Annotated in this window: 48 protein-coding genes, 1 tRNA gene and 1 pseudogene (2 of these 50 cut by a window edge); 31 read left to right on the forward strand and 19 right to left on the reverse strand. The window is 44.4% G+C overall.

Annotated elements, in window-relative coordinates:
- The 5 genes from QUA47_RS00260 to QUA47_RS00280 all read left to right on the forward strand — a co-directional run.
- Nucleotides 1–505, forward strand: the end of a protein-coding gene (locus QUA47_RS00260) for a DUF5331 domain-containing protein (protein WP_333284283.1). Its footprint begins 1,040 nt before the window's first position; 505 of the gene's 1,545 nt are visible here — the last part of the coding sequence; the start codon falls outside the window, past its left edge; the stop codon is at nt 503–505.
- A 475-nt stretch (nt 506–980) separates the two neighbouring features.
- Nucleotides 981–2,390, forward strand: a complete 1,410-nt coding sequence (locus tag QUA47_RS00265) for a ferredoxin:protochlorophyllide reductase (ATP-dependent) subunit N (RefSeq protein ID WP_199297522.1) — start codon at nt 981–983, stop codon at nt 2,388–2,390.
- 111 nt (nt 2,391–2,501) lie between these two features.
- On the forward strand, nt 2,502–3,206 hold the full coding sequence (locus QUA47_RS00270; protein ID WP_333429253.1) for an AbiU2 domain-containing protein: 705 nt from the start codon (nt 2,502–2,504) through the stop codon (nt 3,204–3,206).
- Nucleotides 3,207–3,339: 133 nt separating this feature from the next.
- The gene (locus QUA47_RS00275; RefSeq protein WP_333429254.1) at nt 3,340–3,609 is read left to right on the forward strand and encodes a type II toxin-antitoxin system HicA family toxin; all 270 of its coding nucleotides are present in this window, start codon (nt 3,340–3,342) and stop codon (nt 3,607–3,609) included.
- Nucleotides 3,593–3,946 carry a type II toxin-antitoxin system HicB family antitoxin gene (locus QUA47_RS00280; protein WP_332955242.1) on the forward strand — a complete coding sequence of 118 codons (354 nt, stop codon included), beginning with the start codon at nt 3,593–3,595 and terminating at the stop codon, nt 3,944–3,946. The genes QUA47_RS00275 and QUA47_RS00280 overlap by 17 nt, the downstream gene beginning before the upstream one ends.
- A 134-nt stretch (nt 3,947–4,080) precedes the next feature.
- Here the strand turns inward: QUA47_RS00280 and QUA47_RS00285 are convergent, their stop codons facing one another.
- Nucleotides 4,081–4,929 carry a hypothetical protein gene (locus QUA47_RS00285; RefSeq protein ID WP_333429255.1) on the reverse strand — a complete coding sequence of 283 codons (849 nt, stop codon included), beginning with the start codon at nt 4,927–4,929 and terminating at the stop codon, nt 4,081–4,083.
- A gap of 207 nt (nt 4,930–5,136) precedes the next feature.
- Between QUA47_RS00285 and QUA47_RS00290 the strand changes: the two genes are divergently transcribed.
- The 12 genes from QUA47_RS00290 to QUA47_RS00345 all read left to right on the forward strand — a co-directional run bounded on the left by QUA47_RS00290 (nt 5,137) and on the right by QUA47_RS00345 (nt 15,617).
- Nucleotides 5,137–6,192 (forward strand): hypothetical protein, encoded by a 1,056-nt coding sequence (locus QUA47_RS00290; protein ID WP_333405467.1) that lies wholly within the window; start codon nt 5,137–5,139, stop codon nt 6,190–6,192.
- 873 nt (nt 6,193–7,065) lie between these two features.
- Nucleotides 7,066–7,221 carry a hypothetical protein gene (locus QUA47_RS00295; protein WP_333429256.1) on the forward strand — a complete coding sequence of 52 codons (156 nt, stop codon included), beginning with the start codon at nt 7,066–7,068 and terminating at the stop codon, nt 7,219–7,221.
- Nucleotides 7,222–7,511: 290 nt separating this feature from the next.
- A complete protein-coding gene (locus QUA47_RS00300; protein WP_006634716.1) occupies nt 7,512–8,180 on the forward strand; it encodes a DUF3318 domain-containing protein in 669 nt (222 codons plus the stop codon).
- A 396-nt stretch (nt 8,181–8,576) separates the two neighbouring features.
- Nucleotides 8,577–9,575 carry a sugar transferase gene (locus tag QUA47_RS00305; protein ID WP_190663208.1) on the forward strand — a complete coding sequence of 333 codons (999 nt, stop codon included), beginning with the start codon at nt 8,577–8,579 and terminating at the stop codon, nt 9,573–9,575.
- Between the two features lie 547 nt (nt 9,576–10,122).
- On the forward strand, nt 10,123–10,560 hold the full coding sequence (locus QUA47_RS00310; protein ID WP_190663207.1) for an ATP-binding protein: 438 nt from the start codon (nt 10,123–10,125) through the stop codon (nt 10,558–10,560).
- 161 nt (nt 10,561–10,721) lie between these two features.
- Entirely contained in the window at nt 10,722–11,990 is a 1,269-nt protein-coding gene (locus tag QUA47_RS00315; RefSeq protein WP_333429257.1) for a WcaI family glycosyltransferase, read from the forward strand.
- A gap of 422 nt (nt 11,991–12,412) precedes the next feature.
- The gene (locus QUA47_RS00320; protein ID WP_333429258.1) at nt 12,413–12,556 is read left to right on the forward strand and encodes a hypothetical protein; all 144 of its coding nucleotides are present in this window, start codon (nt 12,413–12,415) and stop codon (nt 12,554–12,556) included.
- A 26-nt stretch (nt 12,557–12,582) separates the two neighbouring features.
- Nucleotides 12,583–13,218, forward strand: coding sequence for a bis(5'-nucleosyl)-tetraphosphatase (symmetrical) YqeK (yqeK, locus tag QUA47_RS00325; protein ID WP_333429259.1), 636 nt, complete (start codon nt 12,583–12,585; stop codon nt 13,216–13,218).
- 138 nt (nt 13,219–13,356) lie between these two features.
- Nucleotides 13,357–13,776: a ribosome silencing factor gene (rsfS, locus tag QUA47_RS00330; protein WP_190663203.1), complete on the forward strand. Its 420-nt coding sequence runs from the start codon at nt 13,357–13,359 to the stop codon at nt 13,774–13,776.
- A 2-nt stretch (nt 13,777–13,778) separates the two neighbouring features.
- The gene (locus tag QUA47_RS00335; protein WP_006634726.1) at nt 13,779–14,288 is read left to right on the forward strand and encodes a CGLD27 family protein; all 510 of its coding nucleotides are present in this window, start codon (nt 13,779–13,781) and stop codon (nt 14,286–14,288) included.
- Between the two features lie 180 nt (nt 14,289–14,468).
- Complete coding sequence (locus tag QUA47_RS00340) at nt 14,469–15,422, forward strand: asparaginase (RefSeq protein ID WP_006634727.1); 954 nt, start codon at nt 14,469–14,471, stop codon at nt 15,420–15,422.
- Nucleotides 15,423–15,540: 118 nt separating this feature from the next.
- A tRNA-Met gene (locus tag QUA47_RS00345) sits at nt 15,541–15,617 on the forward strand.
- 48 nt (nt 15,618–15,665) lie between these two features.
- Here QUA47_RS00345 and QUA47_RS00350 read toward each other — a convergent pair.
- The 5 genes from QUA47_RS00350 to QUA47_RS00370 form a co-directional block, all read right to left on the reverse strand.
- Nucleotides 15,666–15,854: a hypothetical protein gene (locus QUA47_RS00350; protein WP_333429260.1), complete on the reverse strand. Its 189-nt coding sequence runs from the start codon at nt 15,852–15,854 to the stop codon at nt 15,666–15,668.
- Nucleotides 15,855–16,026: 172 nt separating this feature from the next.
- On the reverse strand, nt 16,027–16,215 hold the full coding sequence (locus QUA47_RS00355) for a DUF2949 domain-containing protein (RefSeq protein ID WP_190663201.1): 189 nt from the start codon (nt 16,213–16,215) through the stop codon (nt 16,027–16,029).
- A gap of 86 nt (nt 16,216–16,301) precedes the next feature.
- Nucleotides 16,302–16,436, reverse strand: coding sequence for a hypothetical protein (locus QUA47_RS00360; protein ID WP_333429261.1), 135 nt, complete (start codon nt 16,434–16,436; stop codon nt 16,302–16,304).
- Between the two features lie 9 nt (nt 16,437–16,445).
- Nucleotides 16,446–16,829 carry a hypothetical protein gene (locus QUA47_RS00365; RefSeq protein ID WP_333429262.1) on the reverse strand — a complete coding sequence of 128 codons (384 nt, stop codon included), beginning with the start codon at nt 16,827–16,829 and terminating at the stop codon, nt 16,446–16,448.
- 443 nt (nt 16,830–17,272) lie between these two features.
- Entirely contained in the window at nt 17,273–17,467 is a 195-nt protein-coding gene (locus QUA47_RS00370) for a hypothetical protein (protein WP_333218769.1), read from the reverse strand.
- A 51-nt stretch (nt 17,468–17,518) separates the two neighbouring features.
- Here QUA47_RS00370 and QUA47_RS00375 point away from each other — a divergent pair, with 51 nt between their 5' ends.
- A complete protein-coding gene (locus tag QUA47_RS00375) occupies nt 17,519–20,407 on the forward strand; it encodes a PAS domain S-box protein (protein WP_333429263.1) in 2,889 nt (962 codons plus the stop codon).
- Nucleotides 20,408–20,530: 123 nt separating this feature from the next.
- Here QUA47_RS00375 and QUA47_RS00380 read toward each other — a convergent pair whose 3' ends face one another.
- Nucleotides 20,531–21,121, reverse strand: coding sequence for a rhomboid family intramembrane serine protease (locus tag QUA47_RS00380; RefSeq protein WP_333429264.1), 591 nt, complete (start codon nt 21,119–21,121; stop codon nt 20,531–20,533).
- Nucleotides 21,122–21,591: 470 nt separating this feature from the next.
- On the opposite strand from QUA47_RS00380, the gene QUA47_RS00385 reads away from it, so the two are divergent.
- From QUA47_RS00385 to QUA47_RS00395, 3 genes are all read left to right on the forward strand, one after another.
- Nucleotides 21,592–21,969, forward strand: a complete 378-nt coding sequence (locus tag QUA47_RS00385; protein WP_333048531.1) for a Mo-dependent nitrogenase C-terminal domain-containing protein — start codon at nt 21,592–21,594, stop codon at nt 21,967–21,969.
- 718 nt (nt 21,970–22,687) lie between these two features.
- Nucleotides 22,688–23,524, forward strand: a complete 837-nt coding sequence (locus tag QUA47_RS00390; RefSeq protein WP_333429265.1) for an SGNH/GDSL hydrolase family protein — start codon at nt 22,688–22,690, stop codon at nt 23,522–23,524.
- A gap of 243 nt (nt 23,525–23,767) precedes the next feature.
- A complete protein-coding gene (locus QUA47_RS00395; protein ID WP_333429266.1) occupies nt 23,768–24,886 on the forward strand; it encodes an endonuclease NucS domain-containing protein in 1,119 nt (372 codons plus the stop codon).
- Nucleotides 24,887–24,949: 63 nt separating this feature from the next.
- On the opposite strand, the gene bchB is transcribed toward QUA47_RS00395, so the two are convergent.
- Nucleotides 24,950–26,476, reverse strand: a complete 1,527-nt coding sequence (gene bchB, locus QUA47_RS00400; protein ID WP_242723164.1) for a ferredoxin:protochlorophyllide reductase (ATP-dependent) subunit B — start codon at nt 26,474–26,476, stop codon at nt 24,950–24,952.
- A 915-nt stretch (nt 26,477–27,391) separates the two neighbouring features.
- Between bchB and QUA47_RS00405 the strand changes: the two genes are divergently transcribed.
- Nucleotides 27,392–32,905 carry an AAA family ATPase gene (locus tag QUA47_RS00405; RefSeq protein ID WP_333429267.1) on the forward strand — a complete coding sequence of 1,838 codons (5,514 nt, stop codon included), beginning with the start codon at nt 27,392–27,394 and terminating at the stop codon, nt 32,903–32,905.
- A 453-nt stretch (nt 32,906–33,358) separates the two neighbouring features.
- Nucleotides 33,359–35,545: an ATP-binding protein gene (locus tag QUA47_RS00410; protein ID WP_333429268.1), complete on the forward strand. Its 2,187-nt coding sequence runs from the start codon at nt 33,359–33,361 to the stop codon at nt 35,543–35,545.
- Between the two features lie 404 nt (nt 35,546–35,949).
- Here QUA47_RS00410 and QUA47_RS00415 read toward each other — a convergent pair whose 3' ends face one another.
- The gene (locus QUA47_RS00415) at nt 35,950–37,161 is read right to left on the reverse strand and encodes an acetate kinase (protein ID WP_333429269.1); all 1,212 of its coding nucleotides are present in this window, start codon (nt 37,159–37,161) and stop codon (nt 35,950–35,952) included.
- 263 nt (nt 37,162–37,424) lie between these two features.
- Here QUA47_RS00415 and psaK point away from each other — a divergent pair, with 263 nt between their 5' ends.
- Nucleotides 37,425–37,685, forward strand: coding sequence for a photosystem I reaction center subunit PsaK (psaK, locus tag QUA47_RS00420; RefSeq protein ID WP_333407587.1), 261 nt, complete (start codon nt 37,425–37,427; stop codon nt 37,683–37,685).
- Nucleotides 37,686–37,725: 40 nt separating this feature from the next.
- Here the strand turns inward: psaK and QUA47_RS00425 are convergent, their stop codons facing one another.
- From QUA47_RS00425 to QUA47_RS00435, 3 genes are read right to left on the reverse strand one after another with little or no spacing between them, the layout of a single operon-like run.
- Complete coding sequence (locus tag QUA47_RS00425; RefSeq protein ID WP_333429270.1) at nt 37,726–38,367, reverse strand: histidine phosphatase family protein; 642 nt, start codon at nt 38,365–38,367, stop codon at nt 37,726–37,728.
- A gap of 32 nt (nt 38,368–38,399) precedes the next feature.
- A complete protein-coding gene (locus QUA47_RS00430) occupies nt 38,400–39,086 on the reverse strand; it encodes a DUF3226 domain-containing protein (RefSeq protein ID WP_333429271.1) in 687 nt (228 codons plus the stop codon).
- Complete coding sequence (locus QUA47_RS00435) at nt 39,079–40,083, reverse strand: AAA family ATPase (protein WP_333429272.1); 1,005 nt, start codon at nt 40,081–40,083, stop codon at nt 39,079–39,081. Before QUA47_RS00435 ends, QUA47_RS00430 begins: the two co-directional genes overlap by 8 nt.
- Here QUA47_RS00435 and QUA47_RS00440 point away from each other — a divergent pair.
- Together QUA47_RS00440 and QUA47_RS00445 are read left to right on the forward strand one after the other, a co-directional pair.
- On the forward strand, nt 40,082–40,399 hold the full coding sequence (locus QUA47_RS00440) for a DUF433 domain-containing protein (protein WP_333429273.1): 318 nt from the start codon (nt 40,082–40,084) through the stop codon (nt 40,397–40,399). The two genes, QUA47_RS00435 and QUA47_RS00440, sit on opposite strands and share 2 nt — an antisense overlap.
- A gap of 16 nt (nt 40,400–40,415) precedes the next feature.
- Nucleotides 40,416–40,739 (forward strand): hypothetical protein, encoded by a 324-nt coding sequence (locus tag QUA47_RS00445; protein ID WP_333429274.1) that lies wholly within the window; start codon nt 40,416–40,418, stop codon nt 40,737–40,739.
- A gap of 149 nt (nt 40,740–40,888) precedes the next feature.
- Here the strand turns inward: QUA47_RS00445 and QUA47_RS00450 are convergent, their stop codons facing one another.
- The 4 genes from QUA47_RS00450 to QUA47_RS00465 form a co-directional block, all read right to left on the reverse strand.
- Nucleotides 40,889–43,363: a phosphoketolase family protein gene (locus tag QUA47_RS00450; protein ID WP_333429275.1), complete on the reverse strand. Its 2,475-nt coding sequence runs from the start codon at nt 43,361–43,363 to the stop codon at nt 40,889–40,891.
- A gap of 473 nt (nt 43,364–43,836) precedes the next feature.
- A complete protein-coding gene (locus QUA47_RS00455; RefSeq protein ID WP_333429276.1) occupies nt 43,837–44,271 on the reverse strand; it encodes a hypothetical protein in 435 nt (144 codons plus the stop codon).
- 7 nt (nt 44,272–44,278) lie between these two features.
- The gene (locus tag QUA47_RS00460; RefSeq protein WP_333429277.1) at nt 44,279–45,568 is read right to left on the reverse strand and encodes an ATP-binding protein; all 1,290 of its coding nucleotides are present in this window, start codon (nt 45,566–45,568) and stop codon (nt 44,279–44,281) included.
- Nucleotides 45,569–46,104: 536 nt separating this feature from the next.
- Complete coding sequence (locus QUA47_RS00465; RefSeq protein ID WP_190659166.1) at nt 46,105–46,353, reverse strand: hypothetical protein; 249 nt, start codon at nt 46,351–46,353, stop codon at nt 46,105–46,107.
- A 541-nt stretch (nt 46,354–46,894) separates the two neighbouring features.
- On the opposite strand from QUA47_RS00465, the gene QUA47_RS00470 reads away from it, so the two are divergent.
- Genes QUA47_RS00470 through QUA47_RS00480 form a run of 3 tightly spaced genes read left to right on the forward strand, consistent with a single transcriptional unit; the run spans nt 46,895 to nt 47,885 of the window.
- Nucleotides 46,895–47,266, forward strand: coding sequence for a hypothetical protein (locus QUA47_RS00470; RefSeq protein WP_006634749.1), 372 nt, complete (start codon nt 46,895–46,897; stop codon nt 47,264–47,266).
- Nucleotides 47,267–47,271: 5 nt separating this feature from the next.
- Nucleotides 47,272–47,664: an HNH endonuclease signature motif containing protein gene (locus QUA47_RS00475; RefSeq protein ID WP_333429278.1), complete on the forward strand. Its 393-nt coding sequence runs from the start codon at nt 47,272–47,274 to the stop codon at nt 47,662–47,664.
- Nucleotides 47,634–47,885, forward strand: coding sequence for a hypothetical protein (locus QUA47_RS00480; RefSeq protein ID WP_333429279.1), 252 nt, complete (start codon nt 47,634–47,636; stop codon nt 47,883–47,885). Before QUA47_RS00475 ends, QUA47_RS00480 begins: the two co-directional genes overlap by 31 nt.
- Nucleotides 47,886–47,905: 20 nt before the next feature.
- Here QUA47_RS00480 and QUA47_RS00485 read toward each other — a convergent pair.
- The 3 genes and pseudogenes from QUA47_RS00485 to topA all read right to left on the reverse strand — a co-directional run.
- Nucleotides 47,906–48,118 (reverse strand): annotated as a pseudogene (locus QUA47_RS00485) (DUF4926 domain-containing protein); the annotation flags it as partial.
- 163 nt (nt 48,119–48,281) lie between these two features.
- Entirely contained in the window at nt 48,282–50,252 is a 1,971-nt protein-coding gene (locus tag QUA47_RS00490; RefSeq protein WP_333429280.1) for an AAA family ATPase, read from the reverse strand.
- A 397-nt stretch (nt 50,253–50,649) separates the two neighbouring features.
- Entirely contained in the window at nt 50,650–53,376 is a 2,727-nt protein-coding gene (gene topA, locus QUA47_RS00495; RefSeq protein ID WP_333429281.1) for a type I DNA topoisomerase, read from the reverse strand.
- A gap of 398 nt (nt 53,377–53,774) precedes the next feature.
- On the opposite strand from topA, the gene QUA47_RS00500 reads away from it, so the two are divergent.
- A complete protein-coding gene (locus QUA47_RS00500) occupies nt 53,775–54,548 on the forward strand; it encodes a VOC family protein (protein ID WP_333429282.1) in 774 nt (257 codons plus the stop codon).
- A 1,064-nt stretch (nt 54,549–55,612) separates the two neighbouring features.
- On the forward strand, nt 55,613–57,671 hold the 5' portion of the coding sequence (locus tag QUA47_RS00505; protein WP_333429283.1) for an AAA family ATPase. Its footprint extends 4,751 nt past the window's final position; 2,059 of the gene's 6,810 nt are visible here — the first part of the coding sequence; its start codon is at nt 55,613–55,615; its stop codon lies off the right edge, out of view.

The raw sequence follows: 57,671 nt of genomic DNA on the forward strand, positions 1-57,671 counted from the left end.
CGATGACGAGGAAGAAGATGCCTCGGGTTTGGGCGGTCTCGACCTCGGCGATGACGAGGAAGAAGAAGCCTCGGCTTTGGACGGTTTCGACCTCGGCGATGACGAAGAAGAAGAAGCCTCGGGTTTGGGCGGTCTCGACCTCGGCGATGACGAGGAAGAAGAAGCCTCACAATTTGGGAGTTTGACCTCTGGAGATCTCGAAGCGGGGATTTCCGATCCGTTTGGGGAAGAAGATGCAGAGTTTGTGGCCGAAGAAATACCCGATCCTTTTGGGACAGCGACCTCAGATGACCTAGACATGGATCTGGGCGACTTGGACGATGACGGTATTGACGATTTCTCTGTATCTGATGACGATGACCTCGACGATCTCGGACTCGACGATCTGGGGGAAGCAACTACCGGAGATCCCGATGAAGATGATTTAGATGCTCTAGGTCTCGGTGATTTGGATTCCGACGATGAGGATGAAGAAATTTCTGGCTTTTTGTCGGATTTTAAGTGAGGTTGTTGCGATCGCCCGCATCTGTTCTAGTCTTGAAGTTTCCCGCTCTATTTGTGAGTTGTGAGTTGCGAGTTGTTAATTTTTAATTAGCTCCAACTCACAACTGCCAAAAGGATTTTTGCCTTAGCGAGTTGAAGAAAACTAAATCCCTGCTGTGAGGGATTATAAGCCCTCGCGCAGAATTTTTTAGCTCAAATTTTGGATGCTGCGGCTGGGGAAATATTGAGTTGGCTGCATCTATTTTTCAGAGGAATTAGCCCAAAAATAGGTATTTCTATTTATTGTTGACTGTGCGTCGCGATCCGGCAAAACAGGTGTTTTCTCGCCACTGCGCCTGTTCGCGATCGAGAGGAAAAACAACCTATTCCTCTCCTGGGCGAGATCGCCGAGACGATCGCAAAATCCAGGTGTTTCCTCGCTCCGCCGCAAGTCCTGTTCGAGACGAAAAACAATTTAAACGGAGAAGATTTGAGATATGACTGCTATTACTACTAATGAACCGGAAGCTTTAAACTTTGAATGCGAAACAGGCAATTATCACACATTTTGTCCGATTAGCTGCGTAGCTTGGCTTTATCAAAAAATTGAAGATAGCTTTTTCTTGGTCATAGGTACCAAGACTTGCGGCTATTTCTTGCAAAACGCAATGGGCGTGATGATTTTTGCTGAGCCTCGCTATGCGATGGCTGAGTTGGAAGAAGGGGATATTTCCGCTCAGTTAAACGACTATGATGAGTTGAAGCGGCTGTGCTTGCAAATTAAGCGCGATCGTAACCCGAGTGTAATTGTTTGGATCGGCACTTGCACCACCGAAATCATCAAAATGGATTTGGAAGGGTTAGCGCCGAAACTCGAAGCAGAAATTGGCATTCCCATCGTCACGGCTCGCGCTAACGGTTTGGATTACGCTTTTACTCAAGGGGAAGATACAGTTTTAGCAGCGATGGCTGCTAAATGTCCTGAGAAAGCGCCCGTGATGGAATCTCAGAAACAAGAACGCAATGCTATCTCTCAACTGCTGAATTTCGGTAAGAAAAAAGAGGAAGTTGCAGCAGATGAATCGGAATATGTCAAGCACACGCCGCTGGTACTTTTTGGTTCTTTGCCCGACCCGGTTGTTACTCAGCTAACTCTAGAATTGAAGAAGCAAGGAATCAAAGTTTCCGGTTGGCTTCCTTCCAAGCGCTACACTGAATTGCCAGTCTTGGAAGAAGGTTATTATGTATCGGGTATGAATCCGTTCTTGTCGCGTACTGCTTCTACGTTGATGCGCCGCCGCAAGTGTAAGCTAATTGGTGCGCCATTCCCCATCGGCCCTGACGGAACTCGCGCTTGGATTGAAAAAATTTGCTCAGTGTTGGGAATTGAACCAAAAGGTTTGGACGAAAGAGAAGCGCAAATTTGGGCTGGTTTGGAAGATTACCTGCAAATAATTCGCGGCAAATCTGTCTTCTTTATGGGCGACAATTTGCTAGAGATTTCTTTAGCACGTTTCTTGATTCGCTGCGGCATGACTTGCCCGGAAATCGGCATTCCTTACATGGACAAGCGCTATCAGGCGGCCGAGTTGGCGTTGTTAGAAAAAACTTGTCACGAGATGGGAGTTCCTACTCCTCGGATTGTGGAGAAACCAGACAATTACAATCAGCTTCAGCGGATTTACGAGCAGAATATTGACTTGGTGATTACTGGTATGGCTCACGCTAATCCTTTGGAAGCGCGAGGGATTAATACTAAGTGGTCTGTTGAGTTTACTTTTGCTCAGATTCACGGCTTTGGTAATGCGCGGGATATTTTGGAGTTGGTGACTCGTCCGTTGCGCCGGAATAATTCGCTGAAGGATTTGGGTTGGGGTAATTTGGTGAAGAATGAGGCTCAGGTTTAATCTCTAGCTCATCTACTTCCGGTTTTCACTGTTGTAAAAAGCGCTAATTATATAAGTGGGGTAGGTAATGCCTACCCTACTTTATAACTTAATCAATAAAAGGCTATCAAAATGACAGTTGAAAAAGAAAAATTTGGTGATATGGTTCGCTCTATTGATGATAGGCTATCGAAGGCTCAATACTATTTGTCGGTAGCTTATGATTTATTTTATGGTTTGGATAGTACGCCAGAAAAATACGCTAAAGCACGTCATTTCTGGACGATGACTAGCTTGGGATTTCGCCACCTGTTTGTATTATATTTGTGTCAAGTATATGACTCACATAACGATGCTGTAAGCGTTCCCAAACTTTTAAACATTGTTGAGAGTAATTATAACTCATGGAAAAAGACATCCCAGGAAATAGGTGAGTTAGACAGAAAACAATTAAAGAAAGACAAAATTAAATTCACAGATAAAAAAGCGGAGGACAAAGATTACGATCCGAATCTAGATGGATTCAAAAAAATACTTTTTAATCAGAGAGACAAAGCAATAGCTCACTATGACAAGGCAGAACTTGTTAAATATAAAAAAGCTTTAGATGTTAGGCAAAAAAACAGGAATATATTAAAAAATGAGGAAGATGAAAACTTGCCCTTATTGCCAATGCCTGAAGAGATGACTAGGCTTGAAAAAGATGGGTTGCAAAAACTGATCGATGAGGCGAGAGAAATATGTCATCGTTATATGTCTCTTTTAAATATTGAAATTCCTTCCCTAGAGATCCAAGAGGATTACAATAACTTATTAGATATAAGTACAACCCCCTAATGAAACAGGACTTACGCATTGTAACGGTAGTATCAGACCTTGAGATTCTTCGCTATCGCTCTGAATGACAAAAATCGTTATCACTCCGTAAATCATGGAAAGCTGTGATAGATAGTCGGAAAATTTGGTTAAGATGAGTAAGTTAGGAAAACTGATCGAACAATTTTTATCAAACCCGTCTGAAGTGCGGTTTGAGGATGTGTGCTATATACTAACTGCTTTTGGGTTTGAAGAAAAGCGATCGAAAGGAAGTCACCATTCTTTCCGAAATGCCGATGGATTAAAGATTACAGTCCCTAAAAAGGGCGGTCAGAAGGTAAAAGGAGTCTACGTCAGGCAAATTGTGGCATTATTGAAGTTAGAGGAATGGAGCGATGAATCAGAAGATGAAAGTCAAGCTTAAATCCCTAGATTATTACTTGAGCCTGAAATATCCTATCAATTTTTATCCCGAACCTGAAGGTTATACAGCTATAATAAAAGACCTTCCTGGCTGTATGTCTCAGGGTGAAACTTTGTCCGAAGCGATGGAGAATATTCAGGAAGCTAGGGAATTGTGGATAGAGACTGCTTATGAGTGCGGCGATGAGATTCCTTTACCTGCAACGGAAGTTGAGTATAGTGGAAGTCTATCTTTACAGATTCCTAAATCTCTACATTTGAGTTTAGCAGAAAAAGCGGAAAGGGAAGGAGTTAGTCTTGACCAGTACATTCTGCTTGTGTTAAGTAAAGCAGGCTAAAAGATAATCAAATAAGGATTATCAAGTTTGAGGCACGCTTCAAGGGCGATCGCTCTTTTATTTTTTTATGAACCGCTGATGCAGGCATATTAACGCAGATTAACGCGGATGAAGAGTGCGATCGTACTTTTCAATCAATTTACAATTACGCCAAATTTTAATAACATTCTAGGCAAATAATCATCCAAATTCTTGATGTGTTCATCTGTTAACTCAATCAGGTTGAGTTCGTACTTCTGATATAGCTCTTGCTTCACTTTCTTACGCGCCACATACTCGGGGTTGTTCTCATATCCCCAGTATTCAATATACACTTTCCCCCCAGGAATATAAAAGTCACAGTAAGCTTCTTCCTCTATGGGTAGTCGGCGTTCATAGGCGTGAACTAGCTCCGCCATATAGAGCCAATTATCAATCAAAACTTCAGCTTTAGACCGCACAAAATGACCGTCGGTTGTTCGATGCTGTGCACTTTCCCGAAACTTCTCGCGGAACCCTTGCTTTGTGTTTACTTCTGTTTTGCTTTGTTCTGAGTTGTCACCTTTAAGACTCTCAATAGTCCCTAGAAAAACTTGATTTGTCAGTATAGATTCTGGCCAAAGCACATAAGGAGTGTTGTCTTGAGGATAGGTTTTTTGCACCGCCCCAAAACCGATTCCCCGCTTAGTGGCTACCCAGCCGTTGCGCTCTTTGTTTACCAATCCTAACTCTGCTAAAATCGGATTGACTTTGTGCTTTGATATTTGTAGTTTCTCGCTGATGCTGGTAGCGGACAGAAGTGAGGGGGAAGAGGATTGTTGGGGTTTAGGTTTGGGCGCTGACACGGGTTGAGCGTTGTTAGCTTTCCAATGTTCGTAGCATAATTTGTGACCGGGTTGGGAAACTGCTTGATTGCATCCGGCCGCGGTGCAGGTTTCTGCTGAAATGGCAGATAAAGCTTGATTTATGGCTGCTAGCTTGCGAAGCAAAGGATCTAAGGTCATATTAACAGCTTGAGATATATTCAAAAATAGTACCACTTTAATTTCTATGCAGTCAAGAATTAAAAACTGGCGATTCCCTTTGGGGTAGCTTCGCGCGGACTTTTCCTCAACCTTTCCAGAATCCCATGCCACACGCCCGTAACACGATCGCAGGTACGATCGCCTATAATCGAAACTAGCCCAACTCTCATCAGTTGAGAAACCGCCATGAGTCAAGACAAGGAAGAAATTAGCTATTCAGAGAAAACAGAACGCCTCAGAGTTATCGGTCAGTTTATCAAAACTGTGACACCGATGATTTGGACGATCGTAATTTTAGTAGTCATCATTCCCCTATTAGGTAACTTTCTAATTTCCCAGTCACTAACAAATACAGGAACCACAGCAGTTGTAGTATCGCCGCCACACGATTTTAGCAAAGTCAACCAAGACGTTAAAAACGCCATCCAACAATCCCATATAACTGCCGAAACTTTCGCATCTAAAGAGTTGGACAAATGGGAAACAGAAGTAATCGCGCGGGTTGACAACAGTTTCCTCGATTGGTATTTCGATTACTTCAACCAAAAAAAGATGGAGTTTACCGTACCTTTTAATTTTGTGAAATCTGCCGTACTGAACAGATTTGATATGACAGCAGCATCTCGTGCTGTTTCCGAAAAATTAACCGAAGACTTTCAAAGAGAATTTGCTAACCGCGTGCTGGTGCCAAAAAACGCTCAACTGCGCTTTCAATTAATCACTCAAGATACTGCTAATTTATACATATCAGAAGTTAGCAAAAATGTGAAAGTAGTTCAAAACAATTATAGCATACCGCAGGTACAGTGGGACAAATATCTGAACGATATTGCTACCACAATTAGCGACAAAGGAAACGTCTCAAATTTATCATTAAAAGTATTAGTTGGCGGTAGCGGTTATTTGGTTGCTAAACCCTTAATTTTGGGAGTCGCAGCTAAAGTTGGTAGTAAAGTTACCGCAAAAGTTGCAAGCAAAGCCGCCGCCAAGGTAGCCACAAAAACAGGCGGTACAGTGGCTAGTCAGTTGGGAGTAAGTTTAATCGACCCGATTGTCGGCATCGGAATTATCATTTGGGATTTGTGGGATTATAATCACACAGTCACAGTAGAAAGACCAATTTTGCGGGAACACATTGTAGAATACTTGAAAGATGTCAAAAAGTCGCTGCTCACAAATCCTGAAAGCGGAATCATGGCAGCAATTTATCAGTTAGAAAGCGGTCTTCTCAAGTCACTTTAATCATTTAAATCGCGTCTGACGGATGTGTGTAAATCCCCGAAAAGTGGTAATATCCACTGCAATAAGAAAAGGGGTAGATCAGTAGTTAGTGCTACTGTGCGCGCTCCGACTCGCTACTGTGCGCGATCGAACACCCGACTGTGGGCGATCGCGCTCATGTAGCAAAAAAAGAGAAAAAAATGAATTTTAAACAAGGCAAAAAAAGAGAGGATGTTGGGACTAAAAGAAGAGGTGTACAACTTTATTTACTCTAAAAAAGATACCCCGTAAGGGAACCTAAAACAACCTCTTATACTCATATAACACTAATTTAATTATCGCTAGCTTTTAAAAAAAATTAGACGTTAAAACAAATTTAATTGCACACATTCACCGAAAATACTTCGTCGGTAATCACGACATTAAAAAATCGTTAAAAAAGCTATTTAACTAAGCAAGATCTCTCCGCATCCAGTGGCTATCTCAACCCTAAAAGCGGAATATATCCAAACTATAAAAACACTTGATGTCTAACAGAAGCTTTCTTGATAGGGGCGGGTGCTAGCTATCCTCAAGGTCAAAAATGCAGCAGCTTGTTAAAAGGTAACACTACGGTAAATCACCGTCAAAATGCCAAATAAATTGTTGTTTATTTGCTTCTTAGAACTCAGAGTAAAATCATGCATAAAGGAGGGTAATGTAAGGTAAGAACCTTGTTAGATGCTGTTATTTTATTTCCAGATTTTTAACATACTTAATAAATTATTTTAATTTTTACATTTATAATGTCCCATTTTACTAAGGTGAACAAAATATGATTATATTATAGGAATGATTTAGAGTAGCTAGAGTGTCTCAGCTTTTGACAGCTAGAAAATAATTTGTTTAGAAGTGATGCAGTTTATAGAGAAAGACGAAAAAACTGTTGCTGTCGATTATGAGTTTCTGGGCTTGTGGGATTTACAGCAGAAGAATTTAAAAGCTCCGATTGACCGAGGTAGAGTTGAGGGGGTGCGTCTTACCGATGAATCTATACTGCGAGGTTTTTAGGGAATTGCTGAAGAATTGGACGGAGTTGTTTTAGTTCCAAAAGGCATAACTTTTAAGCCGGAAGTTTTGTCGGCTTGGTCGAAATTGCGACAAGAAATCGAACCGCTGATGAAATAGTCGAAAGTCAATGATCGAGCAGGCAGTTGCGATCGCGCCCACAGAGTAAAATCAACTAAAATTGCAAGTATTGGTCGATCGACCCCCGTTGCTAGACTATATTTGGATTCAAGGTTTGCTATACTCCAGAAATAGACACATATTAACCTTTGCAAAATCAATAGGCCGGAGCTATGACATCCTATGCAACCTCTACAGCAAGAGCCGAGATGAGTGAGATCCGGCGCTTGAAAAACATACTGCCCCCAGAACTCCAAAGTTGGGTAACAGTAGAAAAAACAATAGAAGTTAATCCTACCCTGATCCGCAGCGAAGAAATAGGCAAAGACCAGGTAGAAATCCAAATAGACCTGATCCGCTGGGAACAGCTAGCAATAGATCAGCGGAACCTCCTATTTTGGCACGAAGTTGCCAGAATCCAAAACGACACCATCCCCAGAGACGGTTGGGAAATGGCAGCCCTCGCCATTGGTTTAGGCGGCGCCGTCGGTGAACTTTGGGTGCAAGACGGCTTGCTGCTGTTACTGGCCCTATCCCTGTGCGGCGTCTCCGGCTGGAGACTTTTCCAAAAAAATAACGGAGAGAAAAGTTTAAAAGAAGCAGTAGACGCCGACGAAAAAGCCCTCGCCCTGGCAACCCGCTTCGGCTACACTCTCCCAAACGCCTACAAAAGCCTCGGCAGCGCCTTAAAAACCTTAATCGAGCAAACTTCCAAAAAACAGCAGCGGGCTAAATACGAAGCTCGTCTCCAGGCCCTCAAACGCAACGCAGCCAAAGCCAAAGCCAAAGTCAAACCCATCACCCGCGAAACCTCCCAGTCAGAAAACGTCTACAATTCTTAACCTCATCCCCCGACGCTTGTTACGGGGGTTTTCCAGTTAACCGTTAACTGTTGACTTGTGTGTTAGCTGTTAACTGTTAACTGCGATGGCTATCCGGTGCAAGACAGGCACGAAAATTATTAGCGACAAGATTAATCGGCCTGAATCCACAAAAATCTTGATTCCGATGTCAAAGTTTGGCCGCGACTGCGTTCAAAAATCTTTGGACCAAAACTGGCAAAAATAGACTTAAGTCTATTTTTGCCTTTGATATCATTCTCGGCGGGCGAGTTTGCAGGCGTTTGTGTAAAGTTTGTATAAAGCTACCCTTTTGTTAACCATAATATTTGGTAAAGGTGGAGCTGCTAGGACAGAATAGGCTAAAGACATCAGCTTGAAATTTGAAACTAGGACTTCATGGTCAGTCACACCCCAGAGGCAGATTTTCGGGTAACGTACTCGGACGAGATTCCCTCAGTTCACATACCCGTGCGCTTGAGCGTACTTGAAGCCGTAAACTTCAAGACAACCTGCCAGCAACTCTTTTCGGGCAGCACCGTTCCCAGCAAGATTGTCCTAGACTTCAGTCAGACGACATTCATCGACAGTAGCGGGATCGGTGCGTTAGTCAGCAATCTGAAATTTGCCAAACAGCGTGGTAGCGACTTGGTGCTCCGAAGCCTCAAGCCGCAGGTGATGGCAGTATTTGCTCTCACCAGCCTAGATCAAGTGCTGACGATCGAGCAGCCCTCTGCAACCTCAACTCCCACAGAGACCAACCCCTCGGACAATCAGCTACCGATGACCCACCCCTCAGTGCAATCGTGGGTGAAGCGGCTGATAGACATTGTTGGGGCAATAGTCGGTTTGATGATTACAGGAATTTTGCTCGTACCCATAGCTGCAGCCATCACTATCAACGATCCAGGCCCGATATTTTTCGGTCAAACCCGCTGTGGCTGGATGGGCAGACAATTTCGGATTTGGAAATTTCGATCGATGTGTACCAACGCCGAAGCCATGAAAGCCCAAATCAAAAACCAGGCTTCTGGCGCATTTTTCAAAAATGACAACGACCCGCGGATTACCAAAGTCGGGCGCATTTTACGCAAAACCAGCCTCGACGAACTGCCGCAGTTTTGGAACGTGCTCAAAGGCGAAATGAGTCTAGTCGGCACTAGACCGCCTACCCCAGACGAAGTTGAGCGTTACGAAGTCCCTCAGTGGCAGCGTTTGGATGTCAAACCCGGGATGACAGGGGAATGGCAAGTCAACGGTCGCTCTCAAGTCCGCGATTTTGAAGATGTCATCCGTTTAGATTTAAAATACCAACAAAACTGGAGCCTGGTGTATGACCTCAAACTAATTGTCAAAACTGTAACAGTCCTGTTTAACAAAAATAGTGGCGCTGTGTAGGAACCCTCAACAACCCACCGCTGAACTTTGAGGTGCTGTTGCCGACGGGGGGCGGGAACTCGAACTCGATACTTAGTCAAGCAGACGATCGCTAGCGATACCTACGTTAGCATTAAGTGTTAAAATTCACACGCCCAGAAAATGCCAAGCTAGTTGCCAGCTCTGCAATCAGAGCATTAATAATTAGCAATTGGCGAGTTCGAGGTCATACTCAAATGCTCCCAGCATGATTTTCGAGGACGAGAAGAACTCACCTGTGTTTAGAAAAGTAACGACTGCTAACACGGTCGAAGCTTAAATCACTTCCTCGCAAGCTGACTCGGGAATTTTCCCTATTTAAACGCCCTACCGAGGCGGCTTACAGTATCGGAAGTCTCTCATTTGCTGTGCGAGTAAATGGTGCGAAAGGAATGCTCACCTTGAGGCAAAACGGGCTTCTTCAACTCAAGCTTGACTTAACTAATATGTTGCCAAGACCTTGCCCTCCTTTTTCTCTCCCTCCGCCGCTGAGTACAGCGGTGGTGGGGGCCGACCAGGGGGAAGAAAGATGAAAGACAAGCAACCAAAGGCCGAGTGGCACCTGCAGGTTGAAACAGACCTGAATGCTTTAACATCCATTTTGGAATGGTTGGAGAATATCGTTTTGCCCATGATACCAGCGGATTTCTGGTGGCAGTGCCGACTGATAATCAACGAAGGCTTTACAAACGCTGTCCGCCACGCTCACCAGAACTTGCCCCCCACGACGCCCATAGACATTGAGGTAAAAGTGTTTGCCGATTACTTAGAAATTAGGATTTGGGACAGGGGTCAACCCTTCAACTTAGAAGCAAAGCTGCACTCGATCATGCAAGAGCAGCGCGATCCTTTGGACAGAGAAGGAGAAAGGGGACTGGTGTTCATGTACAAGCTTACAGACGATCTTCGCTATATCCGTACCGAAGATCGCCGGAACTGCCTGGTAATGCGAAAAAACATTATCTGAGGGCGGGATACCCGCCCGGTAAGGGCGGCTTCTTTCGCCAGGAGTGGAAGATCCCCTCGCCCCCTATTGTCCTACCCGGAACCCAACCACATCCTCTGCAATTCTGCGGGTGCAGGCTCGATGCACGCGGCTGCTGGACTATTTGCTTCAAAATAAATAGTATGCGTATTCTAATTTATTCCTATAACTATTATCCAGAGCCGATCGGCATTGCCCCCCTGATGACAGAACTAGCGCAAGGCCTAGTCAAGCGCGGCCACCAAGTCCGAGTCGTCACAGGAATGCCCAACTATCCGCAGCGCCGGATTTATCCGCAATATGAGGGCAAATTTTACCTCACCGAAGAACACAAGGGCGTCACAATTCAGCGCAGCTATCTGCGCGTCAACGGGCCCCACCCCAGCCTGCTAGACCGACTTTTGCTAGACGGCAGTTTTGTGGTCTCCAGCGCCGTCCAAGCCTTCAGAGGCTGGCGTCCCGACGTGATTTTCTCGACAATGCCCCCTTTACCGATTTGCGTCCCAGTCGCCTTTTACGGCTGGATTCGCGCTTGCCCGATCGTCCTCAACGTTCAGGATATCGTGTCAGAAGCAGCCGTGCGCGTCGGCTTGGTCAAAAAAAACGGAGTGCTAGTTCGCATTGCTGACGCTTTGGAAAAATTGGCATACTGCACAGCCAGCCAAGTCAGCGTCATCGACAGCGGTTTTATCAAAAAATTGCACTCTCAGGGAGTACCGCCGGAAAAAATAGTTTGCGTGCCCAATTGGGTTGATGTCAATTTCATTCGCCCCTTACCCAAGGAAAGTAACTCATTTCGAGAAACTCACAAACTCAAGGGCAAATTTGTCGTTCTCTATGCAGGCAATATTGCCCTCACTCAAGGCTTGCAAACAGTTGTCCAAGCAGCGGCTCGTTTGAAACACATACCCGAAATCGCTTTTGTAATTGTGGGGGAATCAACAGCACTGGCGCGCTTGCAACAAGATTGCGAAACTTACAAAGCTAATAATGTAATGCTGCTACCATTTGAACCGCGAGAAAAATTGCCCGAATTGTTAGCTGCTGCTGATGTTAGTTTAGTCGTACAAAAGCGCCGCGTTACTAACTTCAATATGCCTTCAAAAATCCAAGTAATTCTCGCCAGCGGTCGGGCAATTTTGGCTTCGGTTCCCGAAACCGGTACGGCCCAGAAAGCAGTGCAGCAAAGCGGTGGCGGGGTGGTGGTAGCGCCGGAAGATCCGCAAGCTTTGGCTGATGCTGTTGAGGATTTGTACTTGCACCCGGCTAAGGTGGATGCGTTGGGCGAGCAAGGCAGAAATTATGCTGTGGAGAATTACGGATTTGAGGAAGCTTTGAATCATTATGAAGCTTTATTTGCGGCGGTTGCAGCGAGTCATGCTGAGAAAATATTGGAGCCTTTGCCGAAATAAGATAACCGCTTGAAATCGTGCCTACTTAGAGTGCCAAAAGATGTTCCTAGCAGTACAGAAATAACGTTCGTTAACATAAATACAAAAAAAATGAAATACTGATGGTTGAGCGATTTAAGTCCCCAATATACGAGAACTGGAACTGTCCCCGCCGCCATCTAGGAAGCCCTGACAACCCCGATTAAAAGTAAAATACAGATTACTGAAACAGACTTTTGACTTCCCGTTACAGCCATTTTGATTAAAGTTTTTAGGAAAAGTTTTTAGGTTGAATTAAGAAAATAATCATAAAAATTCCCAGAGAAGCTAGCAGCGGCTCAACGACAAAATAACCTTTGATAGCACTGACTAAAAATAGAAAAAATGAGAGAATTACCAAAAAGAGCAAGTCCATTAGACTAATTGTTCAGCTAGGGACTTTTTTGAATATTCCAGCAGTTACCAGAAAAGATAACGTATCTCCCAAACAGCCGATCGCCCCCTTCGCCCCTCCCCATCCCACAAGCCACCACACCCCTGTCAGCCCCACACCGCAGCCGATCGAGAAGAAAACGCTAAAATACTAGATATCACACAATTTCGGAGTTAATATTTGACACTTGCACCCGCGCGCGAAATCGTCCTAGCTTGGCTCTCTGAGCGCGTTCCTGCTGCTCGCATCAAACACATCCTCGGAGTCGAACAAGTAGCAGGTGACTTGGCTCGCCATTACGACCTCGACGAAGCACAAGCCCGATCGGCCGGTTTGTTGCACGATTTGGCAAAATACTTCAAACCTCAACTGCTGCTGCAAATGGCCCAGAAGGAGGGTTTAGAGTTAGACTCAGTGTTGGAAGCACACCCGCATTTGCTGCACGCAGACGCCAGCGCGATCGTCGCCAGAGACGAATTCGGGGTGGTCGATCGAGAAATTTTGGACGCAATCGCCAATCACACCCTCGGCAGACCAAACATGAGCCAGCTCAGTTGTACCGTATTCATAGCAGATACCATAGAGCCGAGCCGCGGCAACACAGCCCAACTAGAAGCACTGCGCGAGGCAAGCTTGCAAAATCTTTATGCAGCCGTGTGGCAAACTAGCGATTATTCTCTTAAATATTTGCTAGAAACTCGCTGCTACATCCACCCCCGCACCGTACTTACGCGGAATTGGGCGCTGCAAATGGCCCGCGAATCGCCGGAAACAGGAAATTCGACGGAGAAGTCGATCGAACAAATCACAAGTTAAAAGTAAAATTTACCAGAAATCCTGTCCTTACTTTTGGCTTCAACCTAACTCCTATTTCCCGTCTCAAACTGCCCACAACCGATCGCTCGTAGCGCACCGATTCCCTCTTACCGTATCAATTAGGAACTTAAACAGTTAATGTCAGATCTAACTCAACTCGAATACTCCAGGGCTAAGTCTACAGCAACCGACGGCACCTCCTCAGACGAAGCTCGTGGCCTGATCATGACCGTTGCCCAAGCAGCCGATGACCGCAAAGCAGTAGATATTGTATTGCTCCGGGTGTCAGAAGTATGCTATTTGGCAGACTACTTTGCGATCATCACCGGATTTTCCAACGTGCAGGTACGAGCCATATCCCAAGCAATAGCAGACCAAGTGGAAGAAGAGTGGCAACGCTTGCCACTGCGTACACAAGGCCTATCAGACGCTAGTTGGGTCGTCATGGACTACGGCGACGCGATCATTCACATTTTGAAGCCTCAAGAGCGGGAGTTCTACAATTTAGAAGCGTTCTGGGGACACGCCGAACGCATTGACTTTTCCCCCACGCCGTGAGGATGGCTAATGTGAAAGACGTTTCTGCTTCTATTTGTCCCGTTCCGCAAGAACAGCGACCGGTCAATGAATACCAAGAACTTAAAGACTCCTGGTTTTTTAGCTGGGTAACACTCAATTGGCCCGGATACCTGGCCAAACTAGCTTGGGTGTGGGCTTGGAGTTGCTTGGTATCTGGGCCGATAGCTGCTTCTAGCTTTGCTCCTGTCAAGTATCCAGCTCAGTTTGTCCTCAGCAGTGCCGCAGGTGGCGGTTTTATTCTAGGATTAGCTTTGCTGCGACTCTACTTGGGTTGGTTCTACGTGCGATCGCGCCTTTCAAATCCCACGGTCGTCTACGAAGAGTCTGGTTGGTACGATTGTCAATCTTGGCCTAAAACTCCCGAAGTTTTGCTTCAAGACCAGTTGATTGTCAACTACCAACTAGAACCAATTCTCAGGCGTCTGCGGCAGACATTTTATGGTTTGACAGTATTGCTGGTTGCCGGGGGACTAACTTGGAGTTGTTTGTAATCGGGAAGGGAAGGGAGTTTTGAGTTTTGAGATTGCCGCGCACAGCCAACAAGACACACGGAGTGCATGAGTGAGAAACGATGGCAGAAAGATTAACTTTATAACTCTTAACTGGCAGCTCGCAACTCATAACTTCCTGAACCCCAATCTAAAATCTAAAATCTAAAATCTAAAATTGATATGACAAGGGGAAAACGAACCCAAGCTCCCGAACTGGAAGTCACATTGCTGCGCGAAGGTATTGTGGAATCGAGGCACCGCGCCCAGGCCGCTGTCTGCGACAACCGCGGGCGCGTTCTGTCTGTTGCTGGTAACTCGGAAACGGCCTCATTTGTCCGTTCTTCACTCAAGCCTTTTCAAGCTTTGGCGGTGACGGCGACTGGCACTTTAGAACGCTACGAATTGACCGATCGAGATTTAGCGATTATTTGCAGTTCGCATCAAGGTACGATCGAGCAATCGCGCCAGGTATTTAACGTCCTGTGGCGCTGCGACATTGACCCCTCTAAACTTCAATGCCCCATTCCCGAAGGCAAAAAGAGCGCCCTGCAATACAACTGTTCCGGCAAACACGCCGGTATGCTGGCTGTCTGCCAGCAACTGCACTGGCCTCTGGACACTTATTTACGCCGCAAACATCCTGTCCAGCAGCTTATTTTGGGCAAAGTGGCTGACTTGCTGGCAATGCCTGCTGAAGAGTTTATCAGCGCTCGCGACGACTGCGGCGCTCCTACCTATCTGTTGCAGTTGGGGCAAATGGCGTCTTTGTACGCTCAGTTAGCCTCCGGTAACAATGTGGATATGGAACGGATTGTCCGCGCTATGACTCACCACCCAATGATGGTTGCCGGTGAGGGTAAATTTGACACAGAACTGATGCGCTTGACTCAAGGGGAATTGGTGAGCAAGTCGGGCGCCGAAGGGGTGCAGTGCATTGGCCGCGTTGGCGAAGGCATGGGCTTGGCAATTAAGGTGACGGATGGAGGAAAGCGCGCTCAATTTGCTGTGGCAATTCACTTGCTCAAGCAGTTGGGGTGGATTACTCCGACGATCGCCGAAACTCTTTCGGAAACTTACCTCACTCTCAGTGACTTCAAGCGCTTGGAGGTAATCGGGGAAGTTTCGATGCTTTAGGGCGATCGAGAGTCGGAGCCGATTTCAGCAACCCCTCCCACAATCAAAAAAGTTTTTTTGATTGTGGGGTTGCTATTTTCAGAAAGATATGTTTATATTAGAAAGAGAGACAAAGCAACGCGGGATAGAGCAGCCTGGTAGCTCGTCGGGCTCATAACCCGAAGGTCAGTGGTTCAAATCCACTTCCCGCCACCAAATTAAACAAGACAAGCCCGGGCAACCTAAAAGTTGCTGGGGTTTGTTTTATGCCGTCTGTTGGATGCCGTCTGCGATCGCATCTTCGACAGATTGATAGCGTTTCCGGTTGCACGAGAGACATGATATAGAGGACAAGGCACTGCCGTCTCGAAAGCTGTGGGTAATATTAATTCCGATGCTGCCAGATTTGATATGAAAGCAGTTTATTTTAGGTGGCAATAAAAATGAGGACACAGCAGTGCTGTGCCCCTGCTGTATATTTGTATTTTTCTAATTGGGACAAAATAAGACCCACCCTCAACCTAAACACTCAACCCTATACTTTCCGACGACCGTTTGTGCAAGCTTTATTTGTCAAAAAATTGCAATCGGATATCCATATTTTTTAACTCAGGATTTTAAATTGCTAAATCGGCTGAGCTTGAATCCAATCAAAAATCAGGTTTAACTGTTCCAGTGTTACTAACCCGTACTGCCACAGAACCATCGGCAGTTCGCTGGCATCTTGTTCACCGTGTCGGAGAGCAACGGCGATCGCAGAATTCGATATCGCCAACTCCCCCCGCAAATAATCGATCAGTTGAGCCTTTCCCATCACCTTCACCGCCAGTTTTATGCGCTATTGTAAAGATATGTAGCTAATCGGTCTGTATCGGAAGTTTAATTGGTCTAATTTTAGGTTCAGAATAGAGAACCTTGTGTGATGGAAACCGCACAAAACTTGTGATAAAACTCAGATAAAAAAGCGATCGCAGTCACAATAACTCCGAGAATTAAAAAGTGGGTTCCGCGATCGCTTGCTTCAAATGAATTCATTTAAAATTGCTAAAGTCCTAGCTGAAGCTGAACTCCCGCTTCTGTACCGCTGTCGGTTTGTTTTGGAGGTAAAGGATTTCCTTGACGCTGGGCGTCCGAAGGAGTAGTAATAAATTCCAAGGGGCCATCGATTTTGAGGCGAAATGTGTCGCCCAAGCTGCTTTCCCTTCTAGCAGAATTAGCCGCCGTTTCTGGTTCACCAATCAAGTTTTGGTAGTCCGAGTCTAAGGTTCTGTCCTCCACAGTCCTCAACGAGTCCCCAGATAAAGTCGTTTCCGAATTTTGGGGCGCTGGTTGCAGTCTTTGTTGGGCGAGAACCGCCGGGGTCAAACCGATAAAAATTGAGCTCAGTCCGAGAGCAGTGCCAAGAGTAGCAATAACTGCGTTCATCATCCATGCCTCCGCTAGTTGCATCCTACTATGCGCTTATTGTACCGAGCCAGAATTAAGTTGCACTCTATCAAAAGTAGCTGCTTGTGGAGATATCAATTGCAGTTGCTGTGAAAACTTATAATTTTCGATCGCGCTATCGGAAAAATAGAACGGACCCAGCAACCCGGTTGAAACCCCAGAATACGTCATTTCAGGAATGAGCCAACCAAAAACTCGATTTGTTTGATTAGGGCGCGTCAGGAGTGGAAAAATAGTTAGTGGTGGATGCACGGGTGGCTATTCACCAATTGGTTTTTTCACGACAATAGTTAGTTACAGCCCGCCAAAAGGCTAAAAAAACCCGGTTTCAGAAACCGGTTAAAAAAAATAATGCAACAGCAGGCAACTTCTAAACCCTTACAGACTCAGTTTTTCCCAATTATTCAATTCTTTAATCTCAAAATCTATAATAGTATGAGTGTGTAGAGTGCATTCAGGATTGATACTGCATTCATCTCAATGGCCAATGTTCCCAAAGCTCGCGATCGCGCTAAGATGGCGGTGGCAGTCGTTAAAAATTCCGTTGCCAGCGGCAGATTCCGAGTTATTAACAGCACTTTGCCTACTAAAACCATCTCAACTTCAAAACCTGCACTCATCAAGTTGTACTTGACCGGAATGTTGTGGGTTAATAATAGTTCTGCTTTACCATGCCAATCAAATATCTGACCGACCCGATTTTAAAAATGTCGGGCAAAGTGCCAATTCGCATCGTCCTTGTTGTGCCTTTTGCCCTCCAGACTTTCGCTGCGGTAGGGTTGACGGGGTGGCTGTCGCTGCGGAACGGGCGCACAGCCGTCAACCATGTTGCCGCACAACTGCGGACAGAAGTCACATCGCGTATCCAGCAACATATTAATAGTTATATTGAAACGCCACACCAAATCAATCAGCTCAATCTTGATGCCATCCGTCTCGGCATTGTGAACGAGCAGGATAGTGATAGTTTGCAACGCTACTTCTACAAACAAATCAAAATTTTTGATAAAATTAGCTACATTCAATTCGCATCCGAAGAAAAAGATTTTATTGGAGTTGAACGCCTCGACGACGGCAAGTTGCAAGTTCAAATTTCTAATCAATCTACTGGCTATAACTTTCAAAGCTACGCGCCGTCAGAGTTCGGGGAACCAACCCAGCTATTAAAAACTACTCTCAACTACGACCCCCGCGTCCGACCTTGGTATATAGCTCCGGTGCAGGCAGGGAAACCGACTTGGAGTAAAATTTATACTTATTTTGACGCTCCCAAACTAGCGATTACGGCTGCTCAACCAGTTTATGGCGACGATGGTAAACTGATTGGCATCCTGGGTGCTGACTTGGCACTTTCCAAGCTCAATCAATTCTTGGAAACTCTAAAAATTGGCAAATCAGGACAGACTTTTATTGTAGAAAGGTCTGGGCAATTGGTGGCCAATTCTACTCGGGAACCGCCATTTATTGTTAGCAATGGTGTTGCGAAACGGATTGTGGCAGCCAGCAGCAAGAATGTTCTAATTCGATCGACCGCCCGCTATTTGACAGAACGCTTCGGGGATTTGCACAATATTGACAGATCTCGCCAGTTAGATTTTACGATCGACGGTCAACGGCAATTTCTACAGGTGACGCCGCTTTTAGACAGCAGGGGCCTCGACTGGTTGATTGTGGTGACGGTTCCTGAAGCCGATTTTATGGAAAGGATTAATGCCAACACTCGGTATACTGTGGTGATGTGTCTGGGTGCTTTGGTGCTGGCAACGGCGATTGGCGCCCTGACTTCTAGGTGGATTGTTGTACCGATTCGGCGTCTGAGCAAGGCTGCGGAGGCTTTGTCCCGGGGAGAATGGGACGGGATGGCGGTAGATCCGGGCTTGATGGCATCTGTAGAGCGGGAGGATGAGGTGGGTGTCCTGGCTCGCTCTTTTAATATGATGGCCGGTCAATTGGAAGAGTCATTTACTACTCTCGAAGATCGCGTAGAATCTGCGATCGCGGACAAAAATCAATTAATTATTTCTCTGAAAAACTCGCAGCAAAAACTGGCTCTCCATCTTCACCAAACTCCTTTGGGAGCGATTGAATGGGATCTAAACTTTGAAGTAGCGGAATGGAATTTGTCAGCGGAAAGAATTTTTGGATACAACCGCTGGGAAGCTATAGGACGCCACGGAGTCGATCTCATAGTTCCTGAAAGTGCTAAGGAGTATGTCAGGCAACTATCTATAACTTTGCTCACTAATCAAGGAGGAGTTACCAGCCTTAACGAGAACCTCAGAAAAGACGGCAAAATTATTCTTTGCGAGTGGTACAATACGACTTTGGTTGATCCGGACGGCAGCATCATTGGGGTGGCATCGCTGATTCAGGATGTGACTGAATTTCACAGTGCTATGGAGAAGTTGCGGGCCAGCGAGGAGCGGTTTCGCCAGTTGGCAGAAAATATTCATGAGGTATTTTGGATTAGAGAACCAAATCAAAAGCAGCTAGTTTATGTGAGCCCTGCTTGCGAAAAAATATGGAATTTGAGCTGTCAGAGTTTGCAGTCAGAACCGGAGGCTTTTTGGAATGCTATTCACCCGGAGGATCTCGATCGCGTCAAGGCTGCTTTTGAGAAACAGGTGCGGGGCGATTATGATGAGGAGTATCGGGTAGTGCGATCTGACTGTTCAGTTTGCTGGGTGCGCGATCGGGCTTTTCCAGTCCCCAGCCAAACCGGAGAAATTTACCGCATCGTCGGTATTGCCGAAGATATTACCCAGCGCAAATTAGCAGAAGAATTCCAAAAAGTCGCTCAAACCGCTCAAGCTGCAAACCAAGCCAAAAGCGCCTTTTTAGCTAATATGAGCCACGAATTGCGAACTCCCCTCAACGCGATTATTGGTTACAGCGATATGCTCAAAGAAGACGCCGAGGATTTAGGCTGCGAAGATTTTATCCCCGACTTGCAAAAAATTCAAACAGCGGGCAAACACTTGCTATCTTTAATTAGCGACATTCTAGATATTTCTAAGATTGAAGCGGGTCGGATGGAACTTTACTTAGAAACTTTCAACCCGGTTAATTTAATTGACGAGGTAGTTTCTACTGTCAAACCCTTGGTAGATAAAAACTTTAATAAGTTTGAAGTTGATTGTGGTAGCGACTTGGGAATGATGTATGCTGACATTACCAAAACTCGTCAAATATTGCTCAACCTGCTGAGCAATGCAGCGAAATTTACGGAAGGTGGCACTATTACCCTCTGCATTGAAAGAGTTAAACATGACAGCTTAACCACTCAAGAAATAGCAGAACCTTCGGGCTCAATAATTTTTCGCGTAGCTGATACGGGCATTGGCATTCCCCCCGAACAATTGCAGCATTTATTTCAAGCATTTATGCAGGGCGACGCATCAACTACGCGCAAGTATGGCGGCACGGGTTTGGGATTGACTATTAGTCGTCACTTTTGCGTGATGATGGGGGGCGATATGTACGTTGAAAGCGAGTTAGGTTTCGGTTCGGTTTTTACTGTGTCCTTACCGGCCCGCGTTGAATTATTGGTCAGCAGTTAGTCTTGCTATCCGGGACGCACTTGTTACACAAAAAACCAGGTTTATTGACAAAAAACCTACGCTTTCAGATAAGTTAGGGGCAATAAACTAAGGTGATGATAGGATACACCATAAGTCCTAATCCTAGCTAATTTCCCGTTTCCGCCGCCCCAAAAGTTGAGCTGTTAATACGCCGCCGACAAAGCCAAAGAAATGCGCTTGCCAGGAAACTCCCGGCTGCGAGGGCAAAACTCCCCAAATTAAACTGCCGTAGAAGAAACCGACAATTAAAGATAGCAAAATAGAGGTAAAGCTGCGTTCAAAATAGCCCCGCAGCAGCAAGAAGCCGAAGTAACCAAAGATTAATCCGCTGGCACCAATGTGAACGGAATAGGGCGCGCCAGTCAGCCAAACTCCGAATCCGCTGACTAGCACAGTGACGGCACTCACGATAAAAAAGTCGCTAATTTCTCGCAGCATGATCAACCAACCCAATGTCACTAAAGGGAGGGTATTGGCGGCTAAGTGAGCAAAACTGCCGTGTAGAAAAGGCATCAACAGGATGCCTTGAAGTCCGTCGAGGCTGCGGGGGCGGACTCCGTAAGCATTCAGCCTGCCTCGGAACAGGAATACATCGACAATTTCGATAATCCAGAGGAGGGAGACGAAGCCACCGAGAATGGCGGCGTGGCTTTGCAATTCGCGGGTGATAGCTTTGGTTTCTGGGTTACTCATGGGTGGTGAGGGCGGTGATACCGATTATTTATCATTGTAGAAGTTTCTGAGCGATCGCGAGCAAAGATTGTTGGGGCGAGGTTTGAGGGTTTTTTGCAGCAGAGCTTATTTAGAAATATTATAAGTTTTATTAAAAATTCCGCATTTTCACGTATAGGATAATTCACCTGGATGCGTCACAATAGTAATTGAACTACAAAAGGAGAGTCAACCGAAGGTTGAAGCTAGAACGTAGAAGACAGAATTTTTACCCTATCAATCAATCGTTGGGCTTGAAATGAGGACACTTTTTAGAGCGCACACCGCCTTTAAAAAAAATCAGGAACTACTTTTCTCGCCATAAGTCATTAATTTAAGAAGTTCAATCCGGTCAAACAAAACGAGATGCTGTAGATACTGATTGTAGATAATATGGCACAAGCTCTACAAAGAGTTATTGGCACCTCGTTATAAAAGAGGAAGAGAGCAAAATGAACGTATTTGAGCATACAGTTTCCTACCGAACTCTGCCAAATTGGGTAGGATTTGGCAAACAAGAAACAGCCGTTAATGTCGCTACAAATTCTCAACCTTACGGTCAAAAGCCACACTTTGACCCCTTGCATCCGCTAAAACAATGGCTTGATAACACTGCAATTAAAAGTCAAAAGTTGGCTCGGTTGCTGTGTAAGTTTATTCCCAGCCAGTGTCCGTTTGAGCGAGAAGTCAAAATTGGCGATCGCACCTTATTATCCATTCCGCCGCTGTGCAAGTTAAATCCCCTTTACGAGCAAGTCGTTGGGCTGCGCTTTCGAGCTTTGTGTTATTTGGCTGACGAGTGCGGCGAAGATGTAACTCCTTATTGTTAATTCTGCAAAAAATTAAAATTTTCACTGTCTTTTCACCCTCCCTTCTCCTTGTTGGGGAGGGTTTTTGTTTTGTGTCGGCTTTCAAGGAACAAAAGTGCGGTCAATTTCTCGATAGGCCCAGTAAATCCGTTTTGAATCAATTCTTTTTTTCGTGATTGATAGTTATCTCAAGGGTGGTTGTTTGGGAGGCTTTTGTAGGGAGGAGCCCGGTTAGGTAAAACAACTATCAAGAGAGGAGAATAGTTAAGCCTCAACAGAAGCGTCAATTGCATTCGTAGGAGGAGTGGCTATCACCCCTGAACAAAAGGAGCGTTTTAAAGCTTGTGCTAGCTTAAAACCGGGATGCTGCTGGTTCGCCTCTTGCCTAACTTTATTGGGTAATCTCCCAAAAAATGTACGGTTTTATCCCCTCTAGAGCGCTATGAGCTAGATACCATGAGAAAAGTGTCAAGGACATCACCAATCTATGTAGGTTGAGCAGTGGAGTGAGGCAACCCACAATTAAAGTTCAGTTTTACTCCCCTCATTTTTCCCAAAATTGATATATTAGTAATTGGGGCAAATATTTAAGCTATTTCAAGAATCTAACTAACACTAAATGTCAAAATCACCAACTCGGTAATTGTCGATAAAAATTTATCAAATATTTTACGAATATAACTAATACCCAGTGTTAAAAAGATCGTTTGTTGCAGTAATTATTGCGTTTTTATCTTTTATGGTTGCACTCATGCTATCAGCTCAAAGTTCTGAGGCTGTCAATGGACTCTATGTATTTGGGGACAGTCTTTCGGATATGGGAATGGTGTTTCGAGCAAGCGGGGGTCAATATCCGCCTCGTTCGACTTACTTTCAAGGGCGTTACTCGAATGGTAAGGTTTGGGTAGAATATCTGGCCGATCGCCTGAAGTTGCCGCCTGAACGAGTCACTAATTTGGCTTATGGAGGTGCAACAACGGGGAGCGATCGCAATAGCCTTGTCCCTGGTTTGTTAGCTCAAGTTGAGTCATGGACTAAATCCCAAAAACAGGCAAATCCTCATGCGCTGTATGTACTGTGGGCGGGTGCCAATGATTATTTGCAGGGGGTAAATAATGCGAACCTTCCCGTTGAAAATGTGGCGAGGGCGATCGCGTCTCTTGCTGGTGTGGGTGCCAAAAATATCCTGCTGGCAAATTTACCAGATTTGGGGCAGTTACCCGCGACGCGAACAGGCACTAATTCTGCAAGGCTCACTGCATTAACACAAGCACACAATCAGGGTTTGAGGCGAACGGTTAAGGTATTAAGTCAACAGCATTCAAACTTAAAGATTGCGACTCTGGATGCTAATGCGCTTTATCGGGAAGCCATTACTTCTCCGGCTAAATATGGCTTGACTAATGTGACGAGTGCGTGTTTATCGGGTGGAGGTGTTTGTGGTAGTCCCGATCGATTTTTGTTTTGGGACGGCATTCATCCGACGACGGCTGCACACAGGATTTTGGGGGAAGCAGCGTCGGCTGTTGTGCAGGAGAGCGGCATGATTAAATCGGAATCGGGGATGCTTCGGTAAACTATTTTTAGGCTTTCCGGGCGATCGCCACAGGAACGGGATGCTCCCTTTTGGTAGAGGTTGAAATGATTTTTTGCAGGAGAGCAAGATTGGCTCATCTGATATTGTAGAAATTCTCTCGTGGGCGATCGCACTTGGTTTGAAAACGCAAGCGTTGATGATGAAAACTAGAAAGTATTGATTGACGGAATTCCTCTAATGTGATATATTGAAGTTTATATTTATTACATTCATCAACTTAAGATGACTAAGCCATTTCAAAGAATAATGCAAGCCGAGGATTTGCTAGAAAAAGCTAAGCGTCGCGAACAACAGTTGAGAATTAAATCGAGGCAGCGGTCATTACACGGAAAGTCTATTAGAACTCCTGCTATTAACACTATACTGAAAAAATCCGGAAAAAAATGGGGATTTGGAAGTGAAAAAGCCTTGGAAGATTTTGTGTGGGATAACTTGGATTGTTTGTTTGGACTGACACCTTTGAACCGTCAACATACGGTTAACGGAGAAGTTTGTGATATTTTGGCAGTAGATGAAAGTAAACAGTTAGTAGTGCAAGAGCTAAAAAATGAGGCAGATAAAAGTCTGATTCAGCAATTAACTCGTTATTATAGTAATTTGATTCAGTTCAAACCCTACGATCGGGAAATAGATTATATCAAACCTATCAGGTTGGTCGCTATTGCCCCTAGCTTTCATAAACAAAATTTAATAGATATAAAGTACAGCCAACTATCTTTTGAATTATTGAAATTTGATGTAGTTCAAGAAGAAAATAAACTTTTTATAAATTTTAATAATATAGATACAGGTCAGGTTTTTAGTGCAGAGTTTCAACACAGTCAACAAGATGTTTGGGATATAGCAGCCAATTTACCGGAACCACCCAAAGCATTGTATAACATTATGGCCGAATGCACTTCGGAACATCAGGGAAAAGTTCTTAAAATGAGAGAACAGATTCTTTGTTTCCATGAGAAAATTCAGGAAATAACTGCTAGTGGTGTTGTTAAGTATGGTCGCGGTCAAAGTAAAATTTGTGCTGAAATTCGTCACAGCAGTTCATCAAAAATGAATCTGGCTAATTCATCAAATGATCCGGGAATTTACTTGTATCTACCCATCCCTGATAAACAATCAGTAAGTTACAGGCAACCTCTAGGCAGAATGCAAGTCCTTGCTGATGAATTGCAGAATGTTATCTTGGCAGGCTATATTCCTCCCGGTAAAAGAGGCGTGTCAAGTTTTTATAAGTTTCAAGATTTTGAAAAGTTTATAAACCCGGCAACTGTAACAAACCAATCTACACAATTAGAAATTTTGATAGACTTAGCTTTAGAAAACTGGTTGGAAAGATTTTAAGTTGACTAAGATTGGATTCAAGAAATTAGCAATAAGGTGGGCATTTGCCCACCTTACAATTAATTAAGCGCCGACAGATTCCTTCGCTGCGTAAAGAACCTCAACGGTAATCTTATCAATCCCCCGATCGCGCGCGAACTTCTCAGTATTGCGCTTCACCTTACCCCGCACAAAACCAGGGATTTTATTCAACTCAGCTTGTCCATCCTTCGTCCAACCCATGTCAGAATCAGCCGAAATACCCTTGGTAATCACTTCCTTGGTATCGTGGCCGCCGAAGATTTCCAGCAAGTGGTCTTCCATGCCCAAAGTAAAGGAATTGTAGACCAAATCTACGCACTGATTCGTACCTTCATAACCCAAAAATGGCTTGTAGCCGATCGGGAAATTTTGGACGTGAATCGGTGCAGCAATTACGCCGCAGGGAATATCCAACCGCTTACCTACGTGGCGTTCCATTTGCGTGCCGAAAATTGCCGAAGGTTCGGCTTTGGCGATCGCATCCCCGATCGCCCCGTGATCGTCCGTGACGAGCACTTCATCGCAATACTCGCTTACCTGTTCCCGGAACCAGTCAGCGTCGTGTTTGCAGTAGGTTCCAGCCCACACAACGTGGATTCCCATCTCGCGAGCCAAAATCTTCGTCATCGCCGCAGCGTGCGTATTATCGCCAAATACGACGGCTTTTTTGCCGGTTAAGTTTTGGCAGTCGATCGATCGCGAAAACCAAGCAGCCTGCGACACAAACCGCGTTTGTTGGTCAATAAAATTTTCGTAATCAACATCCGCACCTTGAGCGTTTAAAACTTGCTGAATCTTGCGGATACAGCGCGCCGTTTCCACCACACCCATCGGCGTAATATCCACCATCGGCGTGCCGAATTCTTTTTGCAAATACTCCCCGGTCATCATCCCCAATTCCCGATAAGGAACCAAGTTAAACCAAGCCCGGGGCAGTCTTTTTAAGTTGTGAACCGAAGCACCTTCGGGAATAACTTCGTTGACTTCAATGCCCAAATCTGCCATCAAACGCTTCAACTCGGTGCAGTCGTGCTGGTTGTGGAAACCCAGGGTAGACATACCGATAATGTTGACAGATGGTTTTTCGCTTTTGGCTTCTACTAAATCGCCTTTTTTGCGGGCTTTGTTTATGTAAAATTGGACGATTTGATCCAAAGTGCGATCGGCTGCTTGCAGTTCGTTGACGCGGTAATGGTTCACATCCGCCAGCAATACATCGCCTTTAGCATCCAATTGAGCTCGCTCCACGAAGTTTTCCAAGTCTTCTTGCAGAATGCTTGAGGTGCAAGTCGGGGTGAGCACGATTAAATCTGGGTGTTCTTCTCTGTCTTTGCGGGTGATGTTGTCCACCACCCGTTCCTGCGAACCCCGCGCCAGTACGTGTCTGTCAACGACGCTGGTAGTCACCGGGGTGAAATCCCGTTCCCTCTCCAGCATGGAACGCATGACGTTAAAATAGTCGTCTCCAATCGGTGCGTGCATGATCGCATGGACGTTTTTGAAGGAAGTGGCCACGCGCAAAGTGCCGATGTGGGCTGGGCCTGCGTACATCCAATAAGCCAATTTCATAGGTATTTTTCCTGGTGCTGGTTGAGAATTGCCCGATCGGGCGATTACTGCTAAATTTTAAGGTTGTTTCTGATTTTCTCACCGGATGAATCCTTTAGAAATAGTAACTTTCTGATGATTTCCAGATGTGGTAAATGCTCAAAAGCCTTTGCTGCTTGGCATTTGACTCGCAATTCAAACAACTTTACCCGGGTTTTATGGCAATAATTCTTAATCTTTCCTCAAATTTTCTTAAAAGTTAGGCAAATTTGATTAATGTAGGGTTCGCTGCCGCGCACCAGACAAGGTGCAATAATCCTGCATTTTTTGTCAAATTTACTTTGCTTTAACGGTCAGTTAGAACTGTTAATCGATGAGCCAAAATAGATATAATTAAAGGAAATTGCCGCTCCCGAAGCAACACTTACTTCCCTCAGCGCCTCGACCGCGAATTGCAGTTAAGACTTGCACCGCCCGGTTTTTTTAGCACCCACAATTCCCCCCTTGTCACCGAAAAAATAAATCTTTCAGCACTTGCGTATTTTCACCAGATGTGATGGCGAACGCCTAAAATCAAGCAATTGCTTGGAAGCTGAGATGATTTAGTTGTCAGCGTGGCGATCGAGTATTAGAGTAAATCCTTGCACAACTCCTGTATTTGCGATCTTGTTAACCTAACTGCTGAGGTAACGAAAGCCCCAGCGTGCTTTTGTCAGCAGTAGCTCTTTGCTGTCAAGGCCTGCGTTCCCACACATCCCAAAAGATAGCTCTTGAGCGATAATGAAGAATAACAGAGGATTTACGAAAAGAAACCCGGTTTATACGAAAAAATCTTGGGTTTGTCAACGACTAGCAACGAAGAAACCCGGTTTCTAGCCCGCCGCGCGTAAGTCCTGTAACATTGACCAAGCACACCTAATTTGAGAGAACCCAACTATGATGGCAATTCCCGGCGTTGCAGTTCTCGCTCTCATTTATGAAAGCAGCACTTCCCTGGTTTACCGCGGCCACAACGAGCAGAACAACCAACCTGTTATTATCAAACTTATCAAAGAAGACTATCCGACTCCTGAAGAACTCAATAGATACAAGCGCGAATATGAGATCACTGCCAACTTAAGCCAGTTGGACGGAGTTGTTAAAGTGTATAAGTTGCAACAGGTTAGAAATAGTCTGGCAATGATCTTAGAAGATTTTGGCGGGGAATCTTTAAAGATATTTATGGGTTCCCAAAAATTTACCATTTTAGGATTTCTGACTACGGCTATCAAAGTTGCGGAAACTTTGGGCGAAATTCACGGAAAAAATGTAATTCATAAAGATATAAACCCTTCTAATATAGTTTTTAATCCTGCTACAGGACAAGTAAAACTAATAGACTTTAGTATTTCAACTGCATCCAACCTGGAAAATATTCCGAGTAAAAATCCCAATTTTTTAGAAGGCACTTTAGCCTATATGTCGCCCGAACAAACCGGTAGAATGAACCGGGTAGTCGATTACCGCACCGACTTTTATTCGCTCGGCGTGACCTTCTATGAACTCCTGGCAGGACAACTCCCTTTTCCCACTACAGATCCCATGGAGTTAGTTCACTGTCACATTGCCAAACAGCCAGTACCTCTCGCTGAAATTGCACCAGAAATTCCTCAAACTGTTTCAGATATTGTGATGAAATTGTTAGCAAAAACTCCTGAGGAGCGCTATCAAAGTGCTTGGGGACTAAAAGCAGATTTGGAATCCTGCCTGTTTCAGTGGCAAACATCTGGGGTTGTTTCTGAGTTTCCTCTCGGCCGCCAAGATATTTCCGACAAATTTCAAATACCTCAAAAACTTTACGGCAGACAGCGAGAAGTTGAAACTCTTTTAGCGGCATTTGAACGGGTAGCAGCAACAAATAATCGAGGCTACCGCACCGAAGATTCCCAAATTTCTGTCATCAAAAAAGAGAGCAAATCGAAAAAAGAAAGTCCCTTGTCAGTCCTGGCGAGAGGACAGCATAAATCCCGCAGCGAGATGATGCTGATTGCCGGTTATTCCGGCATTGGCAAATCTGCAATGGTGAAGATTTTAGACAAACCTATTACCCGCAGGCGTGGATATTTTATTTGGGGAAAGTTTGACCAGTATAAGCGGACTATTCCTTACTCGGCCGTTGTCAGCGCTTTTTCGGAATTGGTGCGGCAACTGTTAACTGAAAGTGAGGCTCAATTAGCAGTTTGGCGCGAAAAACTCCGCAGTTCCTTCGGTCAAAACGGACAAATTATTATTGATGTCATTCCCGAAGTTGAACTAATTGTCGGAGCTCAGTCTCCTGTAGCTGAATTGGGGCCGACGGAATCTCTGAACCGCTTTAATTTAGTATTTCAAAATTTCATTCGCGTATTTTGCCAGCCAGAACATCCGCTGGTCATTTTTCTCGACGATTTGCAGTGGGCTGATTCGGCTACTCTCAAGCTGATCGAATTGATGATGACAGATGAAGCTACGCAATATCTGTTTTTAATTGGTGCTTATCGGGATAATGAAGTTAGTCCTACTCATCCTTTAATGATGACAGTGGAGACACTGCGAAATCAGGAAGCTATCATTAATCAGATTGCTTTGTCGCCGCTGGGGGTGGAAAACATAACTCATTTGATTGCGGAGACTTTGCACAGCGATCGAGAATCTGTCAAACCTTTAGCTGAATTGGTAATCAGCAAAACCGACGGGAATCCTTTTTTTGTCAATCAATTCCTGCAAACATTGTATCAGGAAAACCTGCTAGTTTTTCACCCGCCACAATCGGGTAGTAAAGGCGGCTGGCATTGGGATATGACTCAAATTGAACAGTGCGCTATCACTGACAATGTAGTAGATTTGATGGTACAAAAATTGAGAAAACTGCCAAGTTCAACTCAGCAAGTTTTGCGTTTAGTGGCTTGTTTGGGTAACGAATTTGACTTGAATACTCTTTCTTTAATTCATGAAAAAGAAGCCTCGGAAACTTTTTCTCACCTGTTGCCCGCCATTAAGTCGGGATTGATTCTGCCAACTTCGGAATTGGAAAGCAAGTCATTAGATTACGTGCTGTTTCCGCTATTAATTCTGAATTATAAATTTTTGCACGATCGCGTACAGCAAGCAGCTTACGCTCTGATCGACGACTCGCAGAAAAAGGCAGTTCACCTGAAAATAGGCAGGCAAATCCTAGAAAACACCCCGGCGGAATATCGCGCTGACAGAATCTTTGAATTAGTCGATCACTTGAATGTGGCTCGATCGCTAATTAAAGACGATCGAGAATTAATTGAACTGGCAACGCTGAATTTAGACGCCGCCCGCAGAGCCAAAGATGCCACTGCTTATGTTGCTGCCTTGCAGTATTTGACCGCAGGCATGGACGGTTTGAGCGCCGATATTTGGGATGCCCACTACGATTTAGCCTTTGCCTTGCACATGGAGCGGGCAAATGTTGAGTATTTAAACGGTTATTTCGAGAACTCCGAAGAATTTATTAATATAACGTTGGAAAAAGCGCGATCGCCCTTAGAAAAGGTAGAAATTTACAACCTGCTGATCGTGCAGTACACCCTGCGGGCGAAGTACGAAGAAGCCGTTAAAGCCGGAATCCAAGCTTTGGACTTGCTAGGCATTGACTTGCCGCTAGACGGGCTACAAAAAGTCATATCCGAAGAATTTGCAGCCGCAACAAATATTTTAGCAGGTAGAGAAATAGCTTCCCTAATTGACGCCCCCGAAATGACTGTACCCGACAAAAAAGTTGCAGTCAAATTAATTACCAACTTGCTGACATCCGCGTACCTCAAAAATCCCGACTTGTGGAAAGTCAGCGTTTTAAAAGGAGTCAATCTTTCTCTACAATACGGTTTAGTACCCGAAGCCTCTCTTTGCTATGCTGGCTACGGTATGTTCTTAAACGCAGTTTCGGGAGATTACAAAGCTGCGTATCAATTCGGCTTGCTCTCGCTGAATCTCAGCGAAAAATCTGGCAATATCGGCTTGAAATGCAGAGCTTGTTCATCCCTGGTCAGTATTTTTTATTACTGGTTCAACCACATCAAAGATTCCCACGCGATCAGCAATGAAGGATATCAAGCAGCTTTAGAATCAGGAGATTTAGAGTATGCGGGTTATATCCTGTCCAACCGCATAGCTAACTCATTTTTTCAAGGTAAAGAAATCTCGCAAATTCTGGCAGACACGAGCAGATATTTGCAGTTCAGCCAAAAAACCAAAAATCAGCTCGTAACCGATATATTATTAGGGGTAGAGTTGATCCTGCGTAACTTGAGCAAACTAACTCCTGAAAAGTTTGTATTTGAAAGCGAAGATATCAGCGAAGCTGAATACGTACATAACTGTCAAGCTCATCAAAATTTGTACTCGCTCTGCCTTTATCAGATTCGCAAATGCCAGGTAATGTACTGGTACGGCAACTTCAACGAAGCGCTACAACTAGCTTTTGAAGTAGAAAAACAGCTATCTTTTATTACCGGAGCGATACCTGCTACCGAGTGGAATTTTTTCTTTTCTCTAACTTTAGCCGCCGTTTTCCCAAATGTTTCAGAAGACAAGCAAAAGGAATACTTGGAAAAGTTAGAGGAAAACCAAAAACAGATGAAAATTTGGGCAGATAACTGTGCCGAAAATTTTCTGCACAAGTATCTTTTAGTACAAGCAGAAATAGCCAGAATTTCCAAGAAAGATTCAGAAGCTGTAGAACTGTACGATTTCTCTATAAATTTAGCCCAAGATAATGAGTTTGTCCAAAATGAAGCGCTAGCTAATGAACTAGCAGCTAAGTTTTGGTTGAGTAAAGGCAAGTATCAATATGCCAAAATTCACTTGCGCGAAGCTCACTCGTGCTACTTGCGCTGGGGTGCAGTTCGCAAAGTAGAAGATTTAGAACAGAAGTATCCGCAGTTGCGGGAAATGACGCCCCTCAACGGAAGTTTTAACAACAATCAAACTACCACAACTATTCATACTTCTACTGGCAGCGATGCGAGAGTGCTGGATTTGGCAACGGTAATGAAAGCATCTCTGGCGATTTCTAGCGAAATTGTCCTCGATAAGTTGCTGGCTTCTTTGATGAGAATATCCTTAGAAAATGCAGGTGCTCAATTAGGTTTTCTGATTTTAGTTAGAGATGGTCAACTGTTGATTTCAGCTAAAGCGTCAGTATTTGCTGAAGATGTAGCTGTGCTGCAATTTACGCCTGTTGGAGACTATCATGATTTACCTGTGACGGTGATTAATTATGTGGAAAGGACTCGCTCGGATTTGGTGTTGAGCAATGCGGCGGCTGAGGGACTATTCACAGCCGATCCTTACATCGCTAAACACAAACTGCAATCTATTTTGTGTACTCCAATCATCAATCAAGGCAAACTGATCGGCATTCTTTATTTAGAAAACAATTTGACTGTCGGAGCATTTACTCCCCACAGATTGGAAGTTTTAAGGTTGCTTTCTTCCCAAGTGGCTATTTCTTTGGAAAATGCTCTGCTTTACAATTCTGTGGAACAGAAAGTGCAAGAACGGACGCAGGAGTTAAATGAAAAAAACGAGCGTTTAGAACAAACTTTGCGCGAACTTAAATTAACTCAAGCTCAATTAATCCAAACGGAAAAAATGTCGAGTTTGGGGCAAATGGTCGCTGGTGTAGCTCACGAAATTAATAATCCTGTAAGTTTTATCTACGGCAATCTTAATCCGGCTAGCGAATACGTTAAAGACTTGCTAAAATTGATAGAGCTTTACCAGCAGCACTATCCAGAACCTGCTGATGAAATTCTAGAAGAAATAGAAACAATTGAGCTGGAATTTTTGAGCGAGGATTTGCAAAAGCTGCTGGATTCCATGAAAGTAGGAGCGGAAAGAATCCGGGATATTGTGCTAAGCTTGCGGAATTTCTCGCGCCTCGACGAAGCGCAAATGAAGTCGGTAGATATCCATCAAGGCATCGACAGTACGGTGATGTTGCTGCAACCGCGCCTGAGAAAAGAGGGCGGGCGTTTGGGAATTGAGGTGATTAAAAATTACAGCACGCTACCACTAATTACTTGTTATGCGTCTCAGTTGAATCAGGTATTTATGAATATTTTGACAAATGCGATCGATGCTCTCCTCGTCGCAAGAGATGACCCGGAAAACTCTCATCAACAGCCTACGATTACAATTTCTACAGAGGTGACAGACAGGAATTCTGTCATAATTAGAATTGCCGACAGCGGGCCGGGGATGAGCACTGAGGTGCTGCACAAGATATTCGATCCATTTTTTACAACTAAGCCCGTGGGTTCGGGAACTGGTTTGGGATTGTCTATTTCTCACTCGATTGTTGTGAGTTCTCATGGCGGAAAATTGACTTGCGTTTCTGCACCAGGAGAGGGGAGCGAGTTTATTATTGAAATTCCGATCGCCCCCAGGCAAGTTTTGTAACCGGCATCACCATCAACCAACATCCCCAAATCAATTCCAGTTAGCAACCCTTAACAATCCGGCCACGCATTGCGTTTACCTGATATCTTTCACCATTTTCATGAACAGGCTTTCCGGCCTGTTCCACAAAAAATGAATTTCTTGTGGGGTGCGCCCCCGAACCTGTCCATAAAAACCTTATTGAGAATGGTGCAACATCTCAGTTTACTAAACTTTGAATTCGCAATTTTAACTAGCCGAAAACTCTGTAGCAAAGTCGATCGATAGGGTTTTCATAATAGGGCGATCGCCCTTTTGCAGCCACCATGAGGACTGTAGATCACGACGAGGTGGCAATGCTCCGGCAAAGGATAAAAAGTGTCAGATTTTTAATGAAAAAAGTAAATAGTGTGTGTATCTTCACGATCGAACTGTAGATAGTAGATCATACTAAAATAAAAGTAATTTCCGATCATGAATATACGTCACTTCGGCAAAACTAAGGCGATCCCATTGCAGCTCATACTGATCGTGCCATTTGTTTTGCAAATCTGTGGAGCGGTCGGTCTGGTGGGATATTTGTCGTTCAAAAATGGACAAAAAGCGGTAAACGACCTGGCGGATCGGTTGATGGATCGAACCAGCAGTACGGTGAATCAGCATCTGAATGCTTATTTATCTATTCCGCATCAAGTGATTCAGATTAACGCCGATGCGATTCGGATGGGATTGCTGGATGTGCGCGATCGCCAAACCGTCGGTAAGTATTTCTGGCACCAAGTGCAGGCCTATGACCTGACTTACATCGGCATGGGACTGACCACGGGTGAGGGAGTAGGAGCCGGATACTACGACGGCAAAACCGTCGTGATTGATGATTGGAGTCCCAAACCGCCGAATAATGTCACCAGCTATGCCACCGATAACAAAGGCGATCGCACTCACGTCCTGACTATTTATGATTGGAACAACTTCCAAGAACCCTGGTACACCGAGCCCCTGAAAGCAGGTAAACCCATCTGGTCGCGGATCGTCACCATGAATTATCCCAATTATCCCTACATCGCTGCCTCGGCGGGTCGCCCCATCTATGACGCAAATAATCGCTTGCTCGGAATGGTTGGAGTCGATATCCATCTGTTGAAACTGAGCGATTTCTTACGGAATATAGATGTCAGTAGCTCAGGGCAGGTTTTCATCATGGAACGAAATGGGCTGTTGATCGCAAATTCTGCGAAAGAACAACCCTTTACCACCGTCAAAGACGAGATTCGGCGTTTGAAGGCGATCGACAGTGGCAATCCCATAGTGCAGGGAATTGCCAAACAAATCCAGCAACGCTTCAAAGGGTTTCAATCCATTTCTGGAAACACCGATCTGCGACTTGATTTTCAGGGAGAACTCTACTATGTGCAAGTCACTCCCTGGCGCGACCAATATGGATTGGATTGGTTAGTGGTGGTGAGTGTGCCAGAAAGCGAGTTCATGGCACAGATTGATGCCAATACTCGCACCACAATCTTGCTCTGCTTAGCAGCATTGGGGGTAGCTTGTGGGATGGGCGTTCTCACCTCCGGCTGGATTGCGCGTCCGATTCTGCGACTGAATCGGGCGAGTGAGGCAATAACATCTGGCAACTTCGACCAAGCTGTAGAAGACAGCCGTATTAAAGAACTCAACGCCCTTGCCAACTCCTTTAACCACATGGCAACACAACTGCGCGAATCGTTTACCGCCTTAGAAAAAAGTAATGCAGAATTAGAAGACCGGGTGGAAGACCGCACCGGTGAACTCAAAAACGCCCTAAGTGAGTTGCAACGCACCCAATCACAGATAATTCAGAGCGAAAAAATGTCTAGTTTGGGGCAACTGGTTGCGGGAGTCGCCCACGAAATTAACAACCCGGTCAACTTCATCCACGGCAACCTCGTCCATACACAGGAATACGCCCAAGATTTGTTAGGGTTCGTGGAGCTTTATCAACAGCACTATCCTAACCCTGCTGACGAAATTCAAATAGCAGCCGAAGAAATCGACCTGGAGTTCTTGCAAGAAGACCTGCCAAAAATGCTGTCTTCGATGAAAATGGGTACCGATCGCATCCGCCAAATTGTCCTGTCGTTGCGGAACTTTTCGCGGATGGACGAAGCAGACTTTAAACCAGTGGATATCCATGAGGGTATTAACAGCACCCTACTGATTTTGCAACACCGCCTCAAAGATAGACCGGAACGACAGTCTATTAAGGTGATTCAAGACTACGGTTCTCTACCGCTGGTGGAATGCTACGCCGGACAACTCAATCAGGTGTTTATGAATATTCTCACCAATGCGATCGATGCTCTCCTCGTCGCAAGAGATTCCCCAGAAAACTCTCATCAACAGCCTACGATTACAATTTCTACAGAGGTGACTGACAGGAATTCTGCCATAATTAGAATTGCCGACAGCGGGCCAGGGATGAACACTGAGGTGCTGCACAAGATATTCGATCCATTTTTTACAACTAAACCCGTGGGTTCGGGAACGGGTTTGGGATTGTCTATTTCTCACTCGATTGTTGTCAGTTCTCACGGCGGAAAATTGACTTGCGTTTCTGCACCAGGAGAGGGGAGCGAGTTTATTATTGAAATTCCGATCGCCCCCAGGCAAGTTGTGTAATCGGCGCCACCATCAACCGACTTTCCCAAATCAGTTCCAATTAGCAACCCTTAACAATCCGGCCACGCATTGCGCTGACAGGGTGAGAACCCCGTCAGAACACTGATATAATCAAGGACATAGCCGTCATATCCCTCTGAAAAAAGGGAGTTTTTTCCCCAATTATGATTAATCAGCCTAATAATATCGGCTCTTCCGTACTTAGCGTGCCAAATTATTAGTTTTTTGGTGTCCTACACCATAGCTGGCTGGAATTTCAAGGAAATCGCCACTACTTGAGCAAGTTGCTCAACAGCGCAAGCAGATGTAAATAATTTCCAAGCCTTACCTAGCAAGCCTTCAGGATAAATTTAAGTTAACGCCAGCACACTAAGTACGGAAGAGGCGAGAATCCATAAAATAAATTAGTGATAAAGTTTCCAGCATTCTCGCGCAATTTCCCAATCCTCCTGCGTGTGAATGACTAAAACTCTCGCCGCTGAATCCACTGCCGCAATATCTTCATCCACCGGCGACTGTTGATTCTTTTCCCCATCCAATTTCAAACCGATAAATCCAAAAGCTTCGCAAGCTGCAGCCCGCACAACAGCGGAATTTTCCCCAACACCCGCCGTAAAAATCAAAGCATCCAACCCACCCAAACTCGCCAGCATCGCCGCAATTCCAGCGCGCAAACGGTGAATGTAAATATCCAAAGCAAGTTGAGCTCTCTCATTACCTTGGGCGATCGCATCTCCAATCTGTCGCATATCGCTAGATACCCCAGAAATCCCTTTTAAACCAGAATTACGATTGAGAATATTATCTAATTTTTCAGAAGTTAAATCTTCTCGCCTTAACAAATGAATTATAATCCCCGGATCGATCGCACCCGATCGACTTCCCATCATCAAACCATCCAAAGGAGTAAAACCCATCGTCGTGTCAACACTCACGCCCCCGCGAATCGCCGCCAGAGAACATCCGTTGCCCAAATGACAGCTAATCAGCCGCAAATCGGTCAAATCACGGTTGAGAATTTGAGCCGCCCTGCGCGCGCAATATTGATGGCTAATGCCGTGAAAACCGTAGCGGCGAATCCCGTTTTCCCGCCATTCGTAGGGGCCGGGATAAACAAATGCCGCGGGTGGCAATTGTGCGTGAAAAGCTGTATCAAATACTGCTACTTGCGGCACATTTGGGAGGATTTTTTCAAGGGCTTCGATGCCTTCCAAGTTTGCCGGATTGTGTACGGGGGCGAAAACAGATAAACGGGCGATCGCCTCTTTAACATCCGGCGAAATTAACGTACTTTGCTGATAGTCTTGCCCGCCGTGTACGACGCGGTGGCCGACAATATCAATCTCCTTTAAACTATTAATAACTTGAGTTTTACCCTGCCACAGAGTCTCCAGCATTCGAGAAATGGCGGCTTCGCGAGAGTCGGAGGCGAAGTCTTCCTCAAGTGCAGTTCCCGAGGCAGTTTCGACTTTCAACTGAGCCACACCTTCGCGGTGATTCCAGTCAATTTGCGCTTCCCAGAGGGGTTGCGGCGGGCGATCGGGAAGCCTGTCATTTAGTTCGTACAAGCAGCTTTTCTGACTGCTAGAACCTGCGTTTAAAACTAATATTTTCATGGTAATAGATAATAGGTAATTGCTAATTCACTACCCGACGCAATCCGGCCCAAGAAATTGGTTTTTTTACCTTTTCTGCGGGTGGCAACCAAGTATTATGTTAAAAAACCCGGTTTCTGGCTAGCCCTGCGTTCAGGAGGAGAATCTAACATTACGGAATATATCAAAAAATTAAGTATTAATGCAATCTGTAGCTAAGCGTTGCAGTTATTTGATACTTTCATCATCAGATTTTCATTGACTAAAGTATAAGGAGCCGATCGATGTTTACACCAATTTTACTTGCCATTGCCCCCAGAACCGTAGAGTGGAGCCCCACGATCGGTTTAATTATGATTATTTGCAATATTTTAGCTATTGCGATCGGCAAATCTACAATCAAGAATCCTCGCACAGGCCCAGCAATGCCCTCATCCAGTATGTTCGGCGGTTTGAGTTTGGGTGCAGTTGTGGGAACTATGGCCTTTGGTCATATTTTGGGAGCAGGTGCTATTTTAGGATTGTCTAACATAGGCGCGATTTAGTTGCAGAATGGAGGTGCGCTCCCGCACCTTACCCGCAATTTCAAGTACCGGGTAAATTCCGGAGAGTTTCATCCATGTACGATCGATCGCCCAAAACCTCCAGCAGCGGCCCGCGCACGTCAAATTTGACAATACTGACAGAAGCTGCTAAAGCGCCAATGCGATAGCGATAACGTCCCAAATCAATCCCCAAGAGACTGCACAGAATAATTCTAATAGTCGCCTTGTGCGAGACAACCAAAACATTGCCACTCTTGTACTTTTCCTGAATTTCTGCGATAACTAAGGACGATCTGCTAGCAATTTCCACGGAAGTTTCGCCGCCATTCGTCGGTGCATTCCAAGCAGGTTCAGTCAGCCAGTTAATATAATCTTCTTCGTAGTCTTTTTTGACCTCTTCTACTGTTTTGCCTTCCCAATCACCGTAATTAATTTCCCTCAGTCCGTCGTGAAGCTGCATTTCAATTCCCACAGCATCGCACAAAGGTTTTGCAGTAGCAATTGTGCGTTTCATCGGACTGACATAAACAGCCTCCCAGGGCACTTTTGCGTAAGTGGCGGCAAACTGTTCTGCCATTTGAGAACCTGCGGGCGTTAATTCTGGGTCGATAGCGCCGCAGAAACCGCCTGTTTGGCTGTAAGTCGTTTCACCGTGTCGTACAAAGTAGATTCTTAAGCTCATGAGTTAGTTAATTGTGTGTGAATTTTACTATGTTAGCAAAAGAGTGTAAAAAACTCCTTCAAATCATCGAGTGCAGGATTATCCCAATCCCAAATATCTTTTTTGTGTTCCATTACATAATCAAACCCAGACATAGTGCATTTTCGGCCAGCTTGTTGCTGTTCGTTATCTGAGCAAGTATCATACCTGAGATAGATGCTCACCCAGAATTTATCAAAACCTTTCTGGTTAATTTGCTGTCCCTGGCTTTCTATGCAAGTTTTCCAGCTATTCAAACAATCAGCATGAGGTGATTCTCTAGCCTTTATTGCCTTTAAAAGCGTTTCCAGTTCGCCTTTACCTCCAACATTTGTAAAGTAACAAGCCAATTTTGCTTTTGTTCCATTATCTCCACAAATATCGATAAATTGTTTAGTGCTTGACAAAGTTTCAGATTCAAACACATCTTTTATACATTTATTTACCAATTCCAGCCGCTCTTGCTCTGAAGAGTTATCAATATCGATAATAATTCCAATCTTTTCGATATCTCTTTTTTGAAGGTCGGCTTCTAAAGCTTTTAAAGTAGTGATTAACTTTGTTTCGCTCAAGCCTTCCAAACGTTCATAATCATCTATATAAATAGGTTTTTCTATCTGGATTTCGCAGTTAAGAAATTCAACCATTGCTTTCATAAAAATCGCATCATTTTTACTTTCTACTATTACGATATTACTCACCTCTCACTCCTTTTTGATGTTCTAGTGCGTAATTCAAGGTTTCTAAATCGCGCCGGATTCCGATTATTTGATCGGTTTTCGGTTTCTTTGCTAGTTCAAAATAGGCGCTGCTGCATTCCTGATTGAGTTCTAAACCAACATAAGCAAATTCTTGCAGCATCTCTAAACTGTGAGTTGTCGCAAAAATCTGCGTATCCAGTTCAACCGCCAACCGAAATAACACTCTCCAAAACTCCCGCTGACTTGTATAATGTATGCCATTTTCTATCTCATCGATTAGCAAGATTTTGTATTGACTGTTTACCAGTTTAAGGATTATTTCTGCAACTCTGTTAATGGCATCTCCAAACAATGATAAAGGCAAACGCTTTTCGCCTTTCCTTCTCAAGTAGAGCGTCGGTTCCCCAATCGAAAAACTCTCTACTGATTCGATTGTAGGATCGAGAATTTGAAAAGATTTCAAAACTTCGCTATCTTTATCATCCAAACGCGCGTTATCGTATGCTTCTGTGAGTTTTTTTCCCGAAATCCTGAGCCAGGAGGGAATGATTGGTACTTCGTCAAGAGAAATGCCAATATTGCTTAAACTTCGGGCAGCAACCGGTGATAATGACCAAGTAGATTGGTCTTCGTTTCTCATGAACTCAAAATTTATCTTATTTCTAATTGAATTGATTTCTACTTTAATTTCTAATCGATCGGTGTTATTGTTGTCGTCTTTGCCAATAATTACTATAAATCTATCTTTTTTTAGTGCATAAAATAAGTTGTCCCAGGCTCTATCAGGCATAGCTTCTATGGCTTTTGATGGCTCTCTTCTCAGATCTCTTAGGATTACGAGACTGCTAGCATCTGGAGCAAAATTGAGAAAAAGTGCTTCTAGTAATGCTGTTTTGCCAGCATTATTTTTACCCCCGATTAAATTGACTCTTTCAAACCCAGAAATTTTGATTTGCTCAAAGCACCTAAAATTTTGGATTTCTATTTCTTTAAGCATGACCGCCTCTTGTGAATGTACAAATTCTAAACCACCGTTGATTTATGCTAAGATTAATTCTCTCTTAGTTGTTTTACTCGATCCGCAACAAGCAACGATCGCCATGCAGAATGTAGATCTATTTGAAGTCATTGAACGCGATCCAACCAAGGTGAGTGGTGCATGGATATTTCGGGGAACGCGCGTACCGGTTGCCGCCTTTTTCGAGAACTTTAAAGATGGAGCCTCTATTGACCAGTTTCTCGAATGGTTTCCGGGTGTAACTCGCGCCCAAGTTGAGGTATTACTCGATCGCGCCCTAGCCTCGCCTCATTAACGCAGATGGCGCAAGCATGAAGATATTGTTCGACCAAGGTACCCCAGTACCGTTGCGCGGCTCGTTGCTGGATCATAAAGTAGATACTGTTTATGAACGTGGATGGTCAACATTAGCAAATGGCAATCTGCTCGACACAGCCGAACGCGAGGGGTATAATCTGCTGGTCACGACCGATCGCAGATGGCGTTATCAACAAAACCTCACAAGCCGACAAATTACTATTGTGGTTTTGCTGTCTGCATCTTGGCCGCGCATTCAAAGGCGTCAAGACCATATTCGGAACGCCATCGACACTATTGTTCCGGGCGCATACCTAGAAATTGAGATTGCTTGCTGAAGCTTTATTTAACTGATGTCACTCCCTATGATTGTCAAACTGAGGTGAAACCTCGATCTTGCCTAGGTTGTATACTCGCAAAATCGTTAATTTTCTCTGTGGTTGACAATCATAGGGATGAGTAGCTTGTGCTCTACAAGCGATCGCACCTATCCAGGTGCACCCGATCGCACGGTTTGTTCTGCCGTCGCCCCCGGATCAGTCGTTTCCTGCGGCGCTTCCGGCGAAACCGGGCCCGCGTGCGGCCACTTCCAGTCGCGGATTTCCGGCATATCATCGCCGTGCTTGGTGATATACTGCGTGTGCTCGATCAGCTTGTCACGGATAGCTTGTTTGCCGTAAGCTGCTACAGAACCCAGTTTCGGAACGCGATCGAGTACATCTGCAACTAAATGGAATCGATCGAGGTCATTCATCACCACCATATCAAACGGCGTCGTAGTCGTTCCCTCTTCCTTGTAACCCCGAACGTGAATATTCGAGTGATTCGTGCGGCGGTAAGCCAATCGGTGAATCAGCCAAGGATAGCCGTGAAAAGCAAAAATCACCGGCTTATCTATCGTGAACAAAGCATCAAAATCCTTATCAGACAAACCGTGAGGATGTTCGCTAGCAGGCTGAAGAGTCATCAAATCCACCACATTAACCACCCGCACTTTTAAATCCGGATAATCTCGGCGGAGAATGTCAACAGCAGCCAAAGTTTCCAGCGTCGGAACATCACCCGCGCAAGCCATCACCACATCCGGTTCGCCGCCTTTATCATTGCTAGCCCACTCCCAAATACCGATGCCGGCGGTACAGTGTTTAATCGCAGCATCCATATCCAAATACTGCAATGCCGGCTGCTTCCCTGCAATAATCACGTTGACATAGTGGCGACTGCGGAGACAGTGATCCGTTACAGACAGCAAAGTGTTCGCATCCGGCGGCAAATAAATCCGCACCACCTCCGCTTTCTTGTTAATTACGTGGTCGATAAAACCCGGATCTTGGTGAGAAAAACCGTTGTGGTCTTGCCGCCAAACGTGAGAAGTTAGCAGGTAGTTGAGAGAGGCGATCTGTCGGCGCCAAGGAATGTCGTTAGTAGTTTTCAACCACTTGGCGTGTTGGTTGAACATCGAATCGATGATGTGAATAAACGCTTCGTAACAAGAGAAAAAGCCGTGGCGTCCCGTCAGCAAATATCCTTCCAGCCATCCCTGACATAGATGTTCGCTGAGGACTTCCATCACCCGGCCGTCGGGGGAGATGTGGTCGTCTTCGGGCAAAATTTCCCCCGCCCACACCCGGTTCGTCACTTCAAACACCGGATCGAGGCGGTTTGAGGCCGTCTCGTCAGGCCCGACAATGCGGAAGTTGGCGTTTTCCTGATTCAGTTTCATCACCTCTCGCAGGAAGCGGCCGCAAACGCGGGTTGCTTCTGCCATTACAGTGCCCGGTTTTTCCACGTCAACGGCGAACTCTTCAAATTCCGGCATTTTCAAGTCTCGCAGCAGCAGGCCGCCGTTAGCGTGGGGATTTGCCCCCATCCGCCGAGATCCCTTGGGTGCGAGTTCGGCCAATTCGGGAATTAACTTGCCCTTTTCGTCGAAGAGTTCTTCCGGCTTATAGCTTTTCATCCAATCTTCCAGGAGTTGGACGTGTCCCGGCTTAGAAGCCATTTCCGAAAGTGGGACTTGGTGCGATCGCCAATAATCCTCAGTTTTCTTACCGTCAACTTCCTTCGGCCCCGTCCAGCCTTTGGGAGTTTTCATCACAATCATCGGCCACTGGGGACGACCGGAATAGCCTTCCGTCCGGGCTTTTTCCTGAATCGCCTTAATTTCGCCGATCGCCGTATCCATCGTTGCAGCCATCAACTGGTGCATGGTTTCCGGGTCTGAACCTTCCACCCAATAAGGTTTGTAGCCATAACCGACCATCAAACTTTCCAATTCCTCTTGCGGAATGCGGGCCAACAGCGTTGGATTGGCAATTTTGTAGCCGTTCAAGTGCAGAATCGGCAACACGGCCCCGTCCCGAACCGGGTTGAGAAACTTGTTAGAGTGCCAGCTAGCAGCCAGCGGGCCGGTTTCTGCTTCCCCGTCGCCGACAACGGCCGCCACAATCAAATCGGGATTGTCGAAAGCCGCCCCGTAAGCGTGGACGAGGGCGTAGCCGAGTTCGCCGCCTTCGTGAATCGAACCGGGGGTTTCCGGGGCGACGTGGCTGGGGATACCGCCGGGAAAGGAGAACTGTTTGAACAGCCGTTTGATACCCTCTTCATCTTGGGAAATGTTCGAGTAATATTCGGTATAAGTGCCTTCGAGATAGGTGTTGGCGACCAAGCCCGGCCCGCCGTGTCCGGGGCCTGCGATGTAGATGGCGTTGATGTCTTGGGCTTTGATGATGCGGTTGAGGTGAACGTAGATGAAGTTGAGGCCTGGAGTGGTGCCCCAATGTCCGAGGAGTCGGGGTTTGACGTGTTCGAGTTTGAGTGGTTCTTTGAGTAGCGGATTGTCGAAGAGATAGATTTGTCCGACGGATAGGTAGTTTGCGGCCCGCCAGTAGGCGTTCATTTTGTGTAGTTCTGAGTCGGAAAGCGGCTTTAATTGCGGGATCTCGGTTGTTCCTAGCATCATCAGCGATTGACTCCTGAGTTTTGGTTGTTTTGTAATGTGCGATCGAGAAGTGCGATCGATATTAATTTTTTATTTGTGACATTTTGTCTTTAAACTCGATGTCTTCCACACAAACTATTGAATTCTAGCTTGTTTATGCCTCCCTTAAAGTTTAAATCAATGTTAATTTCTGGCTAAATATCGCACAATTGTGAGGGAAAAAAGGCGTAAAATTGCGGGGTTCAAGGAATTCAGCAATGGAAAATAGGATTTACACAAAAGTTTTTGTAGGGTGTGCAGTGCACACCGATCCGTAGTATATGTTGGAAGTGGTGGGATGTGTTGTGGAAGTCCAGAAAAGATATTTCTTAAGGTAGATGTCAGAAGTAATTATAATAAATACGAACTCAAATTTAGTTGAGGCAGGGCGATCGTCCGCTGACTCCTTTTCTGCTAAAGTTTTGTAGGTTCGTCATATCAAAGTTCTCGTTAGTTTAGCTTGTGGACGTACTTAAATCATACTCCTCTTGAATATTCTTGATTCGGAAACTAGCATTAAATTTTTTATTAAACTGACTTTTTAGCTGTTGTATACTTGTTGTGTGTTTTGGCACTCGTGTAGACACGACAAAACATAGCTTCTTAATCTTTTGGGGATTTGCCGAAAGTAAATTAATAGTTGATTCTATTTGTTTAACCGCCTGTGCAATATCGCTTCCTTTCAACTCTACATATATTTCTACTGCATCAGAAGGAATGAGTGCGTAGTCGCAACGCAAAGTCTCATTGTCACTAATAACGCAGCCATCAACCTTAATTATTAATATTTCGTCTTTATTCGGGTTGAGGAACGTTATTTTACTTTTGTTCTCCTGCAAGACAATCTTGGTGTCGGATCTATGTTCCTCACACTCTGGAAGACTTTTCATATACGATTCAAACTAAGTTGAGAAGTTGATCGAATTCAATAGCTAGTTCATCAGAAACAGAATCAATCACTCGCGCATCAATCAACCCAGTATCAGGACACACAATACTATTGCATTTTCCATCGCTCAAAACATAGGCTGAGAGATCGGAAACATCTAAGGATTTGTATCTAGATACAATCTTTTCTAGTTGATGTTGTATATCTTCGCTGGACTCTTCATAAAGAAGCCCAGCCTGGAGCAGATTATTAAGTGCTGTCAGGACATAAGGACTATGGGTAGTTATAAAGAATTGAAGTTGCTTTTTGCGAAAATTAAAGACAGTAGCGATCAACTCGACAATATTACGCTGTGCGCTTGGAAATAAATGCGCTTCCGGCTCCTCAATATACACTGTCTGACCGACAGGAGGGGAAGCTAGTAAAGGTAGTGCAGCTAGCATAATTGTCAGAGGCAATGTTTCCTGTTGACCGGAAGATGAGTTCGCAATACTAATACGTCTTCCATCTGCCACCTCCAGAAAATCTTTGCCTTTTTCCTGTATATGCTTACCACATAAAGACTGCTCTATTAGCCTGTTTATTTCCTCTAGTATATCTTTTGTATATTTATCTTCAACATCAACTTCATATTGTATACCCAAATTTTTTATCCCTTCGTATGTTGAGCCAAACGATCTTAAAAATGGATCTAAGGTATTATTGCTTGACAGAATAGAAAAAATATTGCTCTGAAGATTAGAGAAAAATGAGCGGCCAGCAGGAATAAAAAGCTGATTGAAGGCTGCCTCTCGACCAATGGATCTGCCTAAACTTTCTACTAAGTGATCTTTTAAAATTTTTTGGCTGAAAAGTGAACTATAAATAATATCAAAACTAGGAGCTATTTCCGAGCTTTTCTCTCTTCCTTTTTTTAGTAAATTGCGTAGGTCTGCCAATTCTTTCTTAAAAAAATCTGAATAGCTGAGGGAAATTCTACCTTTGGTATCCTGTTTTCTCCTAACTTCTATAAAAACATTGGAAATTTCATACCTGATGAAAAAATCTTGTTTTCCCCAACAATCTGGAGGAAAATATTCCTCAAACGTCTTGGAATAGTTTGAATCTAGATTGCGTTTTGTCTGCTCATTATTTACAACCGATAAAATTTCCCATACAAAGTTCTTAAAATAAAATAGAAGTTTAGCGCAAACACTTTTACCGCTGGCTTGAGGGCCAATAAGTATATTTATTCGCTTGATTTCAATCTCTAAATCCTTGATGCCAGCAAAGTTTTTAACTATTAATTTTTCAGCCATAATTGAAATCAAGTATGGTAAGGGCTTGTGTCATCTTAACATACCAATTTAAATTTTATGGTTAAAGTGGTCACTTTTGTGTTAATAAACCGAATTAGTCACCCTAGGAAAAACCTCAAACAACTCTCATTAATATCAAGATGGATTTATACGATTTGTACCAAAATACTTTTGGATTACCGCAGTTTTTTCGTGAAAGTCGATCGCCCATATCGCCTTTCTGGTCGCTGAGGAGATTTTAGACCAACGTGCGGTTATGGATAGGGAAAGGAATTACCGAAACCCTAAAATAATACCATTTTTACAAAGTTTGGCTAGAAAATAAGTGTTGGGTTTGTTTACATCGGCTCTCGATCGCACAGGTGTGGATCTGTGAGATTGTCGATATGCTGCGTTAGGGGTTGTTCATCGCGGCGCACCCTACGACTACTTAGCCGATCGCCACAAAGTAAACTCAAGCAATCTCAATCCGAAAATCACTGCATCGGTTTGATTGCTGGCTAGATGCCATCGCCGATATTTCTCGCTGGAAAAACCTAGGAGGCTACTAAAACAGGACTCTCTGAAATCCGGCAAACATTGGACACAGTTGGCTGGTGGGAAACGACTCGCAGTTCGTGAGGATAGCGGGGACGGGGGTCATTTTCTAACCAGATGGGCGGTACCATCATCACTTCATAGTAAGCGATCGTATGCAAAACCCCAGGCTGCGACTTCAACTCCACTGTCAAGCCCGCTCTGTACTCAAATGCTTCTTCCCAGTCTAAGTTTTCATTGATACCCATAGCGATCGCGCCTCTTAATCTTGTTTCTTTTGTCCATTGTAGAGCGCTACATAAAACATTGGGTACTTTCTGTTGCTTGTGATACAATTTGTAACCTTATATATACGTTACCTGACAATTCAACAGAGAAGAGCAATTGTCAATAAGTAAATAGGATGATTTGACCGACGGGTGACAAGTAAGCCCAAAAGCTAGGCTTGACAAGAGTTTGAGTTGATATGTCTCAAAAAAAATAGGGGCGATCGAACCGCGCAGACGTTTATGACACAAAGGAAGAGAACAGAAGAGAATTTTAAGGACGGAAGTACAAACCTATTTTTGCCAGCTTGGCTAATATTTTATAAATAAAGAAAGTCGGTTTTTTTAAGAAAGCGGGTTGCTGGATGAGTGAAAACTAAACTAATTTCACTTGGTTTTCTTCTTGGTCGCAGTCGCCGTCTTTTTAGCAAGCGAGATCCTTCTTCATTTCTTTTGGGCAGATGTCTAATACTCAAAGTAAAATATGGCATAATATAAATATTAGTTTCATAGCTTTGCACCTATGACCGCCCAAATCACCCTAAATCTGCCAGATGAAGTCTATCACCAAGCAGAATTGCTAGCGCTGCAACGCCACCGCACCGTGAGTGAGATTCTAGTAGAAACTCTGGAAAATTTTCTCTTACCAACCGCTAAACCAGTATCAGCACTGTCTGATTCAGAAGTAATCACTCAGACTCAACTCCGGCTGCAACCACTCCAAGAACAACGATTGAGTGAATTGCTAGACCGCCAACAATCCGGTACGATCGCATCTGTAGAACTGGCTGAATTGCAGGCATTAATCCACATATATGAAACTCGACTATTGCGACAAGCTCAAGCCTTAAATGAAGCTGTGCGGCGCGGCTTGCTCGAACCATTGAAAGGATAATCAAAATGGCAATTTCTGAACAAGTTAGAGCCAGAGTTCGCGCACAAGCTCAAAATCGGTGCGGTTATTGCCGCAGTTTACAAATGTATGTCCTGGGAATATTGGAAATTGACCATATTATTCCTAAAGCGATTGGCGGTACTGACGAGGAAGAAAATCTCTGGCTGGCTTGTAGTCTGTGCAATAATTACAAAGGAACCCAAACTGACGCATTAGATCCGGTAACGCAAAAGCACGTTAAGTTGTTTAATCCGCGCACTCAACAATGGTCACAAAATTTTGCTTGGAGTGAAGACGCTACAGAAATTATTGGACTTACAGACTGCGGTCGCGCAACAGTAACAGCAACTACAACTAAACAATCCTATTGCTGTTACTGTCAGGCGTCAGTGGGTTAGTGCTGGATGGCATCCGCCCACAGACATTTCTCCTTAAAAGGTTTGAGAGTCACAAATGGTCGATCGCGCATATCGTCTTTTTGGAAGCTGAGGAGATTTTAGACCAGCGCGAGGTCATTGATAGGGGGTTAGTGCGATCGATCGCACAAACGCGCGTTAAGTTGTTTAATCCGTGCACTCAACAATCATCACAATATTTTGCTGCGAGTGAAGATGCTTAAACCCCACATTTGAATGAATATTAACCTGCTTGTGCCAAAGAACGAACTGTTAAGATTTCATCAGGGCGGAGAACTTCTACAGTAGAGATTGGGACGGCTATGACCGTCAGAGACTCACCAACAGCATTAAATATTTCCAACAGACAGCCCTCTTCACCACCACTAGGATGAGAAACAAAATTAACCAATGTTGCAATATCTCCTGCTTTGAGTTGATATTCTGGTAAGTCAGGGGTTAAAGCAACTTCCTAATATAGCTCTAGGGTCATGTCAATTCTCCTTAAGAGGTTTGAGGGTCACGAACTGAAATTTTCCATCCATCCGTCGTTGTAGCCAAATTGTAACAACAGATAGGTTTATACCATTTATACCAACGAGTTCTCCTAATCGACTTCTTTATGTCTCAACATTATTAATTTCATTAAATAGCGAAATTAAATCTTTAGGAATAAGAGTAGGTATATCATCAACAACCTTCCCCAAAATCTCTAGTTTAAGTTGAGATTGCCGTTGAAATCTTTTCAGTTGTGGAAAAATATCTGTTAATATTTCTTCTAATTCGTGTCCTTGAATCTGAAGAAACCACGAAGGTAAATTAATAACTTGTCCACCAACACATTCACAGGAAATATTCTTTTCCTCTGAAGTCGGGTGGGCAAAGTTCTTAACTTCTTTAACTTTACTGACTATGAAATTAGCTACTACCTGGAGACGAGCATTATCGAGCTTAGCAATATCCACGTATGTTTCATTAGAATTCAAACCTATTTTATCACGTTCAATCCACTTCTCCCGAATTAAAAATGCTCCTAGCAGTAGTGGATCAAAAATATAGTTCTCAATGCTATAACGCTTTCCATGACCAAGGACTTTTACGCGCTCATTGCCATTATTCTTTTTATCCCAGTCAATGATTCCATACACCGTCTGGTTGCCACCCTCGTACAACTTATTAACAACTTCTTCTACTTGATCGCAGTTTCCTTGTCCTGCTACTCCAGATGAAATGAAGTTAAGTGAAATTTCGGGATAACGTAAGTCATTTTTCAGCTTATTATAAATAATTTCATAAAATTGGGCATCATATTGGCTTTCAACGAACACTTGACGACGATTTTTATAGTCAATACTCAGAGTTGGTACTCCAGTCGTGAGAATTGCTAATGCTTTGTCTTTTGTTGTCTTTTGTAACCTTTGTATATCAGTCTTATACATGGCGTATACAGAGGCTTCTGGTGCTAGAGCGACTGTTGAGGGCGAATGTGTGGTCATAATTACTTTGATTCCGTGACGATTCACAAGAACCTCTTGAATAGTATGCAGAAGCGATTGAGTCATGGAAGGATGCAATGGAGCATCAATTTCATCAAAAAGCAAAACTTTTGGATAATCTACAAGCTGACGACTATCCTCTGCATAATAAAGACATAATGCAAATGACATTAAAATTCTTTCTCCAGAAGAGAGGTCGCCAAACTTCACCTGAGTTCCTCTTATTTGATCAATAAGAACTGGTTCATAAGGACGATCTTCATAATATTTTGCTGGTTGGTTAATGCGAAAATCTAGATTAGCAATCTCAAGAATACTATTAACAAAAGTCCAAGGAGCCTCCCCATACTGTTCTATAAATTCTTCATTAGAGAGGAAACTGACAGTATCACCTTCTGAATTTGCCCACTCCTTTAGTCGGTTATTAAGGAAGTTGTGTTTGTACTCTAAAAAAAGTCTGCCGAAGGACTGTTGAAACATATCGATAGGTAGCCAACTTTTAGGAAAATTATCATAAAAATCTGTTTCCTCTAAAGCAAGAATAGAAGTTCGGGTTTTTCCTTGCAATTCACTAATTAATTTTTGTCTATTAACGTCACTTCGCACAAAATTTGTTATCAAATAAGGTTCTATATTGGAGATAATATTCTGAATTGTTTGAAAAATTTGTCTTGATTCATCCGGATTGTCACCTGTCATTATAAACTCATCTTCCGATAAATTAATAAGTTTATGAATATCCATGCTCAAAAGATCAAAACGTTTAAACTGTCGAATAGTCTCTGCAATCTGATTACGATGAACTTGGATTTGTGGGAAAAGTTCATTCCAAAGTCCTTGTCTCTCTTGAGTGATTTGGTAAGAAGCAAAAGCACCGCTATCATTTGGAACAAGATTTGTCCAGTTGAAGAGACGAATTGGTTTTGTTTGATTGGTAGCAGCAATACTATCAATCTGAATACATCCACTATTTATAGCCTCTAGCAAATGTGACTTTCCTGCACCATTTACCCCAGTAATAATCACAAAATCCGGTAGTTCAGTTTCGGGGAAGGAAGAAATTGATTTGTAAGCGTTAATCAATGTGAGTTTCATTTGCAATAAAAACCATATAACTTCAAGATAGAACAGTATTACAGTGAAAAAATACTTATTATTAATTTAGGATTCAAATTAGTATTTAAATCTCAATGTTGGTCTATTTTAAAATGCTTGGTTTCATGGGTGTCCGCACCCTCATGAAACCAGTTTAACGCCTGACATTATCCCAAAGTCTCGCATATTTTGTATCCTGTCAAGTTCGACTCCAGCAAATTATCACAGTTTTCCCCGATCGTAATGCCCTAGTACATTCAAGCCCAATTTTAAGAACTTCAGTCCTTACTACAAACCTCAGCTTGTCAAATAGTTTACCAACAAAGAAACCCGATCGCACTTGGGGCGATTCCCCCCTGCAGACCGGGTTTCTAGATGAGTGAAAACTAAACTAAACTCACGTTGTCTTCTTCTTAGTCGCAGTCGCAGTCGCAGCCTTCTTAGTCGTGGTTTTCTTCGCTGCAGTCGTCGTCTTCTTAGCAGTAGTTTTCTTCGCCGCAGTCTTCTCAGTTGCAGTCTCCGACTTCGCCGCCACAGTCTTAGTAGACTTCTTCGACTTGCTGCTAGATTTACCGCCTCCCGCTGCTTCCTTGGTTGCTAACAATTCCAGTGCTCTTTGTAATGTGAAATTCTCCACAGATTCATCCTTCGACAAAGAAGCATTGATATCGCCGTGTTTCACGTAGGGGCCGTAGCGGCCATCGTAAACATTGATCAATTCTCCCGACTCTGGATGCGCGCCCAATTCCTTTAAAGGTGTGGCTGATTTGCTGCGGCCGCGGGCGGCTTTCGGCTGCGATAATAACTCTAAAGCCCGATCGAGCCCTATAGTCAAAACATCATCCGGCGGTTTGATCGATCGATAATCTTTCCCCACCTTACCCTGGTCATGCACCACATAAGGCCCGTACATCCCCAAATTAGCTTGCACTTTCGCCCCCGTCTCCGGGTGAGTGCCCAACAACCGGGGTAAAGTCAACAAACTCACCGCCATATCCAGCGTCACGCTATCCTTATCCGTCCCCTTCGGTAAAGAAGCCCGCTTCGGTTTCTTGTTCGTTTCCGAAACTTCTCCTAACTGAACGTATGGCCCGTAACTGCCAATCAGCACATAAATCGGTTCCCCGGTTTCCGGGTGAAGACCCAATTTTTCCGGGCCTTCGGTTTTTTGCTTTAACAGAAACTCCACTTGTTCCGGGTCTAAATCTGCCGGCGTCAAATCTTGGGGAATCGATGCTTTTACCAAGCCTTCTTCGCTTTCAGATTCCAGGTATGCGCCGAATTTGCCGATGCAGACTTTAGCAGAAATATTCTCCAGTACCACAGTTCGGGCAACTTTCGCGTCAATCTGACTTTCCTGTTCTTTAACTTGGGTTGCGAGTCCGGTTTCCCCTGTATAAAACTTTTGCAAATACGGCAGCCATTTCGCCTCGCCGGTGGCAATTTCATCGAGGGTTTGTTCCATTCGGGAAGTAAAACCGGTGTCTACTAAATCGGGAAAATGTGTTTCCAATAAAGTCGTGACGGCGAAAGCGGTGAATGTCGGAATTAGGGCGTTAGCTATTAATTTCGCGTATCCGCGATCGACAATTGTACCGATAATACTCGCATAGGTACTCGGACGGCCCACACCTTCGCTTTCGAGCATTTTGACCAGAGAAGCTTCCGTGTAGCGGGCGGGAGGTTGAGTTTCGTGGCCAACTGCCTCTAAATCCTTACAATTAGGTTTATCCCCCACCTTCAGCGCCGGCAAAATCACCTCTTGGTCTTCCAACGCCGCATTCGGATCGTCGGAACCTTCCACGTATGCCCGCAAAAAGCCGGGAAAATCAATGCGTTTGCCGCTGGAACGGAAACCGGCATCTTCTACCTGAGTTAATACAGTGACGTGAGTTTGGCGGGAATCGGCCATTTGAGAAGCGACAGTCCGCTTCCAAATCAAATCGTACAGGCGGAAATCAATCCCATCCAATCCAGTTTGCTGCGGAGTCCGAAAAGTGCTGCCGGCGGGACGGATAGCTTCGTGGGCTTCCTGCGCGCCTTTGCTTTTCGTGGTGTATTTGCGCGGTTGGGGGCTGAGGTATTCGCTGCCGTAAAGTTCTTGCACGCAACTGCGCGCCGCTTCGATCGCCTGTTCGGACAAATGCACCGAATCCGTCCGCATATAGGTGATAAAACCGCGTTCGTAGAGACCTTGGGCAATTCGCATTGTTTCCCGCGCACCCAGCCGCAGCTTACGGTTAGCTTCCTGCTGCAAAGTCGAGGTCGTAAACGGCGGCGAGGGTTTGCGGGTGACTGGCCGTTCTTCGAGATTGGTGACAGTCCAAGGTTTGTTTTGAATGCGTGAGAGTAAAGCCCGCGCCTGTTCTTCGTTCAGCAAAAGTACGCGGCGGCCTGCGATAATTTGCCCGGTATTTTCATCAAAATCGCTGCCGTTTGCAACTTTCACATTGCCGACAGTCACGAGTTTGGCATCAAAGGAAATCTTGCCCTTTTCCAAAAGGGCTTTCAAATCCCAGTAGCTACCTTGGCGAAAAGCGCGGCGTTCGCGTTCCCGGCGCACCAAAAGCCTGACTGCGACTGACTGCACTCTACCGGCGGACAAACCCCAAGCGATTTTTTTCCACAGTAGCGGGGAGAGTGTGTAACCGACGAGTCGATCGAGAATTCGGCGAGTTTCTTGGGCTTGTACTACTCGATTGTCGATATCGCGACAGTGAGTCAAAGCGTCGCGGATAGCTTCGCGGGTGATTTCGTGAAACACCATCCGCTTGATCGGAACTTTGGGTTTGAGGATTTGCAGCAAATGCCAGGAAATGCTTTCGCCTTCCCGGTCTTCGTCAGTGGCTAGAATCAGTTCTGTGGCGTCTTTGAGGGCGTCTTTTAGTTCTTTAACAATTTTCTTTTTATCTTTCGGGATGACGTAGAGGGGTTCAAAGTCTGCTTCCACGTTTACGCCCAGTTGCGCCCATTTTTCTCCTTTAACGGCTTCTGGTATTTCTTCGGCGGAGGATGGTAGGTCGCGGACATGGCCCATCGATGCCTCTACACGGTAGGTGGAGGGCAGGAAGTTGCGGATGGTGCGGGCTTTGGTCGGAGATTCGACGATGACTAAGGTTGACATGGCATCTTTTAAATATGGATGGCAGCGCAGCTAGAGGGTGTAAGTTAGAGAGTTTAGGTCAGATGTCAAGGCTTCTTTCAACTTTGGGCGATTATTTTCAAACTACCTTAATTTTTAAGTTACTGCCGATCGGGTGGCAGGTGACAAGCTGATGGGATTTTACTGCTTTCGGGGCAGAGGCTGTGAATTGCGTCTCTACAAGATGCACCGGATGATGACCTGACTCTAGCAGAATTGTCGGTAACTGGATGTTGAGACTGCTGGATGTGCGCGGATGGTTCCTCGATGTGGTTGTAACTTGAAGCTTGGGGAAGGTTGGGGCGATCGATTGCGCGATTTTAGATTTTAGATTTTAGATTTTAGATTGGGAAAGATTGACTGAGTAGAGGTTTGGGACTTTGGTACAGTACGCTGTGCAGCATCAGCGTGGCGATCGGAAAAAAAGCAATCACAGGGGATTAAAATTACTTGAGCGATCGATCGATTCTCTGAACAATGCTATGACATTTGAATTTGACCATCTTTTCATTCTTACTGATATTGGTGCTTCGGAAGCTAATCGTTTATCCTCATTCGGTTTAGTTGAGGGTGCATCTCGCATTCATCACGGACAAGGTACAGCCAATCGCTCTTTCTTTTTCCATAACGCAATGTTGGAATTGTTATGGATTCACGATCCAGAAGAGGCGAAGTCTGAGCCAATTCATCAGACTCGTCTTTGGGAGCGATCGACAAATCGGAATAATGGTGCGTGCCCATTTGGCATCTGTTTGCGTCCAGCTAAAGGTTCTGAGGAAAGAGTTGCATTTTCTAGTTGGGCATATCGTCCACCTTATTTATCTGAAACGATGAGTATAATGGTGGCAACAAATAGTGATGTGTTGACTGAGCCGATGCTTTTCCAAATTTCCTTTGGTCAACGTCCAGATCAATACTCGGCCCAGAAGTCACAGCCTTTGGAGCATGGTGTTGGTTTACACGAAATTACTCGTGTAGAATTAGTCAGTCCTGCTGCCAAGAATCCGTCACCCGAACTTCAAGCAGTGCTAGAGACAAATCAGCTAAAGTTACGGATAGGAACCGAGTATTTTGTCGAGCTTGGTTTTGATGGAGAAGTGCAGGGACAACAGGTAGATTTCCGACCTGGATTGCCGCTTATTATCAGTTGGTAATCTCAACCAGTCAGCTAAAAATGAGTTCTATAGAACCCATTTGATATCTAGAAGGCTGGCAGCCTTTTAACCCTTAGCGTAATAAAACAAATATTTGTTATCGAGATAATATATAAACTTCTCTCAAAATTCATAGGCGAGGATTTTGCAGTTTTTCATCCAATAATTTGCTCTTTCAATTACCTACATTGCCACAACCGGAACCAATCCAGACTTCCCCTCCGCTTATTTTTCTGATTTCGATAGTTTTTTAAAGAGCTTAAAACTGATTTTAGTCATAATCTGCAGATAAATCTTTTTTTACTCCATAGTCAGATGTTCTGGGTGATAGCCGTGGTAAGGGTAATATAGCAATCCTCGCATCATTTGTAAATTTCTTACTTTCTCAGAGCGGGTTCGGGGTGGGTTGGGGTGGGGTAAAACATTTACGACTCATTTATGATTGCTATATTGTTATCTTGGAAATTTATTGAGTGGTTGAGACTTGAATAATCAAGGTTTTTGCTCAAGATCTCAATCAAAGCCGCATTCAGGATATAAATTGGCTTTTGTAAGCGTGAGGAAACAATGGAAAGGAAGCGTATCAACAGCGTGATTTCTTTTTATACCATTCGTCGATTTATAACAAAAGAATGTCCTGTCGATACAATAGGTTGCTAGAACACACGATGACGGCTGGCCTTAAGTATTTTTACGGTAACTTTACCTCAAAACCCTCAAGGGGGGAGAACCAACTTGAAAACCTTTCCAGGCTTGGGTTTAAACTGAACTACCTCAAAAAATAGCTTTTGGGGGCGATCGCCTCCTGTAAGCTTCACGACTGCTAGATGCGATCGCTCTCAATATCTCAAATGAGTTATGTAAACATACTTATGGATAATTTTCGCTCCAGTGAAGACAAGTTCTAAACAATTAATAATATGGCTTCACTATCCAACGGCCTGCGAGCGTTCGTACAGAAAGCGGACTGACAAGTGCAGGAACATTAGAGGCCATTGAGAATTTTCCAAGTTGGCTGAGTAAACTAGAGATATAGTAACCCCCTATTTATTGAGGACTGGAAAATGGAGACAATTACTGACCTGCCAGGGTATCGCATAACAGAACAACTCTATGCAGGATCTCGCACTCTAGTCTATCGGGGTATTCGGGAGAGCGATCGCACTCCAGTCGTCATTAAAGTGCTGCGGAATGAATACCCCAGCTTCAGCGAACTACTTCAATTCCGCAACCAATATACCATTGCCAAAAATCTACGTCTGCCTGGAGTGGTTGAACCCCTCGATTTAGCACCTTACAAAAACGCCTATGCTTTGATAATGGAAGACTTTGGAGGAGTTTCCCTGGCTACTTATATCCCGGCAGCAACTGATAAAAACCAAGCCGATAAATCTGTATCTTTAGAAGACTTTCTCAATTTAGCCAGGGAACTAGCAAATATTCTCCACTCTCTCTACCAAAACCGAGTTATTCATAAAGATATCAAACCCGCCAATATTCTGATTAACCCACATAGCAAACAAATTAAACTCATTGACTTCAGTATTTCTTCCCTGCTGCCGAGAGAAACCCAAGAAACCCAGAATCCCAACACCCTCGAAGGAACCTTAGCTTATCTCTCCCCAGAAAAGACAGGAAGAATGAATCGAGGCATTGACTATCGGAGTGACTTTTATTCCCTGGGTGTGACCTTCTATGAATTGTTGACAACACAGTTACCCTTCGAGTCAGACGACCCAATGGAGCTAGTGCATTGTCATCTAGCCAAAGAGCCGATTCCGGTACATCAAATCAAGCCAGAAGTTCCCCTAATTTTATCCCAAATTGTTAGTAAACTGATGGCAAAGAATGCGGAAAATCGCTATCAGAGTGCATTAGGACTGAAACACGATTTAGAAATTTGTCTGGCTCAATTACAAAACACGGGTAACATTGAGACGTTGGCATTGGGAACGCGGGATATTATAGACCATTTCCTCATCCCCGAAAAACTCTACGGCAGAGAAAATGAAGTTGAAACCTTATTAGCAGCCTTTGAGCGAGTCAGCAGGGGCAGCACCGAAATGATGCTAGTATCCGGTTACTCTGGCATTGGAAAATCCGCCTTAGTACAAGAAGTTTATAAACCAATTACTAAAGCCAGAGGTTATTTTATTGCCGGAAAATTCGACCAATTTCAACGAAATATCCCTTACGCGGCGGTTGTCAAAGCCTTTCAATCATTAGTCAAACAACTCTTAACTGAAAGCGAAAATCAACTCACTACCTGGAAAGAAAAAATATTAGCTGCTGTTGGCGCTAATAGTCAAATCATTGTAGATGTCATTCCTGAAGTAGAATTAATCATTGGCAAACAGCCGATCGTACAAGAATTAGGCGCTACACAAGCACAAAACCGCTTTAATTTAGTATTTCAAAAATTCATCCGCGTGTTTTGTTCATTTGACTATCCCTTAGTCATCTTTCTCGACGATTTACAATGGGCTGATTCTGCTACATTGAAATTGCTACAAGTAATGATGGCAGATGAGCAAACGAAATATCTATTTCTAATTGGTGCTTATCGAGACAACGAAGTTAACCCATCTCATCCTTTAATGATGACCTTGGATGAGCTGCAAAATCAAGGTGCAAGAATCGAGCGAATTACTTTAGCTCCCTTACACCTTAACCAGATAAATAACTTAATTGCTGATACCGTGCGTAAAGACACAAAATCAGCGCTCCCCCTAGCAGAGTTAGTGCTCAATAAAACTCAAGGTAATCCTTTTTTTGTCAATCAGTTTCTCAAAACTCTCTATCAAGAAAACCTGCTGAAATTCAATTTCAAAAAAAGCAACTGGGATTGGAACATTTCAGAAATTGAATCAGTAGGTATTACTGATAACGTTATTGAATTGATGCTTGGCAAATTGAAAAAACTGCCCGTAGCAACTCAGCAAGTTTTGCGTTTGGCTGCTTGCGTGGGTAATAGTTTTGACTTAAACACTCTCTCAATTATTAATGAGAAATCTTGGGGAGCCACGTTTCAAGAACTATTGCCAGCCATCGAAGAGGGATTGATTTTAACTACTTCTGAGTTAGGTGCTACCGAATCAGAAATAATTAATTCCGACTTAGTAA

The sequence above is a fragment of the Microcoleus sp. MON2_D5 genome (genome assembly GCF_036701905.1).
In the GTDB taxonomy this organism is placed as follows: domain Bacteria; phylum Cyanobacteriota; class Cyanobacteriia; order Cyanobacteriales; family Microcoleaceae; genus Microcoleus.

Bases quoted from the DNA above. Each gene is read 5' to 3' on its own strand.
- QUA47_RS00265 (WP_199297522.1), top strand. From the start codon at position 981: ATGACTGCTATTACTACTAATGAACCGGAAGCTTTAAACTTTGAATGC.
- QUA47_RS00270 (WP_333429253.1), top strand. From the start codon at position 2,502: ATGACAGTTGAAAAAGAAAAATTTGGTGATATGGTTCGCTCTATTGAT.
- QUA47_RS00275 (WP_333429254.1), top strand. From the start codon at position 3,340: ATGAGTAAGTTAGGAAAACTGATCGAACAATTTTTATCAAACCCGTCT.
- QUA47_RS00280 (WP_332955242.1), top strand. From the start codon at position 3,593: ATGAAAGTCAAGCTTAAATCCCTAGATTATTACTTGAGCCTGAAATAT.
- QUA47_RS00285 (WP_333429255.1), bottom strand. From the start codon at position 4,929: ATGACCTTAGATCCTTTGCTTCGCAAGCTAGCAGCCATAAATCAAGCT.
- QUA47_RS00290 (WP_333405467.1), top strand. From the start codon at position 5,137: ATGAGTCAAGACAAGGAAGAAATTAGCTATTCAGAGAAAACAGAACGC.
- QUA47_RS00295 (WP_333429256.1), top strand. From the start codon at position 7,066: ATGCAGTTTATAGAGAAAGACGAAAAAACTGTTGCTGTCGATTATGAG.
- QUA47_RS00300 (WP_006634716.1), top strand. From the start codon at position 7,512: ATGACATCCTATGCAACCTCTACAGCAAGAGCCGAGATGAGTGAGATC.
- QUA47_RS00305 (WP_190663208.1), top strand. From the start codon at position 8,577: ATGGTCAGTCACACCCCAGAGGCAGATTTTCGGGTAACGTACTCGGAC.
- QUA47_RS00310 (WP_190663207.1), top strand. From the start codon at position 10,123: ATGAAAGACAAGCAACCAAAGGCCGAGTGGCACCTGCAGGTTGAAACA.
- QUA47_RS00315 (WP_333429257.1), top strand. From the start codon at position 10,722: ATGCGTATTCTAATTTATTCCTATAACTATTATCCAGAGCCGATCGGC.
- rsfS (WP_190663203.1), top strand. From the start codon at position 13,357: ATGTCAGATCTAACTCAACTCGAATACTCCAGGGCTAAGTCTACAGCA.
- QUA47_RS00335 (WP_006634726.1), top strand. From the start codon at position 13,779: ATGGCTAATGTGAAAGACGTTTCTGCTTCTATTTGTCCCGTTCCGCAA.
- QUA47_RS00340 (WP_006634727.1), top strand. From the start codon at position 14,469: ATGACAAGGGGAAAACGAACCCAAGCTCCCGAACTGGAAGTCACATTG.
- QUA47_RS00355 (WP_190663201.1), bottom strand. From the start codon at position 16,215: ATGGGAAAGGCTCAACTGATCGATTATTTGCGGGGGGAGTTGGCGATA.
- QUA47_RS00360 (WP_333429261.1), bottom strand. From the start codon at position 16,436: ATGAATTCATTTGAAGCAAGCGATCGCGGAACCCACTTTTTAATTCTC.
- QUA47_RS00365 (WP_333429262.1), bottom strand. From the start codon at position 16,829: ATGATGAACGCAGTTATTGCTACTCTTGGCACTGCTCTCGGACTGAGC.
- QUA47_RS00370 (WP_333218769.1), bottom strand. From the start codon at position 17,467: ATGAGTGCAGGTTTTGAAGTTGAGATGGTTTTAGTAGGCAAAGTGCTG.
- QUA47_RS00375 (WP_333429263.1), top strand. From the start codon at position 17,519: ATGCCAATCAAATATCTGACCGACCCGATTTTAAAAATGTCGGGCAAA.
- QUA47_RS00380 (WP_333429264.1), bottom strand. From the start codon at position 21,121: ATGAGTAACCCAGAAACCAAAGCTATCACCCGCGAATTGCAAAGCCAC.
- QUA47_RS00385 (WP_333048531.1), top strand. From the start codon at position 21,592: ATGAACGTATTTGAGCATACAGTTTCCTACCGAACTCTGCCAAATTGG.
- QUA47_RS00390 (WP_333429265.1), top strand. From the start codon at position 22,688: ATGGTTGCACTCATGCTATCAGCTCAAAGTTCTGAGGCTGTCAATGGA.
- QUA47_RS00395 (WP_333429266.1), top strand. From the start codon at position 23,768: ATGACTAAGCCATTTCAAAGAATAATGCAAGCCGAGGATTTGCTAGAA.
- bchB (WP_242723164.1), bottom strand. From the start codon at position 26,476: ATGAAATTGGCTTATTGGATGTACGCAGGCCCAGCCCACATCGGCACT.
- QUA47_RS00405 (WP_333429267.1), top strand. From the start codon at position 27,392: ATGATGGCAATTCCCGGCGTTGCAGTTCTCGCTCTCATTTATGAAAGC.
- QUA47_RS00410 (WP_333429268.1), top strand. From the start codon at position 33,359: ATGAATATACGTCACTTCGGCAAAACTAAGGCGATCCCATTGCAGCTC.
- QUA47_RS00415 (WP_333429269.1), bottom strand. From the start codon at position 37,161: ATGAAAATATTAGTTTTAAACGCAGGTTCTAGCAGTCAGAAAAGCTGC.
- psaK (WP_333407587.1), top strand. From the start codon at position 37,425: ATGTTTACACCAATTTTACTTGCCATTGCCCCCAGAACCGTAGAGTGG.
- QUA47_RS00425 (WP_333429270.1), bottom strand. From the start codon at position 38,367: ATGAGCTTAAGAATCTACTTTGTACGACACGGTGAAACGACTTACAGC.
- QUA47_RS00440 (WP_333429273.1), top strand. From the start codon at position 40,082: ATGACCGCCTCTTGTGAATGTACAAATTCTAAACCACCGTTGATTTAT.
- QUA47_RS00435 (WP_333429272.1), bottom strand. From the start codon at position 40,083: ATGCTTAAAGAAATAGAAATCCAAAATTTTAGGTGCTTTGAGCAAATC.
- QUA47_RS00445 (WP_333429274.1), top strand. From the start codon at position 40,416: ATGAAGATATTGTTCGACCAAGGTACCCCAGTACCGTTGCGCGGCTCG.
- QUA47_RS00450 (WP_333429275.1), bottom strand. From the start codon at position 43,363: ATGATGCTAGGAACAACCGAGATCCCGCAATTAAAGCCGCTTTCCGAC.
- QUA47_RS00455 (WP_333429276.1), bottom strand. From the start codon at position 44,271: ATGAAAAGTCTTCCAGAGTGTGAGGAACATAGATCCGACACCAAGATT.
- QUA47_RS00460 (WP_333429277.1), bottom strand. From the start codon at position 45,568: ATGGCTGAAAAATTAATAGTTAAAAACTTTGCTGGCATCAAGGATTTA.
- QUA47_RS00465 (WP_190659166.1), bottom strand. From the start codon at position 46,353: ATGGGTATCAATGAAAACTTAGACTGGGAAGAAGCATTTGAGTACAGA.
- QUA47_RS00470 (WP_006634749.1), top strand. From the start codon at position 46,895: ATGACCGCCCAAATCACCCTAAATCTGCCAGATGAAGTCTATCACCAA.
- QUA47_RS00475 (WP_333429278.1), top strand. From the start codon at position 47,272: ATGGCAATTTCTGAACAAGTTAGAGCCAGAGTTCGCGCACAAGCTCAA.
- QUA47_RS00490 (WP_333429280.1), bottom strand. From the start codon at position 50,252: ATGAAACTCACATTGATTAACGCTTACAAATCAATTTCTTCCTTCCCC.
- topA (WP_333429281.1), bottom strand. From the start codon at position 53,376: ATGTCAACCTTAGTCATCGTCGAATCTCCGACCAAAGCCCGCACCATC.